52 protein-coding genes (1 of these 52 running past the window's edge) are annotated in these 57,671 nt (G+C 46.0%); 47 read left to right on the forward strand and 5 right to left on the reverse strand.

Annotation, left to right across the window (positions count from 1 at the left end):
* Window positions 1–25: 25 nt before the first annotated feature.
* Complete coding sequence (locus V8Q34_RS19380) at window positions 26–991, reverse strand: helix-turn-helix transcriptional regulator (protein WP_033142340.1); 966 nt, start codon at window positions 989–991, stop codon at window positions 26–28.
* Between the two features lie 328 nt (window positions 992–1,319).
* Here V8Q34_RS19380 and V8Q34_RS19385 point away from each other — a divergent pair, with 328 nt between their 5' ends.
* Complete coding sequence (locus V8Q34_RS19385; RefSeq protein WP_335836156.1) at window positions 1,320–2,705, forward strand: MFS transporter; 1,386 nt, start codon at window positions 1,320–1,322, stop codon at window positions 2,703–2,705.
* 299 nt (window positions 2,706–3,004) lie between these two features.
* Here the strand turns inward: V8Q34_RS19385 and V8Q34_RS19390 are convergent, their stop codons facing one another.
* Window positions 3,005–3,484, reverse strand: a complete 480-nt coding sequence (locus tag V8Q34_RS19390) for a transposase family protein (protein ID WP_335836157.1) — start codon at window positions 3,482–3,484, stop codon at window positions 3,005–3,007.
* Between the two features lie 356 nt (window positions 3,485–3,840).
* On the opposite strand from V8Q34_RS19390, the gene V8Q34_RS19395 reads away from it, so the two are divergent.
* The 33 genes from V8Q34_RS19395 (at window position 3,841) to thiI (ending at window position 43,343) form a co-directional block, all read left to right on the forward strand.
* A complete protein-coding gene (locus tag V8Q34_RS19395) occupies window positions 3,841–4,614 on the forward strand; it encodes a hydroxypyruvate isomerase family protein (protein ID WP_033142342.1) in 774 nt (257 codons plus the stop codon).
* 15 nt (window positions 4,615–4,629) lie between these two features.
* Window positions 4,630–5,715 (forward strand): Gfo/Idh/MocA family protein, encoded by a 1,086-nt coding sequence (locus V8Q34_RS19400; RefSeq protein WP_033142343.1) that lies wholly within the window; start codon window positions 4,630–4,632, stop codon window positions 5,713–5,715.
* 9 nt (window positions 5,716–5,724) lie between these two features.
* Window positions 5,725–6,786: a Gfo/Idh/MocA family protein gene (locus tag V8Q34_RS19405; RefSeq protein WP_118593775.1), complete on the forward strand. Its 1,062-nt coding sequence runs from the start codon at window positions 5,725–5,727 to the stop codon at window positions 6,784–6,786.
* A 17-nt stretch (window positions 6,787–6,803) separates the two neighbouring features.
* Window positions 6,804–7,220, forward strand: coding sequence for a C-glycoside deglycosidase beta subunit domain-containing protein (locus V8Q34_RS19410; protein ID WP_033142345.1), 417 nt, complete (start codon window positions 6,804–6,806; stop codon window positions 7,218–7,220).
* Between the two features lie 12 nt (window positions 7,221–7,232).
* The gene (locus V8Q34_RS19415; protein ID WP_033142346.1) at window positions 7,233–8,198 is read left to right on the forward strand and encodes a sugar phosphate isomerase/epimerase family protein; all 966 of its coding nucleotides are present in this window, start codon (window positions 7,233–7,235) and stop codon (window positions 8,196–8,198) included.
* A 13-nt stretch (window positions 8,199–8,211) separates the two neighbouring features.
* A complete protein-coding gene (locus V8Q34_RS19420; protein ID WP_033142347.1) occupies window positions 8,212–9,321 on the forward strand; it encodes a Gfo/Idh/MocA family protein in 1,110 nt (369 codons plus the stop codon).
* A gap of 15 nt (window positions 9,322–9,336) precedes the next feature.
* Window positions 9,337–10,257 carry a sugar phosphate isomerase/epimerase family protein gene (locus V8Q34_RS19425; protein WP_335836158.1) on the forward strand — a complete coding sequence of 307 codons (921 nt, stop codon included), beginning with the start codon at window positions 9,337–9,339 and terminating at the stop codon, window positions 10,255–10,257.
* A 22-nt stretch (window positions 10,258–10,279) separates the two neighbouring features.
* Window positions 10,280–11,071, forward strand: a complete 792-nt coding sequence (locus V8Q34_RS19430; RefSeq protein WP_033142349.1) for a DAPG hydrolase family protein — start codon at window positions 10,280–10,282, stop codon at window positions 11,069–11,071.
* Between the two features lie 55 nt (window positions 11,072–11,126).
* Window positions 11,127–11,627, forward strand: coding sequence for a DUF1097 domain-containing protein (locus V8Q34_RS19435; RefSeq protein WP_033142395.1), 501 nt, complete (start codon window positions 11,127–11,129; stop codon window positions 11,625–11,627).
* Window positions 11,628–11,717: 90 nt separating this feature from the next.
* Window positions 11,718–12,494, forward strand: coding sequence for a MurR/RpiR family transcriptional regulator (locus tag V8Q34_RS19440; RefSeq protein WP_033142350.1), 777 nt, complete (start codon window positions 11,718–11,720; stop codon window positions 12,492–12,494).
* A 150-nt stretch (window positions 12,495–12,644) separates the two neighbouring features.
* Window positions 12,645–14,003, forward strand: a complete 1,359-nt coding sequence (locus V8Q34_RS19445) for an MFS transporter (protein WP_033142351.1) — start codon at window positions 12,645–12,647, stop codon at window positions 14,001–14,003.
* 66 nt (window positions 14,004–14,069) lie between these two features.
* A complete protein-coding gene (locus tag V8Q34_RS19450; RefSeq protein ID WP_335836159.1) occupies window positions 14,070–15,647 on the forward strand; it encodes an AraC family transcriptional regulator in 1,578 nt (525 codons plus the stop codon).
* 113 nt (window positions 15,648–15,760) lie between these two features.
* Window positions 15,761–17,002, forward strand: a complete 1,242-nt coding sequence (locus V8Q34_RS19455) for a sugar ABC transporter substrate-binding protein (protein ID WP_335836160.1) — start codon at window positions 15,761–15,763, stop codon at window positions 17,000–17,002.
* A 15-nt stretch (window positions 17,003–17,017) separates the two neighbouring features.
* Complete coding sequence (locus V8Q34_RS19460; protein WP_335836161.1) at window positions 17,018–17,989, forward strand: ABC transporter permease; 972 nt, start codon at window positions 17,018–17,020, stop codon at window positions 17,987–17,989.
* Entirely contained in the window at window positions 17,986–19,500 is a 1,515-nt protein-coding gene (locus tag V8Q34_RS19465) for a sugar ABC transporter ATP-binding protein (protein WP_052099586.1), read from the forward strand. Before V8Q34_RS19460 ends, V8Q34_RS19465 begins: the two co-directional genes overlap by 4 nt.
* Window positions 19,500–20,462 carry an ABC transporter permease gene (locus V8Q34_RS19470; RefSeq protein ID WP_033142355.1) on the forward strand — a complete coding sequence of 321 codons (963 nt, stop codon included), beginning with the start codon at window positions 19,500–19,502 and terminating at the stop codon, window positions 20,460–20,462. Before V8Q34_RS19465 ends, V8Q34_RS19470 begins: the two co-directional genes overlap by 1 nt.
* Before the next feature lie 604 nt (window positions 20,463–21,066).
* Complete coding sequence (uvrB, locus tag V8Q34_RS19475; protein WP_033142357.1) at window positions 21,067–23,055, forward strand: excinuclease ABC subunit UvrB; 1,989 nt, start codon at window positions 21,067–21,069, stop codon at window positions 23,053–23,055.
* Between the two features lie 280 nt (window positions 23,056–23,335).
* Complete coding sequence (locus V8Q34_RS19480; RefSeq protein WP_103732593.1) at window positions 23,336–24,847, forward strand: Na+/H+ antiporter NhaC family protein; 1,512 nt, start codon at window positions 23,336–23,338, stop codon at window positions 24,845–24,847.
* 161 nt (window positions 24,848–25,008) lie between these two features.
* On the forward strand, window positions 25,009–25,563 hold the full coding sequence (locus V8Q34_RS19485; protein WP_225305378.1) for an RNA polymerase sigma factor: 555 nt from the start codon (window positions 25,009–25,011) through the stop codon (window positions 25,561–25,563).
* Entirely contained in the window at window positions 25,560–26,801 is a 1,242-nt protein-coding gene (locus V8Q34_RS19490; RefSeq protein ID WP_244805954.1) for a DUF4179 domain-containing protein, read from the forward strand. Before V8Q34_RS19485 ends, V8Q34_RS19490 begins: the two co-directional genes overlap by 4 nt.
* A 244-nt stretch (window positions 26,802–27,045) precedes the next feature.
* Complete coding sequence (gene hrcA / locus V8Q34_RS19495; RefSeq protein WP_181014503.1) at window positions 27,046–28,083, forward strand: heat-inducible transcriptional repressor HrcA; 1,038 nt, start codon at window positions 27,046–27,048, stop codon at window positions 28,081–28,083.
* Window positions 28,084–28,130: 47 nt separating this feature from the next.
* On the forward strand, window positions 28,131–28,766 hold the full coding sequence (gene grpE / locus V8Q34_RS19500) for a nucleotide exchange factor GrpE (RefSeq protein ID WP_033142398.1): 636 nt from the start codon (window positions 28,131–28,133) through the stop codon (window positions 28,764–28,766).
* Between the two features lie 147 nt (window positions 28,767–28,913).
* Window positions 28,914–30,785 carry a molecular chaperone DnaK gene (gene dnaK / locus V8Q34_RS19505; RefSeq protein WP_033142361.1) on the forward strand — a complete coding sequence of 624 codons (1,872 nt, stop codon included), beginning with the start codon at window positions 28,914–28,916 and terminating at the stop codon, window positions 30,783–30,785.
* Window positions 30,786–30,872: 87 nt separating this feature from the next.
* Entirely contained in the window at window positions 30,873–32,039 is a 1,167-nt protein-coding gene (gene dnaJ / locus V8Q34_RS19510; RefSeq protein WP_033142362.1) for a molecular chaperone DnaJ, read from the forward strand.
* 87 nt (window positions 32,040–32,126) lie between these two features.
* On the forward strand, window positions 32,127–33,173 hold the full coding sequence (locus tag V8Q34_RS19515) for a GntR family transcriptional regulator (RefSeq protein WP_103732775.1): 1,047 nt from the start codon (window positions 32,127–32,129) through the stop codon (window positions 33,171–33,173).
* Window positions 33,170–34,177 carry a GntR family transcriptional regulator gene (locus tag V8Q34_RS19520; protein ID WP_103732776.1) on the forward strand — a complete coding sequence of 336 codons (1,008 nt, stop codon included), beginning with the start codon at window positions 33,170–33,172 and terminating at the stop codon, window positions 34,175–34,177. Before V8Q34_RS19515 ends, V8Q34_RS19520 begins: the two co-directional genes overlap by 4 nt.
* Before the next feature lie 416 nt (window positions 34,178–34,593).
* The gene (locus V8Q34_RS19525; protein ID WP_148392644.1) at window positions 34,594–36,555 is read left to right on the forward strand and encodes an oxidoreductase; all 1,962 of its coding nucleotides are present in this window, start codon (window positions 34,594–34,596) and stop codon (window positions 36,553–36,555) included.
* A 159-nt stretch (window positions 36,556–36,714) separates the two neighbouring features.
* The gene (locus V8Q34_RS19530) at window positions 36,715–38,070 is read left to right on the forward strand and encodes an APC family permease (protein ID WP_033142366.1); all 1,356 of its coding nucleotides are present in this window, start codon (window positions 36,715–36,717) and stop codon (window positions 38,068–38,070) included.
* A gap of 241 nt (window positions 38,071–38,311) precedes the next feature.
* A complete protein-coding gene (locus tag V8Q34_RS19535; RefSeq protein WP_033142367.1) occupies window positions 38,312–39,229 on the forward strand; it encodes an AEC family transporter in 918 nt (305 codons plus the stop codon).
* 57 nt (window positions 39,230–39,286) lie between these two features.
* Window positions 39,287–40,240, forward strand: coding sequence for a 50S ribosomal protein L11 methyltransferase (gene prmA / locus V8Q34_RS19540; protein ID WP_033142368.1), 954 nt, complete (start codon window positions 39,287–39,289; stop codon window positions 40,238–40,240).
* A gap of 11 nt (window positions 40,241–40,251) precedes the next feature.
* On the forward strand, window positions 40,252–40,989 hold the full coding sequence (locus tag V8Q34_RS19545; protein ID WP_227242503.1) for a 16S rRNA (uracil(1498)-N(3))-methyltransferase: 738 nt from the start codon (window positions 40,252–40,254) through the stop codon (window positions 40,987–40,989).
* A 1-nt stretch (window position 40,990) separates the two neighbouring features.
* Window positions 40,991–42,145 carry a cysteine desulfurase family protein gene (locus tag V8Q34_RS19550; protein WP_103731486.1) on the forward strand — a complete coding sequence of 385 codons (1,155 nt, stop codon included), beginning with the start codon at window positions 40,991–40,993 and terminating at the stop codon, window positions 42,143–42,145.
* 19 nt (window positions 42,146–42,164) lie between these two features.
* Entirely contained in the window at window positions 42,165–43,343 is a 1,179-nt protein-coding gene (thiI, locus tag V8Q34_RS19555; RefSeq protein WP_054351940.1) for a tRNA uracil 4-sulfurtransferase ThiI, read from the forward strand.
* A gap of 65 nt (window positions 43,344–43,408) precedes the next feature.
* Here the strand turns inward: thiI and V8Q34_RS19560 are convergent, their stop codons facing one another.
* On the reverse strand, window positions 43,409–43,645 hold the full coding sequence (locus V8Q34_RS19560) for an HPr family phosphocarrier protein (protein ID WP_018596059.1): 237 nt from the start codon (window positions 43,643–43,645) through the stop codon (window positions 43,409–43,411).
* 164 nt (window positions 43,646–43,809) lie between these two features.
* On the opposite strand from V8Q34_RS19560, the gene mtaB reads away from it, so the two are divergent.
* The 9 genes from mtaB to V8Q34_RS19605 all read left to right on the forward strand — a co-directional run bounded on the left by mtaB (window position 43,810) and on the right by V8Q34_RS19605 (window position 50,802).
* Entirely contained in the window at window positions 43,810–45,114 is a 1,305-nt protein-coding gene (gene mtaB / locus V8Q34_RS19565; protein ID WP_148392641.1) for a tRNA (N(6)-L-threonylcarbamoyladenosine(37)-C(2))-methylthiotransferase MtaB, read from the forward strand.
* Between the two features lie 120 nt (window positions 45,115–45,234).
* The gene (locus V8Q34_RS19570; protein ID WP_018596061.1) at window positions 45,235–45,507 is read left to right on the forward strand and encodes an IreB family regulatory phosphoprotein; all 273 of its coding nucleotides are present in this window, start codon (window positions 45,235–45,237) and stop codon (window positions 45,505–45,507) included.
* 2 nt (window positions 45,508–45,509) lie between these two features.
* Entirely contained in the window at window positions 45,510–45,944 is a 435-nt protein-coding gene (gene ruvX / locus V8Q34_RS19575) for a Holliday junction resolvase RuvX (RefSeq protein ID WP_033142399.1), read from the forward strand.
* 100 nt (window positions 45,945–46,044) lie between these two features.
* Entirely contained in the window at window positions 46,045–46,311 is a 267-nt protein-coding gene (locus V8Q34_RS19580) for a DUF1292 domain-containing protein (protein WP_033142373.1), read from the forward strand.
* A gap of 23 nt (window positions 46,312–46,334) precedes the next feature.
* Window positions 46,335–48,002, forward strand: a complete 1,668-nt coding sequence (locus tag V8Q34_RS19585; protein WP_033142374.1) for a ribonuclease J — start codon at window positions 46,335–46,337, stop codon at window positions 48,000–48,002.
* Between the two features lie 4 nt (window positions 48,003–48,006).
* Window positions 48,007–48,345, forward strand: a complete 339-nt coding sequence (locus tag V8Q34_RS19590; RefSeq protein ID WP_033142375.1) for a YlbF family regulator — start codon at window positions 48,007–48,009, stop codon at window positions 48,343–48,345.
* A gap of 66 nt (window positions 48,346–48,411) precedes the next feature.
* The gene (locus V8Q34_RS19595) at window positions 48,412–48,888 is read left to right on the forward strand and encodes an endolytic transglycosylase MltG (RefSeq protein WP_052099587.1); all 477 of its coding nucleotides are present in this window, start codon (window positions 48,412–48,414) and stop codon (window positions 48,886–48,888) included.
* A gap of 14 nt (window positions 48,889–48,902) precedes the next feature.
* Entirely contained in the window at window positions 48,903–49,559 is a 657-nt protein-coding gene (locus tag V8Q34_RS19600) for an O-methyltransferase (RefSeq protein ID WP_033142376.1), read from the forward strand.
* A 1-nt stretch (window position 49,560) separates the two neighbouring features.
* Window positions 49,561–50,802, forward strand: a complete 1,242-nt coding sequence (locus tag V8Q34_RS19605) for a peptidase U32 family protein (protein WP_033142377.1) — start codon at window positions 49,561–49,563, stop codon at window positions 50,800–50,802.
* On the opposite strand, the gene sigK is transcribed toward V8Q34_RS19605, so the two are convergent.
* On the reverse strand, window positions 50,770–51,396 hold the full coding sequence (gene sigK, locus V8Q34_RS19610) for an RNA polymerase sporulation sigma factor SigK (protein ID WP_033142378.1): 627 nt from the start codon (window positions 51,394–51,396) through the stop codon (window positions 50,770–50,772). The genes V8Q34_RS19605 and sigK overlap by 33 nt on opposite strands.
* 98 nt (window positions 51,397–51,494) lie before the next feature.
* A complete protein-coding gene (locus tag V8Q34_RS19615; RefSeq protein WP_081960452.1) occupies window positions 51,495–51,761 on the reverse strand; it encodes a helix-turn-helix domain-containing protein in 267 nt (88 codons plus the stop codon).
* Between the two features lie 214 nt (window positions 51,762–51,975).
* Between V8Q34_RS19615 and V8Q34_RS19620 the strand changes: the two genes are divergently transcribed.
* The 4 genes from V8Q34_RS19620 to topA form a co-directional block, all read left to right on the forward strand.
* Window positions 51,976–52,836, forward strand: a complete 861-nt coding sequence (locus V8Q34_RS19620) for an AraC family transcriptional regulator (RefSeq protein WP_335836162.1) — start codon at window positions 51,976–51,978, stop codon at window positions 52,834–52,836.
* Window positions 52,837–53,454: 618 nt separating this feature from the next.
* On the forward strand, window positions 53,455–54,981 hold the full coding sequence (locus tag V8Q34_RS19625) for a YifB family Mg chelatase-like AAA ATPase (protein ID WP_118593774.1): 1,527 nt from the start codon (window positions 53,455–53,457) through the stop codon (window positions 54,979–54,981).
* Window positions 54,978–55,865, forward strand: coding sequence for a DNA-processing protein DprA (dprA, locus tag V8Q34_RS19630; RefSeq protein WP_103733226.1), 888 nt, complete (start codon window positions 54,978–54,980; stop codon window positions 55,863–55,865). Before V8Q34_RS19625 ends, dprA begins: the two co-directional genes overlap by 4 nt.
* Before the next feature lies 1 nt (window position 55,866).
* A protein-coding gene (gene topA, locus V8Q34_RS19635; RefSeq protein WP_118593773.1) for a type I DNA topoisomerase crosses the window boundary here: on the forward strand, window positions 55,867–57,671 show its 5' portion. 286 nt of this gene lie beyond the right edge of the window; only the first 1,805 of its 2,091 coding nucleotides appear in the window; its start codon is at window positions 55,867–55,869; its stop codon lies off the right edge, out of view.

The raw sequence follows: 57,671 nt of genomic DNA on the forward strand, positions 1-57,671 counted from the left end.
AAAACCGCCGTCTTAAACTTAATATTTATCTTCTCACCGGTCTGACATACTTAAAGAAACGTTCGGGATTATAATAAAGATATATGATTCTTCCGGGGGATGTATCATAGCAGTAACCGGTGTCCGTAAAATCAAAGGAGGACATTGCCTTTTCAATCTTTTCTTCCACGCTGCGGTTTTCCTGTTCATAATCGAAGGGTCCATGTTCAAAAACAATATATTCTGCTTCGGGAACGTCGATCATAAGCATCTGCGGCGGAACTTCACCGCTGTAGTCAGCAGGAAGACGTGCGCCATAACACTCTGTGCGCGGAAAACCCCAATCACAGAGTCTGCCGTCCGGATCATTGATATAAGCTGTGATCTGGCCGCTGCCGCTGTCTGATTCACTGCCGCCGTCATCATCCAGCTTGCCCTTGATACTGTCCAGCAGGCCGCAGATCGTTTCCCGGTCCTGTCCGGGGATCAGAGCCTGTTTCTGCCAGAAGTCCCAATACCCATTGCTCTCATAGTTTTTAATGTGTAAGTATTTATGCGCGGGAATGGTTATAAAATAAATTTTGATATCATCTGTAGATTTTATCATTCCAATTTCTCCTAATCCTAGAAAGTAGCGGTCGAAAGGGTTTATTTTTGTCCGGAGAACCACAGGTTTCGGTTTTTTCCTGTATTCACTTGGAGTGACGCCGTATTCTGTCTTAAATGCTCTGGTAAAAGCTTCATGGGATGAAAAACCGTAAGCAAAAGCAATATCAATAAGCGTTTTTTCGCTGTCCCGGACTTCTTTTAACGCGAATGCCAATTTTCTGTGCCGGAGATAATCCCGGAACTGCATACCTGATATTTCTTTGAATTTCCTTGTTGTATAAAATTCAGAATAACCCAGCCTGCCGGATAGAGCGTGCAGTGTCAGGGATTCGTCATTATAATTTTTGATACTTTGATCGATCTCATCCACAATGATCTGAATCTGTTTCTGCCATTCATACATTTTTCAGTTTACCTCGTTTCAACCACCCTATATGCATTATAAAGAAAATGGAGGGGGCATGCTTGATTTTACTTGCTGTAATTTTTGGGGGTACTGTATACACGGAAAGGTCATAGTGTTATGCAGTAATATTATACCCTATTGATCTGTGATGATAAAGCGAGGATACGCGGTTGCCTGGTGCGGACCGGAGTTTAGGATTGAAGGATTTGACTGAAAATTGTATAATTAAAATAAATATTGACAGGTATTAAACATGATATGTGAGCGGGATTGTATTAGGGTATATTAGTGTATAAGATGAGATTCGGAGAGGGGAGGAGAAGGTATGGATAATACTGCAGCAAGCGTAAAGGCTTTTAACCGGAAGCAGAGGTGCGGCCTGGGAGCGGTGGAATTTGGAAGAAGGTTACTGCCGTTTCTCACGGCATCGGGTATGATGTCCTATATGCTGGAGGGGATGGAGGTTTCCGGTTCCGGGGTATGGATGATCATGATGGCTGCTCTGATCGTTTCGTCACTGACGGTATTTATTTTAAGTTTCGTGATGGACAGAACCCGTAAAAGATCAGGCCGCAGCAAACCCTGGATATACAGCGGGATTTTTCTGCTGGCGGTAAGTGTACTGATGAGTATGCATGTTCCGGGAAACGCCATGGGAGCGAGATTAGTATATGCGGGGATTGTGATATTTGTCTGGAGTTCCAGTGTAAAGCTGCTTCTTTACCCGGCAGATGCACTGATAGCAGGGATGACCGCGGACGCAGCAGAGCGGTGGAATCTGGCGTCTGTCAAGGGCATAGCAGGCAGTTTGGCGGCGATTTGTGCTGTGTTTCCTGCGAGCCGGCTCGCCGCACCGGGAATCATGGGGGCAGATGGGGGAAAACGGTATGTGACAGTATTTACAGTTCTCATAATTATCGCCATATTAACAGGAAGTTTTCTTCTGAAAGAGATAAATATTCCCCGGATTCCGGAGAGCCAGAGCATGAGCCTGAAAAACTGTGCAGGGGATTTTAAAGCCTTTTTAACAAACCGGTATTTTCTGATCCTGGTGGTTTATGGGGGCCTTCTGATGTTCGGAACCTCTGTGTTCGCCACTCTTACAGGGGAATATTCTTTCTGGATTTTAAGTGAAACCGGAAACGCTGCAGTTATGAATGGAATTCGTTACGGAGTCCCCCTGGCTGCGTTCCTTGCCGTACTGTTTCTGAACAGGAAACTTACCAAAAAACAGTGTGCCCTTCTGGGAACAGGAATCTATGCAGCGGCCTGCCTGCTGATGCTTGTGAGTATGAAAATACAACCCGTCTATTATCCGGCGTTTGTATTGGGAGAAATCGGAAACGGATTTATGTGGGCAATGCTGTGGGCCATGGAACCGGATGTGTTCGATCATGTGGACTACATGACCGGAAGAGCGCGCGCCGTATTTCCGGTAGCATTTATCGCCGCTGTTGTATCGATAGGGGGCGGTTTGGCCGGTGCTCTGAGACAGAGTTTGGCAGGGTTTATCATGAATCAGCAGAATTTTTCCGGATTAGCGGAGGCATCTATACGGGCCGATGGCCGGAAACAGTTGGCGGTGCTGGGATTTATGGTGATACCTTTGGTGGTTTGCGGAGTGGTGGCGTTGGTGCTGAGGAGGTATGGGCTGGATGAGGAGTATGGTGATGTCCGGATGGAGCTGGACAGGAGGGGGAAGAGAGCTTAAAAATTTCCGTGTCTATGAAAAATGCCTTTTCCTGATAAGAATCAGATATGTATAGGAACTTTGTCGATAATGGTTTTTTGTTGTGTCGAAATTTTTTTCTACTACAATATATTTATGGTTAATATCCCTTACAGCCAGTAAGGAATTATCCATCTTGTTGCTTAAGCTGTTATAATGATGGAGCAATCGGTATGTCGCCTTCCTTTCTTGGACTTCACGTCCGTTAATTAGACTGATAACCAGCTCCTCATTCGCAGGGATCGTTTTATGCAGGTTAAACTGCCTACGGTACGTTCGTGTCACACCACAGTAGATTGAATAGGCAATGAGTAAAACTGGTACTTATCTACCCTATTGCATCTAGCGTGATGAGCTGACCCTCCCGGCTCCATACGGAACCAATATGCGGAGGTTTCCCTTCTTTTTTTGTTGGAACACATCTTTCTTCCGTGAATACAGATGACCTTTTTCAAGACATCTCCTTCATTTCTGTTTAAGAGCTTCTGCCATTTCCCATACAATTGTTGGAGAACCTTCACAGACAGCATTTCCATTACACGATTCAGAGTATCGTGTGATGGAATTCCATTTTTGAGTTCGATATATTTACGGAGATAATCCGGATATTCTTTTGTAAGCAGTTCCAATTCTGCCCAGTAGTCCGCATTAGCAAGTATTACAAACAGAGCAGTCACCAGAATATCTTTCGGTTTATGGCGTACCTTACTTGTGCTGGTGTACATCTTCAATATCTTCCATCCGGTTAACAGTTTTTCCATAACAAAACCCCCATTTTTCTTTTGTCATACCGGAAAAAGGACTTTGTTTATAATTTACTTACTCATGTGTTTGTTGCGAAACATGGCTTACTGTTCATTGGAAGCAGGGAATCTATTTCTGGGTTGTAACAATCATGATATTTGTTTTTGGTATTGAAATATTAAAACGTCTGAAACCACATTTTGCAGACGTATTGTAGGGAGATATGGTAGGGTAAAATAAAGATAGGATTCAAAGCCTGCAATAAGTTTCTCATACAGAAACTTATTTTTGATATAAGAATAACTATTTCATCTGGAGGCGCGAAAAACAGGGAATACATGATAATATTTTGGTAAAAGAAAGGAGTGTGCAGATGAAATATTCAGTATGTATTGATGCAGTATTTATGAACAAAGGCAGTTTTAAGGAATCTATGAAAAAGGTGAAAGAAGCTGGCTATGAGGCGATTGAATTTTGGACATGGTGGGATAAGGATGTAGATGAAATTGCGAAAGTCCGGAAAGAACTGGGACTGGAGATTGCAACTTTCTGTACAAAATTTGTCAACCCGGGTGACAAAGAGAAACAAAATGATTATCTGAACGGATTAAAAGAAAGTATTGAAACAGCAAAAAAACTTAACTGCAGGACCCTGATCGCTCAGGCAGGATGGGAATTTGAAAGCTTTCAAAAAGAAATCACCAGAAAAGAACACAGGAAAACTTTTTTAGACACCATGCGTAAGGCGGCAGAAATTGTGGAAAAAGAAAACATGAATTTGGTAATAGAGCCACTCAATCTGTTGGTAAATCATCCGGGTTACCATCTGTCTACCTCAGAGGATTCCTTTGATGTCATTGATAAGATTGGAAGTGACAATGTGAAGATCCTGTTTGATATTTATCATCAACAGATTACAGAGGGAAACCTGATCCAGAACATTACCGAAAATATTAATAAAATCGGACATTTTCACGCAGCAGGAAATCCAGGCCGAAATGAAATCACAAAAGGTGAGATTGCCTACCGGCATGTATTTGAGGCGATTGATAAGCTTGGATATGACAGATATATTGGACTGGAATATATGACAGAAAATGATCCGGTACCCGGGTTAATAGAGGCAAGAGAAACTATATTAATTTAGAAGAAGGAGAAAACAATGAAAGATAATAAAGAAATTTATAAGGTTGCAGTGATTGGATGCGGATGGATCGCGGAGGACAAACATATACCAGGATTAAAAGCAAACAAAGACGTGGAAATTGTTGCTCTGTGCGATATTTCGGTGGAGAAAGCAAATAGGCTTGCTAAAATGTACGAACTGACGGATGTGGCAATCTATTCAGACTACAGAAAAATGCTGGCGGAAGTGGAAACAGACATTGTTCATATAGCAACCCCCAATCCGCTGCATTGTGAAATGACAGTGGCAGCCCTTGAAAACGGTAATCATGTTTTATGTGAAAAACCCATGGCAACCACAAAAAAGGAATGTGAAGAAATGATCGCAGCTGCAGAAAAAGCTGATAAGAAACTGACTATCGGTTATCAGTGGAGATACCGACCGGAAGCCCTGTATATCAAAGAGATGTGTGATAAAGGCGAGCTTGGAGAAATCTATTTTGCCAAAGCCCATGCGACCCGTTACAGAGCAGTTCCAAAATGGGGAGAGTATTTATCCGGCAAAAACGGGGGAGGAGTCCTGATTGATGGAGCGCCTCATTCTCTTGATCTGACACTCTGGGCAATGGATAATTATGAGCCGTTAAGTGTGAAAGCACATACCTATAGAAAGATGATAGATAAGCCGGAAGGAAATATCTGGGGCGGCTGGACAGAACAGGAATTTAAGGTTGAGGATTCAGGTTTTGCTCTGGTCACAATGAAGAATGGAGCCACCATTCTTGTAGAGGCGGCTTGGATGATCAATATGCTGAGCGGAGATATGAAGACAACACTTTGCGGAACAGAGGCGGGTGTAGATATGTTTAATGAAGGCGGAGTCAGGATCAATGGAGTTTCTCATGGAAAGCCATACGTGATGGAACCGGATATGAGTATTCCCGGTGCCCCATTTGCAATACAGCCAGTGGCTCCAATGTTCCGTGAATCACAGGAATTCATTAAAGCGATCCGTGAGGATACGGAGCCATTCATCAAGCCAAGGGAAGCCATGGTGGTGACACAGATCGTAGAGGGAATTTACGAATCTGCAAGAACAGGAAAAGAAGTATTTTTTGAATAGGAGACAGATATGGAGATTAAACTTGGTATTATCGGATTTGGGTTTATGGGGCATGAACATGCCAATATGATGCAGACTTTGGATGAGATTAGTTTAAAAGCAGTCTGTGATACAGATACGTCTCAGCTTGAAGATGCGCCGGAAGGTGTTGAACGCTATACGAATGTGGAGACCATGCTGGAAAAAGCAGATATCAATACCGTTATTATTTCAGTCCCGAATCCACTGCACATTGAGATGGTGACAAAATGCGCCGCAGCCGGGAAAAATATTATCTGCGAAAAGCCGGCTGCAATGACAGTGAAAGAGTTTGACGAAATGGTAGAAATAGCAGAAAAAGCGGGTGTACATTTTACTGTCCATCAGCAAAGACGTTGGGATGTGGATTACAGGACAATGAAAGAAGTTTACGATCAGAAACTTCTTGGGGATATCTATATTATAAAATCCCAGTTATATGGATTTAATGGAAATATGCATGACTGGCACATTTACCCTGAGATGGGAGGCGGAATGCTGTATGACTGGGGTGTTCATTTGATTGACCAGATCGCGCAGATGGTAGACAGCAAAATTTTAACAGTATATGCTGATTTGAAAAATGTCATCAATAAAAATGTAGATGATTATTTTAAAATTATTTTTGAGTTTGCAAACCATATAACTGCCGAAATCGAACTCGGTACTTATTATCTGACTCCTAAGAGAGCATGGTTTATAGGAGGAAGCACTGGAAGTGCAGTGATTGATGGAACATTTCGGGCACAGGGAAATACAGAAGGTAAAATTGTAAGAACAAAGCATCTTTTGGAGAGCGTTCCCGGAAAACTGACCATGACTTCCGCTGGCCCCACCAGAAGCTTTGGCGAGCCGGAACCGGGATTACTGTATGAGGAGGAATTACCGGAAGTACATACAGAGCATAGGGATTTCTTTGTGAATTACATTAATGCGAGAAAAGGGCTGGAAGAGGATGCAATCCGGCTTTCGGAAGTAAGACGGGTATTGTGCCTGATGGATGCAGTGCGGAAATCTTCTGCAACAGGAAAGGCAGTGGAATTTGAAAAATAGAAAGGGGAGCAGATGTTATGGATTTTCAGGCATATAATAAAATATTAATCTGCAAAGGGAATATCAGGAATACGTTCGTAGATGGCTTAAAGACAGGATATGAGTTTGATATTAAATATCCGTCCTATCGCGGAGCTTTTTTAAGCTGTATCGAAGCACTTACCTTTAAAATAGATGGGATTGAGATTCCCAAAGAGGACATTCAACTGCAAGTCAATAATAAATTATTTCTCATGGATGAACTTTCAGAGTGTTTTAAAGAATACTGGTTTGTGCGGGACAAGGGTACGGTAAAGGTATTCAGAGATGGAGGCCTTGAAGCGGGAGTTCATGAACTGAATGTATATATGAAACACAGAGTTCCGTATACCGGTTATTTCGGCCAATATCTGGTGTTGGAAAGTGATGTTACGGAGAAAAAGATTGCGGAATAGGAGGGAACATATATGAAGCAGGATATTAAATTGGGAATCTCTTTATATAGTTTTTCAACAGAATATATCCATGAAAAACTGGATTTGGAAGGGGTTCTGAAAAAGGCTAAGGATATGGGATATGAGGGGATTGAAATTGTAGCAGCACAGATGGTCCCGGAATATCCGTATCCATCGGATAATTGGCTGGCAGAGTTCAAAAGTCTGCTTGAAAAATATGAGCTTGAACCTGTTTGCTGGAGTGCGTATATTGATATGGGAATAAGGACAGACAGAGATCTGACAGAAGAGGAAATCATCCAGTTTACTAAAAATGATTTAATATATGCGAAAAAAGCCGGATTTCCAATGGTCAGAACGCAGCACGCGATTTCACCGGATATTTTCCGAAAAATGATTCCGTTCTGCAAGAAACTGGGCATGAAACTAACCATTGAGATGCATCACCCACATCATCCGGAAGTACCTGTATGGAAAGAGTATTTTTCTATTATGAAGAATGAGGGAAGGGGCGTGCTTGGATTTGTACCTGATTTTAGCATTTTCCAGAAATACCCTCATCAGCTGTATATTGATCAGGCGATTTCTTTTGGATGCAGAAAAGATAAGATACAGGAAATCACGGAACTACATAAAAAAGGTGGAGATCTTGACCGGATCTTAAACGGGGATTTTAATGAAATTGAAAAACATACAGCCGAAGAAATGTTTGCAAAATTCAGTGCACCGGCACGAATAGAGCAGCTCAAGGATATCATTGATTGTGCGTTCTATATCCATGGAAAATTTTATTATCTGGATAACGATGAACACGATGAATGTATTCCGTTTGAAGAGATTGTTACAACAATTCGGGATCTGGGATATAAAGGTTATATTGCAAGCGAGTATGAGGGGCATCATTTTGATGAAACTATTGATTCAGAAGAGCAGTTGAAACACTTTGTAGCATTGAATACTAAGATTTTAAATTCGTAAAGGGGAGATAAGTATGAAGAACGGAAAATTACAGATTGGATTGATCGGCTGCGGCGGAATTGCCAATAACAAGCATATGCCGGCATTGAAGAGCCAGAGCGATAAGTGTGAAATGACAGCTTTTTGCGATATTATTAAAGAACGTGCAGAGAAAGCTGCCAAAGAATACGGAACAGAAAATGCAAAGGTATACACAGATTACAATGAAATGCTGAAGGACAAGGAAATCGATGTGGTACATGTGCTGACTCCAAATGTGGTCCATTGTCCGGCCACGGTTGCGGCTTTTGAAGCGGGGAAGCATGTATTGTGTGAAAAACCCATGGCCCACAACACAGAGGATGCAAAGAAGATGCTGGATGCATGGAAAAAATCCGGTAAAAAGTTTACGATAGGTTATCAGAACCGCTTCAGACCAGAGGTCCAAAATTTGAAAAAATCCTGCGAAAGCGGAGAGCTTGGTGAAATTTATTATGGAAAAGCACATGCCGTAAGAAGAAGAGCAGTGCCCACCTGGGGTGTTTTTCCGAATAAAGCGCTGCAGGGCGGAGGGCCGCTGATCGATATCGGAACCCATGCATTAGACATCACTCTGTGGATGATGGACAACTATGAGCCGGAGAGTGTAACAGGAAAAGTTTTCTATAAACTGGGACATTTACAGCAAGCTACTGAAGGAAATGAATTTGGGGCATGGGACCCTGACACGTATGAGGTTGAAGATTCTGCCATGGGCTTTATCAAAATGAAGGATGGCTCTGTGATCAATCTGGAAGCAGCCTGGGCGATCAATATGCTGGATTCCAGAGAGGCGTCTACAACACTTTGCGGAACTAAGGCAGGGGCGGAAATCCGTTCAGGTATGGGATATCCGGTAGATGAACTGATCTATAACCGAGGGAAGAATGGTCAGCTTATGGAAGAAAAAATATCCGCAAAAGGAAATGTGGCTTATTTTGAAGGCGGAGCAGGGGATCCGGGAGTAATAGAAGCAGAACATTGGCTGAATGCGGTTCTGAATGACACAGAGCCTTTGGTAAAGCCTGAACAGGCCTTTGTTGTCACACAGATTTTGGAAGCGATTTATCAGTCCGATGAACTTGGTAAGGAAATCCGATTATAAACAGGGGGTGTCATCATGAAATTAGGTTTTGTATCTGCCATTTTAGAGCAGAGCAGTTATGAAGAAATGATGGATACAGCATCAGAATTAGGATTCGGGTGTGTGGAGGTTGCCTGCTGGCCAAAGGGAAAAGCAGAGAGAAGATATGCAGGCGTGTCACATATTGACGCAGAGCGTGTTATAGAGGATGATACTTACGCACAGCATATTCTGGAATATGCTGGGAAGAGGAAGGTAGAAATTTCTTCTTTGGCTTATTATCCCAATACTATGGATGCTGATCCTGAAAAGAGATGCCTGGCAGTCTCTCATTTAAAGGCATTGATACAGGCAAGTGCAAAACTTGGTGTGGGAATGGTTACGACATTTATAGGAAGAGACCAGACGAAAAACGTGGAGCAGAATCTGGAATTAGTGAAGGAAATCTGGCCGGAAATCATAGAAACGGCTGAAAAGTATTCTGTAAGGATTGCTATTGAAAACTGTCCCATGCTATTTGGACCGGATCAGTGGCCGGGTGGGCAGAATCTGATGACCACTCCTGCAGTCTGGAAAAAGGTATTTGAAATCCTGCCAAGTGAATATCTTGGACTTAATTATGATCCATCTCATTTTGTATGGCAGATGATAGATTATATAAAACCAATTTATGAGTTTAAAGACAAAATTTTTCATGTGCATTATAAGGATATCAAAATATATCAGGACAGATTGGACAGTGCCGGGATTATGGCGTATCCGCTTGAATTTATGTCACCGAAGCTACCGGGGCTGGGGGATGTAGACTGGGGAAGATATGTCAGTGCATTGACAGATATAGGATACAATGGGTATACTTGTATCGAAGTAGAGGATAAGGCGTTTGAGGGTACAGAAGAAGCTATTCTGAACAGCCTGAAGCTCAGTAAACGGTATATGGAACAGTATGTAATATAATAGAAAAAATGGGGGAATCACCATGAAAAGCAGAGCCATTCAAAAGCCGGAATTGACGGAGGAAGAGAAGCGTCAGCCTTATGCTAAATATTTGAACAGGCAGCCTGCCACACCAGCAAAAGAGGCACTGGAATATCTGCGAAGCAGACAGGAAATACCAGTAGAAGATGCTCTTCTTGCAGAAAATGGCAATATGAATGATATTTTGAAGGACGGGTATATGAAGTGTGAGTATGGAGTATGTACGCTTCCAAATGGCGGTGGATACGTTGCCATGCTGAACAAAATGCCCGGAGTGACTTTTCAAATGTATCAGTTCTGGAATAACTGGTGGTCAAAAGAGGACCAGACTTTGCGGTACCGTATCTGGAATCCGCGGGACCATTATAAAGCCGGATTTCGATGGTCCAGTGAAGATGTGGGAAAAGGTGTGGAGGATTTGATATTTTTAGATCATCTTGTCCCGGAAAATCTGGGGATTGATGGGAAATTAGCGAAGGAATCCTCCCTGTTGCTGGCAGATGGAGGAAATGTGATATCAAAAGCTATCGACGCAGAACCGTTGTCAGCCCCTCAGCCCGGTGTGGTCTGTCATTTTGTCAGAGAAATGGCAGACGGCAGTGGGATTGAGCTGAGAAGCCGGTTCTGGAAGGGGTATCAGTTTGGACCTGACGGATTATTTTGTGCTATGGGACCGGATACACCCAGAGAAACACTGGATACACTCTTGGGCCTGGCAGAACACAATGCTTGTGAGATGGCAAATCTGGCATCGATTTTACCGTCGCTGTACGCAGAACAAAACATTCAGTAGAAATATGAAAAGAGCCGGCCATGGAAACATGGCCGTTTCTTTATGTGAGGAGATCATGGAAAAAAAAGAAAAATATATTTTAGCGTTAGGAGTTGCATTGCTGCCGCCTGTATGGGCTGTACTCGGAGGAATAATCGGTATTGAGTGCAGCTGGATCGCATTGGTGTGCGCAGGAATTTATGTGGCAGCGGGCAATCAGGCATGCAGAGCAAATGGGATCATGCTCGGATTTACAGGCGGCGTTATCTGGGGAAATCTGGCTGATTGGCAGATAAAATTGTTGGGTAAGTATTTTAATGAAAATGCGGCGCTTTTTCTGGTCCTGTTTATTATGGGCGGGAGCGCTGTCCTGTTTGCAAATGTGATATTCCGGGAGAAGCCATACCTTCCGGCCTGGCTTTGCGGCTTTGCACTGACACTGGGTAGTCTGGGAAGGATGTCAGAGGGATGGCTGATAGAAAGCATTAAAATCCTGATATCAATGGCGGCTGGTGTGTATTATGTGGGAATAGGTGTCTCGGTATTTGAAAGACGGCTGCGTAGGATAAAAAGGTAGAGATTTCTGCTGGAAGTTATGAGACATTTATAGTAGTATGGACGGTATAAGAAGAATTGTTATATATGGAAGGAAAGGTAGGGGTCTGATATGCACGCACTGGAAGGCTTGCAGGTATATTATAATAATAGCAAAGATGGGGATATTTACCATACCGTTGTGGGAATCATTCTGCAAAATATTCATAAGGTAAAGAACTGCACAATCTATGATCTGGCAGAACTCTGCTATGTTTCGCCAACCACCATTAGCCGGCTTAGTAAAAAGCTGGGTTACCGTGGGTTTCAGGATTTTAAGAATAACCTGATCAATACGATAAAGAACTATGAGATGCTAAACAGATATGTTTCTTTTAATGCAAAAGCAAAGTATGAAGATGACCTGGTGGCTTATCTGGCATTGATGGAGAGACAGGTCAGTAATCTGAGGGAGGATATCAGTGTTGAGAAAATGGATCAGATCATAGATTCAATCCAAAACAGTAAAAAGGTTAATTTTTATACCAATGGGACCGTGTTTTCTGAATACCGTTTTCAGGGCGATTTGATCATGACTGGCCATATGAGTGAGATAAAAAATTCTGCATCGGAACAACTGGAGGATATCAAAAATCTGACAGAAAAGGATATGGTGATTATGCTTGCCCCCATTGTATCTGATGCGGTTGATGTAAACGAGATCATCAGGAAAATCAAAGAACGGGGCGCGGCCCTGTTTGTGCTCACGGATGCCTATTATCCCCAATTTAAAAAGTACGCAGATCATATTTATTGTTTTGAGGGTGATATGGGGATCATTGATGACTATCGTTTTGCCATGTACATTAATCTTTTGTCTATCCGATTCAGAGAAAAAGTAATGGTGTAAATTCTTTTGTTTCTGGCAGAGAAACTTTTGCTCATTCCGGCAACATGTTGATATTGCAGATAAAACGAAATGAAGAGAAATATGTTATGATAATTGCAATAAAAACAATTTAAAATCAAAAAATTAAGAAAGTGATGAAGGGATGAGGCAATGAAAGAAAAAAGGGTTACAAAATGGAGTATGTTCTGCTATGGACTGGGTGATTTGGCAAGCCAGTTCGGCTGGACTTTTGTGGGTTCGTATCTTACCATATTTTATACGGATATTGTAGGACTCGCGCCGGTTGCTGTTTCTGCTATCATGCTGTGCGCACGGATCTGGGATGGAATCAATGACCCCATGATGGGGGCGATTGCAGAACGCACAAAGAGCAGATTTGGACGTTTTCGTCCGTACATAGCATTTGGCAGTCCATTTTTGGCACTGGCGATCATATTGACATTTACTGCTCCATTTGGAAATGGGACGAAGGGAATTGCATGGGCTGCCGTGACGTATATTATTGCCGGTATGCTGTACACATTGGTAAATATTCCTTACGGCGCTTTGGCTGGCGTTATGACCACAGATGCGGATGAGAGGAACAAAATCAATGCCTGCCGTTCAGTTGGTATGGGTGTTGGTATGATACTGATCAATGTGTGTTCCAGCTTTATCATGCTTGCATTTTCCAATGGTGCAAAAGTAGCGACAGGCCGTGGTTATTTCATGACGGCAATGATTTATTGTATTATTTCGGTACCTCTATTCTGGTGTGTTTTCCTTGGATGTAAAGAAAGGATCATGCCGGGTAATAATGACAAAAAAATACCGTTGAAGGTGACCATTAAGAATATCGTCAGCAATAAATATTTGATTCTGGTATTTGCCATTGTTTTGCTTCAGATGACTGCTTTTATGGGAAGGATTGCTATTACAACTTACTATGTGATCTATTGTCTCGGGGCATTTACATTGATCGCAGTAATTATGACGATTCCTGCAATAGGCGGTACGCTGGCATCCTTTTTTGTGGCGCCGCTTATGCGCAAATTTGGTAAGAAAAGAACCCTGATGACGGGTCTTGCCATGCAGGGAGTTGGCTTGCTGATCGTTTACCTGGCTCCCTTTGATAATCTTGTATTAGTGATCATTGGACACATTATTTTCGGAGCGTTTAATCTGGCCTTTCCAATCACACTGTCCATGACATCAGATGCTATCGATTATCAGGAATTGAAAAGCGGAGTGCGGACGGATGGGACATCCTATGCCATGTTTACATTGGCGACCAAGGCAGGTAATGCCGTAGGCGGAGCTGTAGGAGCCCTCCTTCTGGGATTCTTCGGTTATCAGGCAAATATCCAGCAATCAGCAGAAACTTTAAGGGGAATTAACTTTACAGTCAATCTCCTTCCGGCTATTTTGTTCTTCCTCGGCGCGCTGGTGTGCTTTTTCTGGGACCTCAGCGATTCAGACAGTGAAGAGATCAGAAGACAATTGGAAGAAAAGAGAAGTAACAATAACTAAAGACAAAGTGTGTAAAGCCAGCGTATTTGCGCTGGCTTTCGCTGCATATACTCAGGAGGGATTAACGTGAAAAATCTGTTGATCGTATCGCCCGACGCACAGCTTATACTACAGCTAAAGACAATGATTGCTTCAGAAAGGCTTGAATATGCAGTTATTGATGAAACAGATTCAGTCATTAAGGCCATAGAGTCTTTGGACGCTGCATCTGTGGAGGTCGTGATCATAGATGAAAGAGCCAGGGAAATTTACAGACTGGCGGAAGAACTCAATATAAGACAAAATATAATTACCATTGTTATCTCTGACTATGCGGGGATTTTCAGAGATAATGGAAGAATGGATCATATGATGTATGAATATATCTACAGACCGGTTGAAGATAGTAAGCTGTTGAATATATTGAGAAGAGAAAGTATGGAAAGCTTTACAGAGCAGAAATTCAGAGTGTTTACAGAAATGAGACTTAATAAGCTAAAACAGCAGTTTCTTAAAAATATCAGCAGCAACAATGCGTATTTCAGGACAAAGCTTTTATGGGAGATTAATGATGAGTATGAAATGAATATGAGCGAGGGGAGGTTTAATATTGGCCTGGTAGTATTAGATGGCAAGGACGGGCGTGAGGAAAAAGAGACAAGCGCGGTTCTTTTTCATATTATCCTGGATATTTTCAGTTCCAGTATACCAGCCGGAGAGTTTGCTGTGTATCAGTTTCGAAAATACTTTTTAGTCGTGCTAAATAATGTATATGATTTTCAGGAATTTCTTGATATGGAACAGAAAATATGTGAAGCAGTCATTGAAGTACATCCCGAAATGAAATATACCATCACAGTTCCGCATACCTGTACATCTATTTACCGTTTGGACGAGTATATAGAAGAAGCATTGTACATTTGCAGAAACCGCATTTTGGTTGGGACAGACCGGATCATTCGATGGAGTGATTTGAATCATAAGAGTGATCATTGGAATGAGAATTATACGGTAGAGGAAAAGAGCAGACTGAACAATATTCTGGATGTTTGTGATATGGAAATGTTCGGAATATGGTATGTACACAAGGTGGAAAATATACAGATGTATGGAGAGGGAGCAGTGGATTTTGCATATGCTATGGCGGAGGAGTTTTATATACAGTTTGAAAGGCGTATGTACAAGTCAAATCTGATTTCCATAGAAACATGGGCTGAGATATCCAAAGAGTATTATGAATTAAAGGATTCTTATGGGACCTTAAATGATCTGCTGGATTGGATTTATCTTTTTGCATGCCGGTATCTTAGTAAAATAAAGATTCTGATGCAGCGTCCCGATGAACGTATATATCTGGCACAAAAATATATCAATCAGCATTATTCAGAGGAAATCACGCTGGAGGATATTGCAAAGGCAGTTAATCTGACACCTAATTATCTCTGCGACCTTTATAAGAAAAAAACACAGAAGACCCTGGTCCAATATATGAATTATTATCGTGTGGAGAGAGCAAAGGAAATTCTGGAAGAGACAGATTTAAAAGTAAATGAAATAGCTCCGCTGATCGGATATGCAGATGAGAAATATTTTAGCAGAGTGTTCAAGCAATATGTAGGAGTTTCACCTGGAAGCTACCGCAAATGCAGCAACAAGAAATCATAATATTCTCCACTAAATGAAAAGTTTTGTGCGTTGAAAAACATACTGTTTTTCGATAAACTTTGTGTCATAAAGTAACTTGATCACAAGTTAACAGAGTAAAAGGAGAAAACGGTATGAAAAAAGGATTAAAAAAGGCAATTGCGGCAACTGTAGCATCTGTAATTTTTCTGAGTCTGGCAGGTTGCGGGGCATCTCCGGCGGAGGCTTCCAAATCGGGAACAGAAACAACAGCAAAAAAAGAAACAAAAGCGGCGAGCGAAGCCAACGGAGCTTCAGAGGAGGGAAAATCTGAAGCTTCAAAAGGAAAGATTGGGTACAACTATTTTGCGGCTGGTGATTATGCACTTGATACACTGGCTAATAATACGTCACACGTGATCGAAGCCTGTGGCTATGAAGCAATGGGAGTATGCGATAACGGATCCCTGGATCAGTTGGTGACTGATGTTGAAAATATGATCGCGTCTGGCTGTGATGGACTTGTATTATGGATTCCAAATGATTCCCTGTATCTGTCGGTTGCAGAGCTTTGTGAAAAGGCAGGAGTTCCGTTTGTTCTGGCAGACAAAGTTCCTACAGATCAGGCAATCACAGATAAATTAGCTACCTATAAGACCTACTGTGGTGCCACCACACCGGACAACTATTCTTACGGTGTACAGATGGCAGAATTTGCCATTGAACAGGGATATGAAACCTGCTTTATCCTCGCTTCCGGTGTGGGAGATGCGTCAGGTACTCCCCGTATAGAGGGATTTACTGATACCTTTGAAAAGGCAGGTGGAAAGATACTGGGAACACAGCATACAGATGATTCAAACCAGGCGGTGACGCAGGCGGAAGATATGTATCTTGCACATACGGATGCGGATTTCATTATGGCAACAGGCGCTTCAACATTTGGCTCTGCGGCACTGGAAACTCTTAAGAAATATAATGATAAGAATATGAAGATCATTACAGCAGATTTTGATGAGAAGATTCTTTCTTCTATGAAGGATGAGGATTATGTACAATTCCTGATTGGCGATTTTTTAGTGTGTGGTTCTTATGCTTCAGCGCTGATGTGTAATAAATTAAATGGTACACCTATGCTGAATGAAGATGGTACAGCGCCTTATGTTGATATGGTACCTGCCTTTAGTATTCCGGTAGAGGAGATGGATCTGTTTAATACATATATCGCAGGGGATTGTATCTATTCAGACAAGGAATGTCAGGCAATGCTTGGTATGTCATTAAAGGATTTTGAGGACAACATAGTAACCGCTTATTCTCTGGAAGACAGACTGAACGCAAAGTATCAGGAAGGCACTATTTCGGCCGATGAGATGAAAGCAGCCGGATTAGAATAAGCGAAGGGGAATGTTATGGCAGAGAAATCTTCAATAAAGAACAAACGCTGGTTTAAGATGGCTGTGTTTTATGTATGTTATGCGCTGCTGTTTGTCCTTGCTAATGTGCTGACAGGGAACCGATTCTTTTCCACGACAAATATCATTTCAACAGTTTCACATGCAGTATTTCCGGGATTAGTCGGTTTTGGAATGGTGTTTATCATGACAGGGGGAATTGTGGATCTGTCAATTGGAGCTACTGTTATTTTAGCAGGGAATGTGGGGGCATACTTAAGCGCTGAACTTGGCCTGGGTTATGCAGGATTGATCGCAGGCTGTCTCATCTGTGCCGCCTGCTGTGAATTATTGACAGTAACCATTGGTTTGAAAGCAAGAATCCCTTCATGGATCGCAGGCCTTGGAATGACGCTGGTGTATGAGGCAGTAATGGGAATGTATTCTGAATGGATGTCAAAAACTCAGGGAACGGCTGTACTGGAGATGGGAGCATCAAGAGGGTTTGGTCGTATTCCGGGAATGATCATTGTCTGGCTGGCCGGATTTGCAGTATGTTATTTTCTATATAATTATACATCAATTGGAATGAATATACGTGCACTGGGATGTAATGCGGGAGTAGCCCGCGCAATGGGGGTCAAAAAAGATAAGTCGCTGCTGATTGGTACGTTGATCGGCGGTCTGTTCATCGGAGTGGCCGCAATGTGTTATATCAGCTTTAACGGCCATTTGACAGCAGTCACGGGAATGAACTCAGTGTCTCAGATATTTAAATCCCTGGCAGTGTTTTTGCTTGCCACATCCTTTGAGTCCATTATCGGTGTTCCGGCAGGGGTATTGTTTGGTTCACTGCTGATCGCCGGATTGTTTAACTGTTTGACACTGCTCGGTGTACCTTCCGGAACAGGGCAGGATATCCTGCTTGGTGTGATCGTTATCCTTTGTGGTGTCATTTCAAAACTCAATTATAAAGGAGTATCGAAATGATGGCAGATAAAGTGATATTACAGATTGATAAATTAAATAAGTGGTATGGCGTTACCCATGCCAATGCTGATGTGGATTTTCAGCTTAAGCGGGGAGAAATCAGGGGATTGATAGGAGAGAATGGGTCTGGAAAATCCACTCTGACTTCTCAGATCTGTGGGATTCAGATTCCTACAAGCGGCCGCATGTTTCTGAACGGGAAAGAGTATGCGCCTAAAAGTCCGATTGATGCCAATAATTGCAAAGTGGCAATGGTAGTACAGGAACTGGGAGTTCTGGGAACCCTTCCTGTATCAGTCAATATGTTTATGGGACACACAAAACAGTTTACGAAATATGGAATTTTAAATGTGAGAACCATGGAAAAGGCCGCATCAGATATTTTGGAAAAATACGGGTTTGAGAACATTCCTTTAAAAGTATTGACTCAGGATTTGTCTATAGAACAGAGAAAATTGGTGGAACTGGTAAAAGCGTTATCTATAGAGCCTGATATTTTGGTATTGGATGAAATCACACAGGCATTGTCACATGATAACCGTCAGAAATTATATAAGATCATGTCAGACTTTGTTAAGAATGGGCATTCGATCATTATGATTTCTCATGACTTGGAAGAGACCTTGGAACTTTGTGACAGTATTACGGTATTGCGCGACGGAAGTGCAGTTATGACTGTGGAAAAGAAGGAATTTAATCTGGATGAATTAAAACGGGTCATGATTGGACGGGAGGTGAGTGCCCACTATTACAGGGAAGACAAAAAAGCTTCCAATAGCGGAGAATTGGTGCTCAGTGTAAAGGAACTAACGACAGACAAGCTGCAGAGTATCAGTTTTGATCTGTTCAGAGGAGAAATTCTTGGAGTCTGCGGATTGTCAGATGGCGGTATTCATGATTTGGGACGCGCTATTTACGGCAAAGAACATATCCGGAGCGGGGAGATTCTGATCTATTCAAAGGATGGTGTCAAGGCGGTAAAGCGGACAAAAGACATTACAGGGAACCATGGGGCATATCTCTCAAAAGACAGGGATTCAGAAGGGCTTATGCTGCAGGCTAAAATCTCTACAAATATCCAGATTCCATCGCTGTCCAAAATGGCATCCTCCTGCTGGTTTGTAAGCCCCCGAAAATTAAAAAAACTGGCAGATGATGCAAAAAAAAGATTTGAAATAAAGTGTGTCAGTGTAGATGCTCCGGTAAACAGCATGTCAGGGGGAAACAAGCAAAAGGTGAATCTCAGCAGATGGCTGATCCAGGATTTGGATTTTATTATTCTGGATTGTCCCACACGAGGAGTGGATATCGGGGTAAAGGCATATATCTATAATTTGCTGGAAAAAGAGGCGAAGGAAAGAAAACGAGCAATCCTTTTGATATCCGATGAACTTCCGGAGGTGATGGGAATGTCTGACAGAGTGCTCATTATGAAAGATGGAAAAGTTTCTGGGATGCTGAGCAGGGATGAGGGATTTGCTGAAGAGAAAATAGTGGAGGCGATGATCTGATGAAGAAGAGTAAAAAGAATATTGACATAGGCGCAGTCATGCCCCTGATTATTTTTTTCGTCATTACATTAGCAGCTGTCATTTTAACAGGCGGTCAGGTATTTGCCGTAAATAATATTCTGAACATTATAAATCAGGCTGTACCTTATCTTTTGGCAGGAGTGGGGATGATTTTTGCAGTGGCTATGGGAGGAACGGATATCACCTGTGGTTCTATTATCGGTCTGGCAGGAACAGCGGGGGCTTATGCAGCTCTGAACATTGGCTTCTGGGCCATGTTTCCGGCAGCCATATTGGTAGGGGCAGCAGTAGGTCTGCTAAATGGTATTGTTATATCAAAGTTTAAAGTTCCCTCCTTTATGTGTACACTGGCAATGCTGCTGGCAATCAGAGCTGTATTAAACTGGTGGCTGCAGTCTCAGGTGTTTATCTGCAATGAGCAGATGCTTAAGCTAGATAACCTGGGTATAAAATTGCTGATTGCCCTTGTTGTATTGATCATATTCGGATATATTTTCCGGTTTACGCCTTTTGGAGAATATACACGTGCAATCGGTGAAAATGAACTTGCTATGGAATTTACCGGGACATCGGTGAGTCTTGTAAAGATTGTGGCTTATACACTTTCAGGCCTGCTTGCGGGTATTGCAGGAATATTTGTTGTAGTTCGTCTTGGAGGGGCATCTAATACAATGGGCGCAGGAGTGGAGATGAAAGTAATGCTCTGCATGTTCTTGGCGAGTATTCCGGTACAGGGAGGCTCTGGTACACGTATTTATAAATTGATCATTGGTGTTATGACCTATTTCATGCTTGATAACGGATTGACATTATTAGGTGGAACGTCAAATGTAAATCAATTGATAAGAGGTGTTATTTTAATATTGGCTTTGATCATTACAAGAGTGGCCATAGAAAAAAATGAAATGCGGAATATAAAAAGAGCAGCAGCAGAAAATTGACATAGGCAGAGCGTGCATGCGAAAAAATAGAATAAGTTACATATAAAAGCCGGCAGATGCCGGTTTTTATATTTGTAAAGTTTTAAAAATTATCTGGTCTGCTTCCTATTAAATCCTGCTTGTTTATTAAGAAGTAAAAGTGAAATATACGAATGTAGAATATTTGGACAGTCTGCTTGCCTGTATTGCGAAAGCCAGTCCATCGGCAGGAGAGAACGGGCAGGAAATACTGAATCTGGCTATAAAAGAGGCTGTTATCTCCGGATATATTAAAATAAATCCTGTTACAGGAACAAAATCTTATAAGAGGACGAAGCCCAAAATCATCATTTTCAGCCGGGAAAAGAAAGAAAAAGAACAAATGTTCCGCTTTTACCTATACATTTTTATATGCCTATGTTATAATTTTTAGTGACTTTAAAGAATACTATTTCCACCAGGTATTATCTGGTGTTACGACGTATCCCAAAACAGGTTTTGGTGACCTTTATTCGTAAAATGGAAAAAGTTCGCCTATAGACCACGGTACTGAATACTCTGTTTTACGAATTTTTGGTCTATAGGCGAACTTTTTGTTGGGTCACCACGGAGGTAAACATACATTATGGAGTTCAAATTACACTCAGAATACCAGCCCACCGGCGACCAGCCGCAGGCAATCGAAGCCCTCGTGAAAGGCTTCAAAGAAGGCAACCAATGCCAGACTTTACTAGGGGTTACGGGGTCTGGAAAGACTTTTACCATGGCCAATGTCATCCAGCAGATCCAGAAGCCGACCCTTATCATTGCCCACAATAAAACCCTGGCTGCACAGCTCTACGGCGAGTTTAAAGAGTTCTTCCCCGAGAACGCAGTAGAATACTTTGTATCCTACTACGACTACTACCAACCCGAAGCCTATGTCCCCTCATCCGACACCTATATCGCCAAAGACTCATCCATCAACGACGAGATAGACAAACTCCGTCTCTCCGCCACCTCCTCCCTGAGTGAGCGGAAGGATGTCATCATCATCTCCAGTGTATCCTGCATCTACGGTATCGGAAGCCCGAAGGATTATCAGAACATGATCATCTCCCTCCGACCGGGTATGGAGAAAGACCGTGACGATGTGGTGAGAGAGCTGATCGATATCCAGTATGACAGGAATGACATGGATTTTCACCGCGGTACGTTTCGTGTGCGCGGGGATGTTCTTGAAATCTTTCCGGCGGATTATACAGATATGGCAGTGCGGGTGGAGTTTTTCGGGGATGAGATTGACCGGATCACCCAGATTGACACTCTGACCGGTGAAATAAAATCTCAGCTCAATCACATTGCTATTTTCCCGGCCTCCCACTATGTAGTGCCCATTGAGCAGATACGGAAGGCGGCTGTTGGCATCGAGGAGGAGCTGAAGGAGCGTGTGGAATACTTCCGCAGTGAGGATAAGCTGCTGGAAGCCCAGAGGATTTCAGAGCGGACTAACTTTGACATTGAGATGCTCAAGGAGACAGGATTCTGTTCCGGAATCGAGAACTATTCCCGTCATCTTTCCGGGCTGGAACCCGGGGAGGCGCCATATACACTGATGGATTATTTCGGGGATGACTATCTGATCATTGTAGATGAATCCCATAAGACCATCCCCCAGATACGTGGTATGTACGCAGGTGACCGCTCCAGAAAGAGCACGCTGGTGGACTACGGATTTCGTCTGCCGTCAGCCCTTGACAACCGTCCTCTGAACTTTGAGGAATTTGAGAGCAAAATAGACCAGATCATGTTCGTATCCGCCACCCCGGGAGATTACGAAGCAAACCATGAACTGCTGCGGGCCGAACAGATCATCCGTCCCACAGGGCTTCTGGACCCCATGGTGGAAGTGCGGCCTGTGGAAGGACAGATTGATGACCTTGTGGGAGAGGTCAATAAAGAAGTGGAAAAAGGCAATAAGATACTCATAACCACGCTGACAAAACGGATGGCTGAGGATTTGACGGATTATATGAAAGAGCTGGGCATCCGTGTCAAATACCTGCACTCTGATATTGATACCCTGGAACGCACGGAGATCATCCGTGATATGCGTTTGAATGTCTTTGATGTGCTGGTGGGAATTAACCTGCTCCGTGAAGGGCTTGATATTCCGGAAATTACCCTTGTGGCTATTCTGGACGCGGATAAAGAAGGATTCCTGCGCTCTGAGACATCCCTGATCCAGACCATCGGCCGTGCGGCCCGTAACTCAGACGGACGTGTTATCATGTACGGGGATACCATAACAGACTCCATGCGTCTTGCCATTGACGAGACCATGCGCCGCCGTAAGCTGCAGCAGGAGTACAACGAGGCCCACGGCATCACACCGCAGACCATCAAAAAAGCAGTCCGTGACCTTATCAGTATCTCCAAGAGTGTAGCCGAGACGGAGAAGAAACTGATAAAGGACCCGGAATCCATGAACAAAAAGGAACTGCAGAAGCTGATAAAGGACGTGGAGAAACAGATGCGGGCAGCAGCAGCGGATCTGAATTTCGAGATGGCAGCAGAGCTGCGTGACAAGATGATAGAGCTGAGAAAAAATCTGGAAGAGATATCAGAGAATTAAATCTTCACAAGCTAATCTTCACAAGCTAATCTTCACAAGCCCAAGCATAGATGAGCGGCGGAGGCAAAGTCCCTTACGGGGGATTTTACTCCGCCGTTTTCTTTTGCTGAAAAAATATTTCCCCGGTAACGAAATAAAATTCTTGTAAATTTATTCAGAATCATGTAATATTACTCATGGACTGCCCATAAAAAGGGCAGAAATACAGGACCATGGCCGCTTTCAGATAACCGGTCACGGCCCTTTCTGCGTGAAAATATTATATATTGGGAGGAAACCTATGAATTACGGTATTTTAAGTTTACTGCCGCCCATCATAGCTGTTATCCTGGCGATCAAGAGCCGAAATGTGATTCTTTCCCTTTTCTGCGGAGGACTTACAGGTGTATTGATATTCAGCCACGGTAACCCGTTCTTAGCGGTGAAATCTATGATCGGTGATTATTTATTCGTACAGCTTACAGACAGCTATAATGCGGGCGTTATCGTACTGGTGGTGTTCATCGGCGGATTTATCAAGCTGATGGAAAAGTCAGGAGGCGCGCAGGCTTTCGGGCAGAGCGCATACCGCTATGTTAACACCAAGTTAAAGGCACAGCTCTGCGCATGGGCAGGCGGGATCATTATCTTCTTTTCCGACCTGGGAACCCCCCTTCTGGTGGGACCTGTGTTCCGGCCTTTGTTTGACAAGCTGAAAATCTCCAGGGAAAAACTGGCCTGGATTTTGGACTCCACCTCATCTCCGGTGGCTATTTTGATCCCGTTTATCGGCTGGGGTGTGTATATTATGGGACTCATCCAGTCAGAGTTTGACAATCTGGGCGTAAAGGCATCAGATTACACTACCTTTGTGCAGGCCATTCCGTTTCAGATTTATGCCATTCTGGCAATTATCATGATTCCGCTGATCGCATTTACAAAGATAGATTTTTTCCAGATGAAAAAAGCGGAGCAAAAGGCAGAGAAAGAAAAGGCAGATTATAACTTTACAGAGCATGAGGCGGAAAAAGAAAACACCGGGGTATACTCCAAAAAGAACGCAAAACCGATCATGGTGATCCTTCCCATCATAGTTGTATTTGTCACTTTGTTTGCCACGCTGGCACCGCTGGGATTTCCGTTTAAGAAGGTGGACGGCAACGAGTTCAGGGTTGCACTTACTATGGGATACTTTTTCGGGGCGCTGGTTCTGATCCTAATGATCTGTCTTTTCAAAGTCATGAATTTCGGCGAGACATTCAAGGTGTATGTGGGCGGTATGAAAGGGATGACGGATGTGGCAATCACCCTGATTCTTGCCTGGTCCCTGGGGAGCATGATCAGTGAACTGGGCACGGCGCAGTTTATTGTGGATGTGCTGAAATCCATGAGCTTTTCCGCGGCACTGGTTCCTGCGGCAATCTTTCTGTTCGGTGCATTCGTGTCCTTTTCCACAGGAAGTTCATGGGGAACCTTTGCGATCATGATGCCTCTTGCCATACCAATGGCGCAGGCATTCTCCATTCCGTTTGCCATTGCCGTAGGCGCGGTTTTATCCGGAGGACTGTTCGGAGACCACTGCTCGCCAATCTCTGACACCACGATCCTGTCCTCCACAGGTGCGGAATGTGATCTGGTCGAACATGTGAGGACCCAGCTGCCCTATGCGCTTGTGAACGGTGTGATCGCTCTTATTGCGTTTATCATTGCAGGGGCGACCAAGAGCGCTGTATCATTGGGATTTGCAGTTGTGGCTCTGATCGTTGTGGTATTTGTGATCAATAAAGTATTTAATAAAAAAGCAGCAGCATAAAAATGGCTGGCGCACCGGATATTACGGGACGCCGGCCATTTTTATATAAAAGATAATAACAGCAGGCGGCCGTGCTTTGGAAATGAGGTCTGGAAGAAATTAAGAATGTGTTGAAACATTTCCGGCGATCCTTAGGTCTAATAAGCAGAAACATGAAAAACATGTGGAAACGTACGTACGGAAGAAAGGAACCTGATATGAATAATCTGATCAAAAAAGCAAAGGAGAGGGATGCGGACGCATTCACGGAGCTGATGCAGTCTCAGATGCAGAACATGTACAAAGCTGCGCGTTCTCTGCTTTCCAACGAGGAGGACGCGGCAGACGCCATCTCTGAAACAATCCTCACCTGCTGGGAGAAAATAGACCGGCTCAGGGAAGATAGGTATTTCCGTACCTGGATGACCAGAATACTGATCAACAAATGCAATGACATAAGGAAGAAAAAAGAGAACCTCTTCTTCACAGACGAGATGCCTGAGGTGGAAGTAAAAGAGGAGGGCTACGGCAATCTGGAATGGAATGAGGCGCTTGATATGCTGGATGGGAAGTACAGAACTGTGATCATCCTGTACTATGTGGAAGGCTTTAAAATGTCAGAGATCGCTGAGATCCTGGAGATACCGGAGGCAACTGTCCGGACCAGGATTGCCAGGGCCAGAAAGAAGATGTCAGAGGAGTATTATCCGAAGGCAGAGAGGAGGAAATTGATATGAGCATGAAAGAAGAGGAGATGATAGAGAAACTCAGGAAAGAGGTAGAGATTCCTGATAAAGTCCGGCAGAAAGCCAATGAAGCCTTTGCTTCTATAAAAAAGGACGCTGGGGCAGGAGCGGCAGAGGAAAGAGCAGCAGAAAGAAGAACAGGGGGCAGAATGCCGGGGAAAAAGCTTTGGATTCTGGCTGCGGCAGCCATTCTTGCCTTCGGTACGGTTACCGCGGGCGCAGCAGCTTATATGAAGTGGAGCAAAAGCCTTTCCGACGGAATGGCAGTGGAGGAGGAGCAGAAGCGTGAACTGGAAGATGCCCATATGGCAGCTCCCATTGATCAGTCTGTGACGGACCAGGGGGTTACGGTTACGATGGTACAGACAATTGTGGATCAGCATTTTCTGCGCATCTCTTTAAAGGTGGAGGGGTATGAACCGCCGCAGGGAGAACAGCCTGATTTCGGCCGGACATTGATTACCATTGATGGGAAAAATATAGATGATGCAGAAAATGAGGAGGATTATGTAAACCTCTCATCTTATTTTTTTGATAACATTGTACAGAGTCCTGAGGATGGGAAGGCAGTGAATCTGGATGGAACGCCCTTTACGGAAGACCAGGAGATTTCTTATGTGCTGGAAGACGGCAGTATGGAATACAATATCGTTCTTTTTAACGCAGAGAGTGAAGATTATTTTATGGAAAAGCCCATCCATCTGGAGCTGACAGGACTCGGTGGTCTGTATCTGGAAGGCTACAGACCGAATATCGAAGGGACCTGGAGCTTTGACTGGAACCTGGAAAGGTCTGACATGGTAAGAGCATGCAGCCCGGACATTGCTCTGGGTGACACCGGTGCTGTGGTAGAAAAGATAGAGATATCACCGATTTCTGCGCAGGTGACATACCGGTTTCCCAGAACCAAGACGAAAGAGAAGGGGTATAATGACTCCGGGGAAGAGATTGATGTGGAGTTAACAGAAGAACCACCGGAGCTGATAGGTGTAAAGATGAAGGACGGCACCACATATTCCTATTTATACGGCGGGCCGGGCAGCTGTGGATTTTCCTCAGATGAGGGAGAAGAATATATTCACACATTCGGACTCAACAGGATACTGGATACTGCCCAGATTGAGAGCTTTTTATTTCTCAAATCCATTCCGGAGGACGAAGAACCTCTGACAGAGGAAAACTTTTATATAGTCCCTGCAAATGAAAAGACAGCGGGAAGAAATTACTGATATTATAATAAAACAGAGGGAATGCTGTTAATATTGAACAGCTCCCCTCTGTTTTTTTTGCGTCCCTTTTCTTTCCTATTATTGCGGATTCTGAAACTTTCTAAAAAAAATATAAAGCCCTTGACAAATAAACACGCTGGTGCTATCTTAAGAACATAGATGTTAGCACTCCACACAAACGAGTGCTAACAACACCGGAAACAACATCCGGGGCCATCAATGCGGAAGCAGAAAGGAGATTATAATGGACAGTGAACTGGATGAGCGTAAGAAAAAGATATTAAAAGCCATTATCCAGACGTATCTGGAAACCGGCGAACCGGTTGGATCGAGAACGATTTCAAAATACACTGACCTGAATCTCAGCTCTGCAACCATCCGGAACGAAATGTCAGACCTGGAGGAACTGGGGTACATTTTACAGCCCCACACTTCAGCAGGACGGATTCCCTCAGACGCGGGCTATCGTCTCTATGTGGATGAGCTGATGCGGGAGAAGGAACAGGAAGTTTCGGAGATCAAGGAACTGATGATCGAGAGGACCGACAAAATGGAGAAGGTGCTCAAACAGGTGGTGAAGGTTCTTGCATCCAACACCAACTATGCGACCATGATTACCGGCCCGACCTATCACAGGAACAAATTAAAATTCATCCAGCTTTCCAAAGTGGCTGAGATGCAGCTTCTGGCAGTTCTGGTGATTGAAGGAAATATAGTGAAGAATCACATGATAACCCTTCAGGAGCCTATGGATGATGACACAGTGCTGAAGCTGAACCTGCTTCTTAATACCCAGCTAAACGGCCTTACCATTGAGGAGATCAATCTGGGTATGATCACTAAGATGAAAGAACAGGCAGGTATACACAGCGCGGTTGTGGGAAGCGTCATTGACGCGGTGGCCAATGCCATTGCGGTGGATGATGATGAGGTGGAGATATACACCAGCGGAACAACGAATATTTTCAAATATCCGGAGCTGGCAGACACCTCCAAGGCCAGTGAACTGATTTCCGCTTTTGAAGAAAAGCAGGAACTGGTGGATCTGGTAAAGGATACTATGAATTCCGAAGAGAATACCGGCATTCAGGTATACATTGGAAATGAAACCCCTGTTAAAACTATGAAAGACTGCAGCGTTGTGACAGCCACATACGATTTGGGAGACGGTATGCAGGGAACCATCGGTATTATAGGCCCAAAGCGTATGGATTACGAGAATGTTGTGAACAATTTGAAGACGCTGAAGACGCAGTTGGACAATATATTTAAGAAAACCTAGAAAGGCGGTACGGATTCGTGTCAGAAGAAAAAGAATTATATGAAGAGATGCAGCCGGATGCGGCTTCTGAAGAGAAGGCAGAAGAAATCTTAGAGGAAGACGACAAGGCTCTGGCAGAGGAGGCCACCTGCGAAGAGGCCGTTGAGGAAGATGACCAGGCTGCTGAGGCAGCAGAAGGCCAGACAGAAGAGCAGGCAAAAGGAAAGACAGCCGAGAAAAAGGGCCTGTTCGGTAAAAAGAAAAAAGATAAAAAAGATGAGAAGATAGAAGAGCTCACCGATATGGTAAAGCGCCAGATGGCAGAGTTCGACAACTTCAGAAAGCGTACGGAGAAGGAAAAAGCTTCCATGTATGAGATCGGTGCGCGTGAAGTGATCGATAAGATTCTTCCGGTGGTTGACAACTTTGAAAGAGGTTTGGCTGCAGTTCCCGAAAATGAAAAGGAAAGCCCCTTTGCGGACGGCATGACAAAGATATACAAGCAGATGATGACCGTCTTTGAAGAGATCGGCGTAAAGGCCATCGAAGCAGTAGGGCAGGAATTTAATCCGGATTACCACAATGCAGTGATGCATGTGGAGGATGAAGAAGCCGGTGAGAATATAGTTGTAGAAGAGTTTCAGAAAGGTTACCTTTACAAAGACCACGTAGTGAGACACAGCATGGTGAAGGTTGCCAATTAGTTTTAGATGGTGCGCCGGAGGCGCAACCCAAATTCTCCGGCGGGACAGCCCGCTCGGATTATATCTCATAGATGAAACGCTCTGGCGGAGCGTTAAACCGCTTAGAACAGGAAAAGTAATTGATTTTAAATTCAGGAGGAATTTATCATGGGTAAAATTATAGGTATTGACTTAGGTACAACAAACAGTTGTGTAGGTGTTATGGAAGGCGGTCAGCCGGTAGTTATCGCCAATGCAGAAGGCGCAAGAACAACACCGTCCGTAGTTGCTTTTACAAAATCAGGAGAAAGACTGGTAGGTGAGCCGGCAAAACGTCAGGCCGTTACCAATGCAGATAAAACAATCTCTTCCATTAAGAGACATATGGGAACGGATTACAGAGTGGCAATTGACGACAAAAAATATTCTCCGCAGGAAATTTCTGCAATGATCCTTCAGAAACTGAAAAGTGATGCAGAGAACTACCTGGGCGAGAAAGTAACAGAGGCAGTTATCACAGTTCCCGCTTACTTCAACGATGCTCAGCGTCAGGCAACAAAAGACGCAGGTAAGATCGCAGGCCTGGAAGTAAAACGTATCATCAACGAGCCTACAGCAGCAGCACTTGCTTACGGCCTGGACAATGAAAAAGAGCAGAAGATCATGGTATACGACTTAGGCGGCGGTACTTTCGATGTTTCCATCATTGAAATCGGTGACGGTGTGATCGAAGTATTATCCACAGCAGGCGACAACCGTCTGGGCGGCGATGACTTTGACCAGAAAGTTGCAGATTACATGATCGCTGAATTCAAAAAAGCCGAAGGTGTAGACCTTTCCGCAGACAAAATGGCAATGCAGAGAATCAAAGAGGCTGCCGAGAAAGCGAAAAAAGAACTTTCTTCCGCAACCACAACCAACATTAACCTGCCGTTCATCAGCATGAACAGCAACGGACCTCTGCACTTTGATATGAACCTGACAAGAGCCAAATTCGATGAGCTGACACATGACCTGGTAGAGAGAACAGCAGAGCCGGTTCGCCGCGCACTGTCTGACGCAGGACTGAACTCTTCCGAACTGGGCCAGGTACTGTTAGTAGGTGGTTCCACACGTATCCCGGCTGTACAGGACAAAGTAAAACAGCTCACAGGCAAAGAGCCGAGCAAGACTCTGAACCCGGATGAGTGTGTAGCTCTGGGTGCTTCCGTACAGGGTGGTAAGCTGGCAGGCGATGCAGGCGCAGGCGATATCCTTCTTCTGGATGTTACCCCGCTGTCTCTGTCCATTGAGACCATGGGCGGTATCGCAACAAGGCTGATTGAAAGAAATACAACGATTCCTACCAAGAAGAGCCAGATCTTCTCCACAGCAGCCGACAACCAGACAGCAGTGGATATCAACGTGGTACAGGGTGAGAGACAGTTTGCAAGAGACAACAAATCCCTCGGACAGTTCCGTCTGGACGGAATTCCGCCTGCAAGAAGAGGTGTTCCGCAGATCGAGGTTACCTTTGATATTGATGCCAACGGTATCGTAAATGTATCTGCAAAAGACCTGGGAACAGGCAAAGAACAGCACATCACCATCACAGCAGGCTCCAACATGTCCGATGATGATATTGATAAAGCAGTAAGAGAAGCTGCTGAGTACGAAGCACAGGATAAGAAGAGAAAAGAAGCTGTAGACACCAAGAATGATGCTGACGCTATGGTATTCCAGACAGAGAAAGCTCTGGAAGAGGCAGGCGACAAGCTGGATGCCAATGACAAGACTGCCGTAGAAGCAGATCTGAACGCATTAAAAGAACTGTTAAACAGCTGTGCAAATACAGACGAGATCACAGATGCTCAGGTGGCTGACATCAAGGCCGGCAAAGACAAACTGATGGAGAGCGCACAGAAACTCTTCGCCAAGATGTATGAGCAGGCACAGGCTTCCCAGGGAACACAGGCAGGTCCGGGCCCGGACGCAGGCACTCAGGGAGGAAATGAAGCATACGGTGATGATGTGGTTGACGGAGACTACAGAGAAGTATAAAATAGCTTTGTCAGTAAATGACTTGGATGGCATGGGGTGTTTACAGCACTCCATGCCTGACTGTATGTTTAGAAAGGAATAAGACCAATGGCAGATAAAAGAGATTACTATGAAGTCTTAGGCGTGGACAAAGGCGCTGACGACGCCACTATCAAAAGCGCATACCGTAAGCTGGCAAAGAAGTACCATCCTGATGTAAACCCCGGAGACAAAGAAGCGGAGAAGAAATTCAAGGAGGCTACAGAGGCCTACGGCGTTTTGAGTGACCCGGATAAGAGAAGACAGTATGACCAGTTCGGCCATGCGGCCTTTGAAAACGGAGGTGCCGGCGGAGCAGGAGGCTTTGGAGGCTTCGGCGGTTTTGACGGCGCCGATATGGGTGATATTTTCGGCGATATTTTCGGCGATCTATTTGGCGGCGGCGGAAGAAGAAGAGCCAACAACGGCCCTATGAAGGGTGCCAATGTAAGGGCGTCCGTCCGCATTACCTTTGAAGAAGCAGTCTTTGGCTGTGAAAAAGAGCTGGATCTGAACCTGAAGGAGACCTGTAATACCTGTCACGGAACGGGTGCGAAGCCGGGAACTTCCCCGGAAACCTGTCCGAAATGCCACGGGGAAGGCCAGGTGGTATATACCCAGCAGTCCATGTTCGGTATGGTGAGAAATGTACAGACCTGTCCGGAGTGTCACGGTACCGGTAAGGTGATCAAGGACAAATGTACAGACTGCCGCGGAACCGGATACGTGAACCAGAGAAAGAAGATCCAGGTTTCTGTACCGGCAGGTATTGACAATGGACAGAGTATCCGTATCAGAGATAAGGGAGAACCGGGAACAAACGGCGGGCCGAGAGGAGACCTGCTGGTTGAGGTTGTTGTTGCCCGCCATCCCATTTTCCAGAGGCAGGATATGAACATATTCTCAACAGCGCCTATTACATTTGCGCAGGCTGCCCTCGGCGGCGAGGTGCGCATCAGCACAGTGGACGGAGATGTAATGTATGATGTGAAGCCGGGTACCCAGACAGACACAAAAGTGCGTCTGAAAGGCAAAGGTGTGCCGTCTCTCAGAAATAAGAGCGTGCGCGGCGACCACTATGTGACACTGGTGGTTCAGGTGCCTACCAAACTGAATGAGGATGCCAAGGAGGCTCTCAGAAAATTCGATGAGGCCTGCGGCAACCGCCCGTCCGGCAGCACAGAGAAAAAGAAAAAGGGCTTTATGGACAAACTGAAAGAGACCTTTGAGGACTGATTCGCCTGAAATCAGCCATATCAGGAGATTGTCGGGGAGAATGTACAAATTTTCTCTCCGGCAGTCTCTTTTTTTGGATGTGGGGATATGATACAATGGATTTATCAGAGAATAAGAAAGTTTAAGGTTGTTGCGATGGAGAAAATAGAGATAGATAAGAACAGCGGAACACCGCTGTATCTTCAACTTGCCCGGCAGTTGGAGCAGCAGGCAGCGGATGGCATCCTGGTTCCGGGGGAACGGCTTCTCTCAGAGGTCAGAATGGCCGAGGTTTCCGGTTTGTCTGTGGGTACGGTGAAAAAAGCATATACCTGGCTGCAGGACAGAGGCGTTGTGCAGAAGATCCGCGGCGGAGGTGCCTATGTGCAGAAAAAGCAGCCGGAAAACGGGCAGAGCAGGGGGAAAAGTCCTTCGGATATCGTGGAGGAAATGTTTTCAAAAGTGTCGTCCAGCGGTCTGCCCATGAACCGGGTGTTTCTGCTGGCACAGCAGGAACTGGTCAGCCATTTTCAGGAAAAACAGAAAATCTGTGCAGCACTGGTGGAGTGCAATATTGAGATCCTGCATTCCATTGCACCCGTGGTGGAATCCATCCCCAATCTGACGGTGGAAACCTATGTGCTGGAGGAACTGCTCTCAGGGAGCAGAGTGATCAGTTCCAGGTGTGATCTGGCCTTTATCTCCCAGAGCCATTACCAGGAGTTCATAGGGTATGCGGATGCTCTGGGGATCCCCACTGAGACCTTTGCGCTGGTGGAGAGCAGAGAGACCATAGCACGTCTGGCCACCATACCGGAAGACCAGCCCATCTGCATTTTGTACAGGAGCGCTACATTTTTGAAGAATGCAAGGAGGACCCTGCAGCATCTGGGCAAGACAAATGAACAGATCTGTGCCAGTGAGGAAGAGATGAGTGAGGCCATTGACAACTGCTGCCGGCAGGGAATGCCCCTGATCATTTCTCCCGATTACATAGAGTATGCAAGTGCGTGGACACTGCAGGTGGTGGCAAGGGCAAGGAAAAGCAGGAGCAGGATCATTCCCATGGAATATGAGATTGACCAGGGTTCCTGGATGCACATGGTGGAAGTGGTAGGCAAGATGGACAGACAGAAGGGAAATGGCGAAATATGAGCTGGACATTAGAAGAGAACGGAAAGATACCTGTATATCTTCAGATCGCGCAGAAGTTAATGGCAGAGATAGAGAACGGTACCTTGAAAGAGGGGGAGCGGCTTATGCCGGAGCGGAAGCTGAGCGAGAATCTGCATGTGGCCCGCAACACGGTGAAGCAGGCATATGAGGAATTGTGCAGGGAAGGCTATGCATCCACGAAAAAAGGCAGCGGTACTTATGTGGACACCAGCCGAAGAGCTGATATGGACGAAAAAGTATGCGGGGTGATTGATGATGCCATAGAAAAGCTGGCATCCATGGGCAAAAGCCAGAAAGAGATTGAGCGTATGTTCATGGAAAGCGCCTGGAGGCATGTCCCGGACAGAGAGAGGCTGAAGCTTGCCTGGATAGACTGCAGCGAGGAATTTCTGCAGGATACAGCCCGGGAGATTGCAGACTTCTGCAATGTCCATGCGGACGCGTATCTCATAGATGAAATCAGGGAAAAGCCCGGCGTATTAAACAGAGAAAAATATGACCTGTTCGCCACCACCATCAACCATCATGATGAGGTCTGGGCAACCGTGAAACATGTAGTGGAAGGCGGAGACAGGATACCGGTGGAGAAGGTGGTCTTGTCCGTATCCAATGAGACCATCAGCAATATTGCCAAGCTGCAGGGGGAAAAGCCCATTGCCGTTATTTACGGAAGTGAGTGGTACCGTTTCAGCGTGGAATGCTTCCTGAAGGAATTCGGTGTGGTCAGCCCTTATGCCTACATACCTGTAAAAAGCGGTATTTACGAACTGGAACGCAAAAACGACCGGTACCAGGCAGTCATTCTGCCGCAGAATCTCTCCTACAAAGACGGGCTTATAAGGGAGATACAGCTTTTGTGCGGAAAAAAGGGTATCAGCAGTTTTCCTTTCCACCAGTATGCTGACCAGGGTTCCCTGTTCCATCTGCGGGAGCTGGTGTTCAGAAGATGGCTGGAAGAGGGAATGGCTGCGGAGAATAGCTGAATATTTGACATGATACAGGGATATACAAAAAACAGAACAGAAAGCAAGAGAGAAGGGCAGTGTGCCGGATTATGGCGCGCTGCTTTTTCTATGTCTTCTTTTTTGGAGATTACGGAATATACATGTTGTAGGACATATAAGCGGTTATAAAATAGATTTGGTATAGACTAAATACTTTATGGAGAATTGGAATATATTAAAAATATAATTGGAATATATTAATTTTATTTAAAATATATTGTGACTGTGAAAAATGCACAAATTAGTGAGCGTAAAATTAACTTTAATGCTGAAATAATAAAAAAATATTGATTATACTTATAAATTGTGCTAGTATCAATATAAGCCAATCGGAAAGGTTGACAAGGTATTACAACAATTAATATATACCAATTAAAGAGAAATGAGGTGCTATTATGTCAACTAACTATCCACATTTATTCAGCCCGTTACGAATCGGAAACGTAACTCTGAAAAACCGTATCGCAACTGCTCCCATGGGATCAGAGCCTAATACATCCGGCTTCTTATCCGAGCAGAACCTTGCCGCATTTGAAAACCGTGCAAAAGGCGGTGCAGCCATTGTTACAAGAGGTGAGACTCTGGTCCACGCCCACACGGGAAGTGCCCATGGAAACCTCTGCAATCTGGACAACGAGGGATTTATGCCATCTCATCTGCAGCTGACAGACAGAATCCATCAGCACAACGCACTGGCAAATATTGAAATTTTACATAGCGGTGCCCGTGCCCATCCCCAGTACACAAACGGGATCATCTACGGACCAAGTGCACAGCCGGGTGTATACGGTGTGGATGTAACACCCATGGACGAAGACATCATGAATGAGATCGCAGATGCCTTTGCACATGGCGCTTATGTAGCAAAATTCGGCGGATTTGATATGGTCATGATCCACGGCGGCCATGGCTGGCTGCTCAGTGAATTCTTATCCCCGCTGTACAATACAAGAACAGACAAATACGGCGGTTCCATTGAAAACCGCGCCAGATTCCCGCTTATGGTCATTGACCGTATCCGCAAAGCCGTGGGACCGAACTTCCCCATTGAGATCCGTATCTCAGGTGATGAATTCATGGAAGGCGGCTACGGCATAGAGGATGCCATTGAATTTGCGAAAATGCTGGACGGCAAAGTGGACCTGATCCATGTATCCGCCACTTCCTTCCGCGACGTGAACTCCGGATGCCGTATGTTCCCGTCCGCATTTTTGCCGCACGGTGTCAATGTATATCTGGCAGAGGCCATTAAGAAACATGTGAAGACACCCATCGCGACGGTAGGTGCCCTGTCTGATCCGGCAGAGATGGAAGACATCATTGCATCCGGCAAGGCAGACGTGATCTATGTAGGCCGTCAGATCCTGGCAGATCCGGAATTCCCGAACAAGGCAAAAGCAGGACGTTTCGATGAGGTTCGCCCGTGCGTGAGATGTAATCACTGCCTGTCTCTGGATTTCGTTCCGTATGTAGATATGTGCTCCGGCATTTCCCAGTGTGTGGTAAATCCGGAAGTCGGACGTGACTTAAAAGAAGGTATGTACCAGCCAAAACCGCAGCCTAAGAAAGTGCTGGTGATCGGCGGAGGCCCGGGCGGTATGCAGGCAGCCCTGAAAGCGGAAGAGCAGGGACACGAAGTTATTTTGGTTGAGAAAGCGGACCGTCTCGGCGGTATGCTCAACGTGGCTGTCCACGATGTTTCCTTCAAAGAGGATCTTGGAAGTTATCTGCAGTACCTGATTCGCATGGTGGAGAGAAAAGCAATCCAGGTACGCCTGAATACAACTGCAACACCGGAGTTGATCCGGGAGATCGCACCGGATACAGTAGTCTGCGCAGTGGGCGCAGAACCGATCATCCCAAGGATCCCGGGAGTTGACAGAGAAAATGTAGTAAAAGTCACACAGCTTCGCGACCCGGACCTGAAATTCGGAGAGAAAGTCGTTGTGATCGGCGGCGGTCTTGTGGGATGCGAGGAAGGTCTGGCCCTGGCTATGGAAGGAAAGGATGTGACCGTTCTGGAAATGCAGGATAAACTGGCTCCGGACGCACCGATCCTGCATCTGAAAGCCATGATGCTGGAATACGAAAAACGCACAGAGAATTTACATCCGTATACAGAAGTCACAGTTACCTCCATTGAGGATGACGGTGTACACGCAAAAGATAAAGACGGCAAGGAGGTCATCTATCCGGCAGACACGGTTCTGTTGTCTGTGGGCATGAGATCCAAGATCGATGAGGTGGAGAAACTCCGCACAAACGACGCGGAATTTATCACAGTAGGTGACTGTATCAAACCGGGCAAGATTCTGCAGGCAGTAAGCGGCGGATATTTTGCAGGAAAATACGCATAACGGCAGGACATAGACATAACCTCTTCTCTAATGCACTGTCTCCCGGGGAATGCAGATTCCCCGGGGCGGGCAGTACAGGGGGAGTCTGTGCATCTTTTGATTTAATCAGATGCAGTTATGTCTATATACAATATTAGCGCATAAAAGAGGAGGGAATATATGTCTGAAGTTGCTTCAACCAAAGAACTAAAGAGGGTATTAGGCAGAAAAGAACTGCTGTCCATTGGTATCGGACAGACGATCGGTTCCGGTATTTTTGCCATGGTAGGTATCGGTATTGCCATGACAGGAAGGTCAGCCAGCATTTCCATGCTGATCGCCGCTATTTTTACTATTTTTACCAATATTCCGTTGATATTTGTAGCAGGTACGGTTCGTCTGAGAGGCGGTTTCTACACACAGCTTGCACTTCTCGGAAATGATGTCAGCGCAGGATTTTTTGTTATCGTTCATATCCTGTCCTGGACGGCACTGGCTATGTACGCGCTTAGCTTTGCGGATTATATGCTGGGCCTGATTCCGGCACTGGCTTCCAACGGCTTTGTACGCCAGTTGATCGCACTCATCGTGCTGACCGTCTTCTATATCACGAACCTGATGGGAATTGAGGGAGCAGCCAAACTGCAGAACGCCATGATGCTGATCATGATTCTGGCCCTGACAGCATTTATCGTGTTCGGTCTGCCCCATGTGACTCCGACTTATTTTGAACAGCCGGAATTCATGACCCACGGTGTGAAATCCATGTTGTCCGCAGGTGCCCTGTTTACCTGGGCCGTAGGCGGAGCGAACGTTGTCATCCATTTGGGCGCGGAGTGTAAGAACCCCACCAAGGATATTCCGTTTGTCATCATTGTAGCTACCTGTATCATCGCTGTATTCTATGCAGGTCTGGTAGTGGTTGCATCCGGCGTTCTTCCGGTAGCGGAAGTTGCCAATCAGCCGCTGACACTGGTATCCGCGGAAGTGCTTCCGTATCCGCTGCATGTATTCTTTATTGTCGGCGGTGCCATGTTCGCACTGTCCACAACCCTGAACTCTGCACTTGGCTGGGTTACAAAACCGATCCTGCAGGCAGCAGTTGACGGATGGTTCCCGCCTAAGGTTGCTACGATCCATAAGAAATACAAAACACCTACAGTCATCCTCACCATGTTCTACCTGGAGTGTGTGATCGTTATCCTGTTCAATGTTCCGATCTCCACGATCGGCAACATGGCAGTTATCTTAAACAACGTATTCTTTGCAATACTGGCGTTTACCTCCTACAATATGGTCAAGAAGATTCCGGATGTGTGGAACAAATCCAGGTTCCATGTAAGCAACGGCGTGCTTCTGTTCTGGGCTGTAATAGGCGGTATCTCCCTGATCCTGCAGACAACACTTCTGTTCAGTGATCTGAAACCGTGGGAGTTTGTTGCCAATGTAGTGGTACTGGTATTTGGTCTTGCATACGCGTTTTTCCGCAAAAGATCCGGAAAAGTCCATATGGAAGTCAGCTACGAGGAAGCATAAGAGGACCCATAAAAAGGTCAGTAAAAAGGCGGAGTTTTGCTTCGCTGTATCAGAAAAACAGAGATGTGATCCTTTTCGGAGGCCGCGTCTCTGTTTTTTTATATTGGCTCTCCGTTTCTTTTATCGTTGCATTCCTCATATTTTTTATATATAATAGGAATATTGGATGTAATTATCAGGACAACAGACAATTACAGCGACAGACAATTATAATGATAACAAAAGCGGAGAGTGTGGAAAAATGAGCGGTCTTGTAGTTATGAAGCAGATGATAATAATATTCGCGTTGATTATGGCAGGGTTTCTGCTGTATAAAAAGCATATCATATCCTCCGCTGCATCCAAAGACATGTCAGCATTGGTATTGAACCTCTGCTCCCCGGCTTTGATCATATCCAGCATGTTCAGTGACCTGAGCACCATATCCAGAAAAGATGTGGGCCTGGTGGCCCTCATAGGCGTTCTCTGTTTTGCATTTCTCATCATACTGGGATATGCTCTGACGAAGATCCTGCGGGTGCCTGTCTCCCAGAAGGAGGCATACATTCTGATGACTGTATTCGGCAACCTTGGGTTTATCGGGCTGCCTGTGGCCTCCGCGGTGCTGGGGCCTAAATCTATGGTGTATGTGATCGTCTTTAACTTTCTGTTCAATGTGGTGATCTTCACCTTTGGTATCATGCTGGTGAAAAAAGGCGTGGAAGGGGTGGAACAGTCCTGGACAGATATTTTCAGCCCCGGCTTTATTGCCTGCATCACAGCCTTTTTTATCTACTGGTTCCATATCAGGATTCCGGCAGATCTGCAGTCACTGGTAAACTACTGCGGCAATGCATGTACGCTTTTGTCATTGCTGGTGATCGGTATGTCCCTGGTGGGAATGAACCTGGGAAGTGTGTTCAGGAACAGGAGGCTTCTGCTTTTCACAGCCATCCGTTTTCTTGCAGTGCCCATAGCCCTGGCCCTGCTTTTGAAACCGCTGCTGCCGGATTATATTATGAGGGCATCCATTGTACTTATGATGTCTCTGCCTGTGGCCAATATGCCCATGATGATGGCGGAGCAGTACGGGAAAGAGACCGCAGCCATATCCGAGGGGATCATTTTGTCCACTGTGCTCTCGGCTGTTACGATCTCCCTGGTATTTTTATTTGTGTAGGCAGGACAAGATTGATTTCACTGGCTGCGATGGCAGCAGGAAAGGAGAATATAATATATGAAATGGAATAAATTCACACTGAAAACAAAGACCGACGTGGAGGATATCATTATCTCCACACTGGCGGATATCGGCATCCAGGGTGCTGAGATAGAGGATAAACAACCTTTGACAGAGGAGGATAAAAAGCAGATGTTTGTGGACATCCTGCCGGATATGCCCGAGGATGACGGTGTGGCATATCTGAATTTCTATCTGGATGAGGATGAAAATGTAGAGGAAATGCTGGAGAAGGTGAATGCCGAGCTGTCAGAACTCCGCAATTTCGTGGATATCGGTGAGGGTACCATCACCACATCCGAGACAGAGGACAAGGACTGGATCAACAACTGGAAACAGTATTTCAAACAGTTTTACGTGGATGATATTCTGATCATTCCCTCCTGGGAGGAAGTAAAGGAGGAGGACAGGGACCGCATGATCATCCATATTGACCCGGGAACCGCGTTCGGAACCGGCATGCATGAGACGACACAGCTCTGCATCCGCCAGCTTAAGAAATATGTGACATCCGAGACAGAGCTTCTGGATGTGGGGACGGGAAGCGGCATTCTGTCCATTGTGGCCTTAAAGCTGGGCGCCAAACACGCGGTGGGAACTGATCTGGACCCATGTGCAGTACCTGCTGTGGAGGAGAATAAGGAAGTAAATGGTATCCCTGCTGCAAGCTTTGACATGATGATCGGAAACATCATTGATGACAAAGCTATTCAGGACAGGGTGGGATATGAGAAATACGATATTGTGGCAGCCAACATTCTGGCAGATGTGCTGGTGCCGCTCACCCCGGTCATTTTGAACCAGCTGAAAAAGGGCGGTATTTATATCACATCGGGTATCATTGATGACAAGGAAGAAACTGTGGTGAAGGCAGTGAAGGATGCGGGCCTTGAGATCCTTGAGGTGACACACCAGGGCGAGTGGGTATCCGTGACTGCCCAAAAGAAATAAGGAGCGTTTTCATGTACCGTTTTTTCGTAGAGCCTTCCCAGGTGGAGGATCACACCATCCGCATCCTGGGCAGTGATGTAAACCATATTAAAAATGTGCTCCGCATGAAAACAGGAGAGGAGATCCTCATAAGCTCAGGGGATGATCTGGAGTATGCCTGCTACATTGAGGAGCTGGGTGACAAGGAAGTCCTGGCGCATGTGATGTATGTGCAGGAGGCAGGATATGAGCTGTCTTCCAGGATTTATCTGTTTCAGGGGCTTCCAAAAGGTGATAAGATGGAGCTGATCATCCAGAAGGCCGTGGAGCTTGGAGTCCATGAGGTGATTCCCGTGGCAACCAGGCGCGCTGTGGTAAAGCTGGATGGAAAAAAAGAAGAAAATAAGATTCGCCGCTGGCAGGCCATTGCCGAGAGCGCGGCAAAGCAGTCAAAACGTATGTATGTGCCGGAAGTCAGACATGTGATGCGTTTTAGCGAAGCCATAGAGCATGCGAAAGAGCTGGACGTGGTGCTTCTGCCCTACGAACTGGCAAAAGACATGAAAGAGACAAAGAAGATCATTGATCAGATAGAACCGGGCCAGTCCATCGGTATTTTTATCGGACCGGAGGGCGGGTTTGACGAGGAAGAGGTGCGTATGGCGGCAGACATGGGGGCCAGGGCCATCACACTGGGAAAACGAATTCTGCGGACAGAGACAGCAGGGCTTACCGTCCTCTCTGTCCTGATGTTTGCACTGGAGGAATAGAATGGAAGCGTATCTGGACAACTCAGCCACCACAAAATGTTTTGAAGAGGTAAAGGACATTGTGGTGAAAACCATGATGGAGGATTACGGCAACCCATCAGCCATGCATTTAAAAGGCGTGGAAGCGGAACGGTATGTGAAGGAAGCAGCCTCCGCCATTGCCAAAACCCTGAAAGTACAGGAGAAAGAGATTTTCTTCACCTCCGGTGGAACAGAATCGGACAACTGGGCCCTTGTGGGTACTGCGTATGCCAACTGCAGGCAGGGAAAGCACATCATTACCACATCCTTTGAGCACGCGGCAGTCTCTGCCCCTCTGGAATGGCTGAAGGAACAGGGGTATGAGATCACGGTCATTCCGGTGGATGAGAGAGGAAATCTGTCCCTGGAAAAACTGGAGGCAGCAATCCGCCCTGATACGATCCTGGTATCCACCATGTATGTGAATAATGAGATGGGAGCGGTTGTGCCTGTGGAGGCAGCGGCTAAGCTGGTACATGACAGGAACCCGAAGACCGTATACCATGTGGACGCCATACAGGGATACGGAAAGTACAGGATCTATCCGAAGCGTATGGGGATCGATCTGCTCTCTGTGAGCAGCCATAAGATCCATGGGCCGAAGGGCGTGGGATTCCTGTATGTCAGCGAAAAGGTTAAGATCCATCCCATGATCCTGGGAGGCGGGCAGCAGAAGGGCATGCGTTCCGGCACAGACAATGTACCGGGGATTGCGGGCCTTGGCACTGCGGCACGCATGGTCTATGAGAACCATGAGGAAAAAATGGAAAAGCTGAGAGCGCTTAAGACTTATCTGGCAAAGAACCTGTCGGAAATGGAGCGGGTGGTTATCAACGGGCCGCTGCCAAAGGACGGGGCACCTCACATTATAAATGCCAGCTTTCTGGGCGTGAGGAGCGAAGTGCTGCTGCACACCCTGGAGGACAAGGGAATCTATGTATCTGCGGGAAGTGCCTGTTCCAGCCATAAGCGGGCAGCAAGCGCCTCCATGACAGCCATATCCGCCGACCAGGAACGGCGGGAATCGGCCATTCGTTTCAGCCTCAGTGAATTTACCACAAAAGAGGAGCTTGATTATACACTGGAGCAGATCAGAACTGTACTGCCTGTGCTCCGGAAGTATGCAAGGCACTGATAAAGGAAAGGAATAGAATATGTATAAAGCATTTTTAATAAAATACGCGGAGATAGCGATCAAGGGAAAGAACCGCTATATCTTCGAGGACGCTCTGGTGGACCAGATCCGCCACGTGTTAAAGGGCGTGGATGGAGAATTTGACGTGGTGAAGGAGAGGGGCAGGATCTATGTGTTTGCCCGGGGAGAATATGATTATGAGGAGACTGTGGAGGCGCTGAAGCGGGTGTTCGGTATCTTCGGCATCTGTCCTGCTGTTGTGCTTCAGGACCAGGGATACGAGGAGCTGGCGAAGGCCGTTGTATCCTACACACAGGAGGTTTACGGTGATAAGACCATGACCTTTAAGATGGATGTGAGGAGAACGAAAAAGAGTTATCCCATGAATTCCATGGAATTGAACGCGGAGCTGGGCGGAGAGATCCTGGATGCCTGCCCCAATATGAAAGTGGATGTGCACAAACCGGATGTGTTTATCCATGTGGAGATCAGGGATAAGATATATCTGTATTCCCAGGTGATCCCGGGACCCGGCGGCATGCCTGTGGGCACCGGCGGCAGAGCCATGCTTCTTCTGTCCGGCGGCATTGACAGCCCGGTGGCCGGCTATATGATCGCAAAACGCGGTGTGAAGATTGACGCTGTGTATTTCCACGCGCCGCCGTACACCAGCGAACGCGCGAAACAGAAGGTTGTGGACCTGGCTAAACTGGTGGCACGTTACAGCGGCCCCATCCGTCTGCATGTGGTCAATTTCACGGATATTCAGTTATATATTTATGAAAAGTGCCCTCATGAGGAGCTGACCATCATTATGCGCCGCTATATGATGAAGATCGCTGAGGCATTTGCGGAGAAGGACGGCTGTCTGGGACTGATAACCGGAGAGAGCATAGGACAGGTTGCAAGTCAGACCATGCAGAGCCTGGCAGCCACAAATGAAGTGTGCACCATGCCTGTATTCCGCCCGGTGATCGGATTTGACAAGCAGGAGATCGTGGATGTGGCTCTGAAGATCAACACATATGAGACTTCCATCCTTCCCTATGAGGACTGCTGTACCATTTTCGTGGCCAAACATCCTGTGACAAAGCCGAGCCTGAAGGTCATCAAGCGCTCTGAGGAAAAACTTCAGGAGAAGATAGAAGAGATGATGGAGGAAGCCATCCAAACGGCAGAGACGATCATCTGTGAATAAATAAGCAGAAAAAAAGGACTGCCCCCGGGCAGTCCTGGCTGTTGCTTTGTCGGAATGAATCTCGATTAGTCTACTAAATATGGTTTTAATACAGTTAAGATGTCATCTAAAGCGCCATCAGCTGCATGGATGTTCAAGTCAATAGCTTTGGATAAATCTAAGCTGAAGATACCCATGATGGACTTAGCGTCGATAACGTATCTTCCGGATACTAAATCAAAATCATAATCAAATTTTGTAATTTCATTCACGAATGATTTTACTTTGTCGATAGAATTCAGTGAAATTTTTACTGTTTTCATTGGAAAAATCCTCCCTTACCTATTCCGTTTTTTGCTTCTTACAAGACTTATGTTACCGTTTATGGCAAAAAAAGTCAATATAAAAAAGGGAGAAATAAAATACAAAGAATATGACAACTATTCGTCAAAACGCTTAACGAATTATCACGATAAAGAGGTTTAGAATGAAAAAAAAAGTAGCATTGCACAATTTGGGCTGTAAAGTCAACGCTTACGAGATAGAAGCCATGCAGCAGATGCTGGAACAGGCAGGGTATGAGATCGTGCCTTTTGCGCCCGGGGCGGACATTTATATCATCAATACCTGTACGGTCACCAACATTGCGGATAGGAAATCAAGGCAGATGCTCCACAAGGCCAAGAAGATGAATCCGGATGCCGTGGTGGTGGCAGCAGGCTGCTATGTACAGGCAAAAAAAGATGAGGCACAGATAGACGAGGCCATTGATATTGTGCTGGGAAACAACAAAAAACAGGATCTGCTGGCTGTATTAGAGCAGTATGACAGGGAAAAGGGCCAGGAAAAAGAACTGATAGACTTAAAAGAACCGGTGGAGTATGAGGAACTGAAGCTCTCCTCCACAGGGGAGCACACCAGAGCTTACCTGAAAGTGCAGGACGGATGCAATCAGTTCTGCAGCTACTGTATTATCCCCTATGTGAGGGGGCGTGTGAGAAGCCGGAAAAGGCAGGAGATCGTAGACGAGGTGAAACGGCTTGTTAAGAACGGCTACCAGGAATTTGTCCTCACAGGCATCCACCTGAGTTCCTACGGTGTGGACTGCAGTGATTCGCTTCTTCAGCTCATTCTGGCTGTCCATGAGATCGAGGGAGTGAAAAGAATTCGCCTGGGATCTTTAGAACCCCGTATTATTACGGAAGAATTTGTCAAAACTATAAGCAGCTTATCTAAAATATGTCCTCATTTCCATCTGTCCCTGCAGAGCGGCTGCGATGAAACCCTGAAACGTATGAACAGGAGATACACTGCCGAAGAGTACCTGGACGGCTGTGCACTTCTGCGTAAATATTTTGACCATCCGGCTCTCACCACGGATGTGATCGTGGGATTTCCCCAGGAGTCAGAGGAAGAATTTGAAAAGTCCAGAGACATGATAGAGCGCGCGGGCTTTTACGAGACCCATATCTTCAAATATTCCAGACGGGAGGGCACCCGGGCTGACCGCATGGAAGGACAGATACCGGAACAGGTAAAGACAGCCAGAAGTCATGTGCTGATCGAGCTGGGAAAACAGCAGAAACAGAAATTTATGGAATATTATCTCGGCAGGGAAGTGGAGATCCTCTTTGAGGAGCAGGCCCAGATCCATGGTAAAACATATTGGATCGGCCATACCAGAGAGTATTTGAAAGTGGCAGCAGAGACAAAAGAAAGCCTGGAGAATTGCATAAAAATTGGCAAAATTGGCGGATTTGTCGAAGATGGCGTTTTTATTTGCGCAATATAATGGTTGAATTTCCCTCCAAGATATATTAGAATAAGGATATGGTTTAGAGAACTATCCGGCGGTTACGATCCGAATAGGTAACCCGAATAGTTACAAGTTTAGATAAGGGCGTGAGAGATTATGGAGAATAATTTAGGAAATACTCAATATTTCAAAGTGAAGACAGAACCGGAAGTCCGGGTAAAGGAAGTTCTGGACCTGGTATACAATGCTATGGCGGAGAAAGGATATAATCCGGTAAACCAGATCGTTGGTTACATCATGTCCGGCGACCCGACTTATATCACCAGCTACAAGGGTGCCAGAAGTACCATTATGAAAGTAGAGCGTGATGAGTTAGTGGAGGAGCTTTTGAAGGAGTATATCAAGAACGAATCCTGGAAGCGTGACTGATGATGAGAATCATGGGACTTGACTATGGCTCTAAGACAATAGGGGTGGCGATCAGCGACCCTCTGGGTCTTACTGCCCAGGGAATCGAAATTATCCGTCGGGAAGATGAAAATAAACTTAGAAAATCCCTTCGCCGGATTGAGGAGCTTGTAAGCGAATATCAGGTGGAAGAGATTGTTCTTGGATTTCCCAAGAACATGAATAACACCATAGGAGAACGGGCGCAGAAGTCTCTGGAGCTGAAGGAAATGCTGGAGAGAAGATGCGGACTGCCTGTGATCATGTGGGATGAAAGGCTGACTACTGTTGAGGCCAACCGTACGCTCATGGAAAGCGGCGTGCGCAGAGAGAACAGAAGTAAATACGTGGATATGATAGCTGCAGTGTTTATTTTGCAGGGCTATCTGGATGCAAAAGCAAACCCGGGTACAGTTTGATTTCAGCTTGATACCGTATTTGGACTATTGAGGGAAAGAAGGCTCGTTTCCGGGTTTGGGCGTTTATGCACGTAAAAAGAACGACAGAAAGGAAGAATGTATGGAGACAATTATTTTTGATGGAGAAGACGGAACAGAATTGGAGTTAGGAATTCTGGAACAGACAAGAGTGAACGGAAGCGTATATCTGCTGGTAGTGGATCCCGACGATTCGGACGATGAAGGGGCAGCAGCATATATTTTAAAGGACATTTCAGAGGATGGCGAAGAAGAAGGCTGCTACGTGTTCGTGGAAGACGATACGGAATACGATGCGGTTTTTAAGGTCTTTGAAGCCATGTTAGAGGACATTGAATTTGAAAATTGAACGGAGAAATTGGAGGAATTAACTTGAAAAAAAACAACAACTCAAAATTGAAGATCATTCCTTTGGGCGGGTTGGAACAGATAGGAATGAATATTACTGCCTTTGAATATGAGGACAGTATTGTCGTAGTGGACTGCGGTCTGTCATTTCCGGAGGACGATATGCTGGGAATTGACCTTGTTATACCGGACATCACATATCTGAAGGACAATATTGACAAAGTCAAAGGTTTCGTTATCACCCATGGTCATGAGGATCATATTGGGGCGCTTCCTTACGTGATGAAGGAGATCAATATCCCCATCTATGCAACAAAGCTTACGATCGGATTAATCGAGAATAAATTCAAAGAGCATAACCTGCTTAGAAGTACCAAGAGAAAAGTGATCAAACATGGACAGTCCATCAATCTGGGCTGCTTTCGTATAGAATTTATCAAGACAAACCACAGCATTCAGGATGCCTCCGCGCTGGCAATTTATTCACCTGCGGGAATCGTGGTGCATACCGGTGACTTCAAAGTGGACTATACTCCTGTGTTCGGAGACGCCATTGATCTGCAGCGGTTTGCGGAAATCGGAAAGAAAGGTGTACTGGCACTTATGTGCGACAGTACCAATGCAGAGCGCAAGGGATTTACCATGTCCGAGCGCACGGTTGGAAGGACCTTTGACAATATATTTGCAGAGCATAAGAATACCAGGATCATCATTGCCACCTTTGCATCCAATGTAGACAGGGTGCAGCAGATTATTAATTCTGCTTACAAATACGGCAGGAAAGTGGCTGTGGAGGGCCGAAGCATGGTCAATGTCATCGGAACAGCTTCTGAACTGGGATATCTGAGGATTCCGGACAAGACGCTTATTGAGATTGACCAGCTTAGGAATTATCCGGACGAGAAGGTGGTGCTGATCACCACGGGAAGCCAGGGCGAGTCCATGGCAGCCCTGTCCAGGATGGCAGCCAGCATTCACAAGAAAGTGACGATCAAGCCCAACGATACGATCATTTTCAGTTCCAACCCCATTCCGGGTAATGAAAAGGCAGTATCCAAGGTGATCAATGAACTGAGCATGAAAGGCGCGGACGTTATTTTCCAGGATGCCCACGTATCCGGACATGCCTGCCAGGAGGAGATCAAGCTGATCTATTCCCTGGTAAAACCCAAATACGCCATTCCGGTGCACGGTGAATACCGCCACCTGAAAGCCCAGGCAGGTCTTGCCCTGGATTTGGGAATTCCGAAAGAAAATGTGTTTATCCTGCAGTCCGGCGATGTGCTGGAACTGAATGAGGAGGAACCTGCTAAAGTTACAGGCAAAGTGCGCACAGGCGCTATCCTGGTTGACGGACTTGGTGTGGGCGATGTGGGAAATATCGTGCTTCGTGACCGCCAGCATCTGGCAGAGGACGGTATCATGATCGTGGTGCTGACTCTGGAGAAGCGTTCCAGCCGTCTATTGGCAGGACCGGACATAGTCTCCCGTGGTTTTGTGTATGTAAGGGAATCGGAAGATTTGATGGATGAGGCCAGAATTGTGGTGGAGGACGCCATTGATGTGTGCCTGGACAAGCATATAACAGACTGGGGCAAAATCAAGAATGTGATCAAGGACTCCCTGGGTGAATTTTTATGGAAGAGAACCAAGAGAAATCCCATGATTCTGCCCATCATCATGGAGGCTTAAGAAGATGAGTATAATCGACGTCTGCGTGGACAAGCTGGTGCATGCAATCAAAAACGGCGTTGTCTACAAGCAGTACTGCACGGCTCTGGAAGAGATCAAGGCGGTCCCGGGGCTGAAGGAACAGGTAGATGAGCTGCGCAAGCTGAATTATCAGATTCAGGCAGAAGGTGACGATATCAATCTCTATGATGCGATTGATGATATAGACAGCAAGATGGATGAACTGTGCAGGATTCCGGAGGTAAACCGTTTCCTGGAAGCGGAGCTTACGCTGTGCAGACAGCTTCAGAGTATTGACGCTTCCATTCATCAGGGAATACAGTTGGATATTCCGGATCTTTAACAAAACAGGCTGTTTTCGGCCGGCGCTTTTCCTGCCGGGCCGGAAACGGGTTATAAGGAGAACAACATGGCAAAAGGAATCAGAAAACAGGGTGCGGCATCTATAATGGCAAGCGGATTTTTCAGGCTGGCAGTTTATGCCTGTATTATATTTGCGGTCATTTTTGTGGGCAAGTCTGCCTATGATTTCGGGTATGCGATCTTCAATGAGGTTCCGATGGCTGAGGGAGAGGGAACAGATATCACGGTTGTGATCAAGGATGGTTCCTCTGTCTATCAGATAGGCAAGATCCTGAAGAAAAAGGGCCTGATCGAGGACGCAAAGGTCTTCGTAGTACAGGAGAAACTGTCCAATTATAAGAATAAACTTCAGGCAGGTACCTATATTCTGAATACCAATATGACAGCAGAAGAGATGATGGCAATTCTGGCCCGTGAGAATGTGGACGGCCAGCCCACCCAGGGTGGCGGTACAGACGGCAATTCGGCTGTACAGGATACCTCGGAGACTGGCGGGGAAGGCACAGACCAGGGAACAGAATAGCAGAGGAAATAAAAGTGATAGTTGACGAGAGAATGGTAACCTATATTAATTCCCTGGACAGAGGAAACACCCCCTTTCTCAATGAACTGGAGAAAAAAGCCAGGGAGGACAGGGTGCCTGTCATCCGCAGGGAGATGCAGAGTTTCCTGAAAGTATTGCTTCAGATAAAACGTCCCCGCCTCATTTTAGAGGTGGGGACTGCTGTTGGGTTCTCCACGCTTCTGATGAGCGAATACGCGCCGGAGACGTGCAGGATCACCACCATAGAGAACTATGAGAAGCGGATACCCATTGCGCAGGAAAATTTCAAAAAAGCGGGCAAAGAGGACCGGATCACCCTGCTTTGCGGGGATGCTGCCCGGGTATTAACAACGCTGGAGGGTCCTTATGACCTGATTTTTATGGATGCTGCCAAGGCGCAGTATATTCATTTTCTTCCGGAAGTGTTAAGGCTTCTCGGACCGGGAGGAATCCTGGTGTCCGACAATGTGCTGCAGGACGGGGACCTGATCGAGTCCCATTTTGCCGTGGAGCGCAGGAACCGCACCATTTACAAAAGAATGCGGGAGTATCTCTATGTGCTGAAGAACCATGAAGAACTGGAAACCTCCATACTGCCTCTGGGAGATGGAGTGACTCTGAGTATAAAGAAACAGAAACAGGATGGATAAAATGAGAAAAAAACCAGAATTACTGATTCCCGCCAGCAGCCTGGAAGTTCTGAAGATCGCTGTGATCTACGGCGCAGATGCCGTATACATCGGCGGCGAGGTGTTCGGACTGAGGGCAAAAGCCCGGAATTTTTCCATGAAGGATATGGCGGAAGGTATTGCCTTTGCCCACAGATATGGGGTGAAAGTGTATGTGACAGCCAATATCCTGGCCCACAACAGGGATTTGGAGGGTGTGCGGGAATATTTTGAAGAGTTAAAAGAGATTAAGCCGGATGCACTGATCATATCAGACCCCGGTATTTTTATGATCGCAAAGGAAGTCTGCCCGGAGATTGAGCGGCATATCAGCACCCAGGCCAACAACACCAATTACGGCACTTACCGGTTCTGGCATGAACTGGGGGCTAAGCGTGTGGTGTGCGCAAGGGAGCTTTCCCTGGAGGAGATCAGGGAGATTCGTGCCAATATTCCCAGGGATATGGAGATTGAGACATTTATCCATGGGGCTATGTGCATTTCCTATTCGGGAAGATGCCTGCTGAGCAATTTCTTCACAGGAAGAGACGCCAACCAGGGGGCTTGTACCCATCCCTGCCGCTGGAAATACTCCATTGTGGAGGAGACAAGGCCGGGGGAATATATGCCCGTCTATGAGAACGAGAGAGGGACTTATATTTTCAATTCCAAGGATTTGTGCATGATCGAGCACATGGATGATATCCTGACAGCAGGGATTGACAGCCTGAAAATAGAAGGGCGCATGAAGACCGCCCTGTATGTGGCAACAGTGGCAAGAACCTACAGAAAAGCCATAGATGACTATTTTGACAGCCCTGAACTTTATCAGAAAAATATGCCCTGGTACAGGGAACAGATTATGGGATGCACCTACAGACAGTTCACCACCGGATTTTTCTATGGGAAACCGGATGAAACTGCACAGATATATGACAGCAATACTTATGCCAAGGACTACACTTATCTGGGATATCTGGAAGACAGGACGCCGGAAGGGCTGTACCGCATCACCCAGAGGAATAAATTCCTCGTGGGAGAGACGATAGAGGCCATGAAACCGGACGGAGAGAACCGCCCGGTGGTTGTGAAAGCCATATATGATGAGGAAGGGAATTCCTGTGAAAGTGCCCCGCATCCCCAGCAGGTGCTGTATGTGGATTTGGGGGAAGGACTTGAACTGTACGATATTTTAAGACGGAAGGAAGCAGTTCCGGAGCTTTAAGACAGCATTTTTTTCAATACGGGAGACATAAGAGCGGCTGATATTCAGCCGCTTTGCTATTTCCCTCTGTGTCAGTTCCTTTTCTCCGTAGAGGCCGTACCGCAGCTTGAGCACCTCCAGTTCCCGTTCACTGAGCACCTGGTCCAGAAGCCCGTAGAGCTTTCTGATATCCTCCTTCAGCGAATAGTGGTCCACCACGTCTACCGGTTCATTTTCAATCACATCCAGAAGATTTATCTCATTGCCCTCCTTGTCTGTTCCGATAGGCTCGTAGAGGGAAACTTCCTTGTTGGTCTTTTTCTTGGAACGCAGCAGCATAAGGAGTTCATTGTCAATACATCGCGCAGCATAGGTGGAGAGACGGTTGGATTTCTCTCCGTTGAATGTATGGATGGCCTTAATAAGCCCAATGGTTCCGATGGAAATCAAATCATCTAAATCTTCCTCAACCCCTTGATATTTTTTCACAATATGTGCAACAAGGCGCAGATTGCGCTCTATGAGAATATTTTTAGCTTCCTGGCTGCCCCTTTTGTATTCTTGAAGATAATACTTCTCTTCTTCGGAAGTCAAGGGCTTAAGAAATGTTTTCAAGCAGCTTTACCTCAAAGGGATTTAATTATAGTCTATGAGCAAATCCGCCAAATTGTGCTTTTCCCACTCATTTAGGGACGGGTAGGCTGCAAAAAAACTCAGTTCATGCTTCTGGGATAAGGTTTTTTCTCGTCTGTCAGACCTGCAAGATAGTCCATGCTGGTATCCAGGGCAAGAGCGATCCTTTTGCACTGTTCAAAGGTGTAGTAGCGTTTTCCGTTTTCGATTTTAGAGTAATCGCTCTGATCAATGCCGGTCAGGTGCTGCATTTTGATCTGGGTATATCCCCTTTTGATTCTTAAGTCTTTTAATCTGGACAATTCATATACCTCTTTTCTTTTTTGAAACAGCCTGTAACCGTTCATCTTTATGCATCCGGCCGTCTGGAAGCCGCTTCATAAGGCCGGATGCCTATTGGCATTGGGGTTCCGTACGGTCAGCGCTGGAAATGCAAAGATTTGTCTGAATGGTTACTACAGCTCTCCATTGTTAATCAATTATGGCGTTGTGACCTATTGACTCTAGGGTGAAATTGACCTATAATCTTATGAAAAAGAGTAGGAGCAGAGGGCTGTTTATATGGGCGGGAATTACAATAGTCAGCAGCAGGGAAGTGACTGTACGCAGGGCGGCATGAGCCTGCTGTCTGTGGAGTGGAGCTGTATGGGACAGGGGATGGCTAAGTACCGGACAGGGAGCGGGGAATATGCTTTATTTATCATAACCAAAGGGAGCGGAAGTATAACAGCAGGCGGGAAAGATTATGGCGTAAACGTGGGAAATGTGCTGGCGGTCACCCCGGAGACGGAAGTGAAAATCCAGGGAAACGCGCAGAATTTCTTCTATTATATCCGTCTGTGTTCCTGTGGTGCCCAGGTGGAGGAATGTGTCAGGGAGGCCGGTCTTGCCGGGGAGACGCCCCTTCGTTCTGCAGACTGTCTGGCGGAACTGACAAGGACAGTCAGAGATATGCTTGAGGCGGGAAGTGCGGACTATGTGGAGCGGCTGGAACAGAACTGCCGTGTGACGAAGATATGGATCGATCTGATCGAGGATTACAGGAAATCCCTGGGGCAGACAGGATATAAAGTGCCGGACAGCAGGGGCAGAGCCGGAGAAATACAGGAGATTGCCGCATATATGAAAGCGCATATGGAGCAGAGCCTGAAAATCGAGCAGATCGCCCGGGAACATGGAATGAACAGGAGCGGTCTGACCAGACAATTCCGGACAGTCATGGGATGCCCGCCCCAGCAGTATCTCCTGCAGGTGAGGATGGAGAGGGCAAAGGAACTTCTGCGTGATACGCAGGATACGATCGGTGAGATCGCTGCCCGGGTGGGATACAGGGATGCGCTGGCATTTTCGCATATCTTTAAGGAAAAATGTGGGATAGGGCCAAGGGAGTACAGGAAGGATCAGGCTCATGTAAACGGATAATATTTAAGAAGATTATGTGTGTTATAGGTAATCGAGAAAGAAATAGCCGGTATTTGGTTCTGAAATACCAATAATTCTTAAGAAGGGTACAGAAATTATAGGTAATCGAGGAAGAAATAGCCGTTTTTTGGTTTTGAAATACCAATAATTCTTAAGAAGAGTAAAGAAATTATAGGTAATCGAGGAAGAAATAGCCGTTTTTTGGTTTTGAAATACCAATAATTCTTAAGAAGGGTAGAGAAATTATAGGTAATCGAGGAAGAAATAGCCGTTTTCTGGTTTTGAAATACCAATAATTCTTAAGAAGAGTGCAGAAATTATAGGTAATTGAGAAGACATTGGCATAAATTTAGTCCTGGAATACCTATAATTTTTCAGAGTAATATATGATTTGCAGGTAAGCAGGGTGATTGGGTTTTATAATAAAAAAACCAGTCAGCCATTGCGTGGCAGAAAAAAATATGATACAGTAATAATAAGTCAGAAAGCGGATTCCCGCATTTCTTTCCAGGTGGTTCCACCGTTGTTTCCAAAACAAATGAAGCAAGTAAAAAGAGAATATGTACACCCGCGCCGGAGGGGTATTTCTGTCCTGCTGCGGGGGAAAGGAGTATCTGTATGTTCAGCAGTGTTATGTCAGCAGCTATCTGCGGTGTGAACTGCGTTCCTGTACGGGTAGAGGCGGATGTGAGCAGCGGTCTGCCTGTATTTAATATGGTCGGATACCTGTCATCCCAGGTGAGGGAGGCCCAGGAGCGGGTGAAAACGGCGATCAGAAACACGAAGATCAGCCTGCCGCCCAAAAGGATCACGGTTAATCTGGCGCCGGCAGATGTGCGGAAGGAGGGGAACCGGTTTGACCTGCCCATTGCAGCCGCACTTCTGGCAGCGTTCGGATACATAGAAGAGGAGAAATTAAGCGGTGTGATGCTGGCCGGTGAACTGGGGCTGGACGGCAGGATAAACAGCGTCAGAGGTATCCTGCCTCTGGCAGAGACCGCGGCGCAAAACGGGTGCTGGCTCTGTATCGTTCCTGTGGGCAACTGCAGGGAGGCATTGGCAACAGGAAAGATAAAGGTTCTGGGAGTGGAGTCCCTGCAGGAGTTTCTGGACGCGTCTGGCAGGGAAAAATGGGGTGTGGAAGACCAGAGGATATATGACCGGGAGAATCTTAAAGAACCTGTTTATAATGTGGATTTCAGGGAGATCCAGGGACAGGAGACTGTGAAACGGGCTGCCGTGATTGCGGCTGCCGGGTTCCATAACTTTCTCATGACAGGGCCTCAGGGTGCGGGGAAGACGATGATCGCCCGCAGGATTCCTACTATTATGCCGCGGCTTTCCAGAGAGGAGAGTCTGGAAGTATCCAGAATATACAGTGTCGCAGGGCTTTTGACAGAGGAACAGCCATTTATGTCAGCAAGGCCATTTCGGGCACCGCATCACACCATTTCTCCCCAGGCGCTGGCCGGAGGCGGCAGAATTCCAAGGCCCGGGGAAATCACACTTTCACACAGAGGCGTTCTTTTTCTGGACGAAATTCCTGAATTTTCCCACAATTCCATAGAAATACTGAGACAGCCCCTGGAGGAGCATAAGGTGATGATCGCCAGAACCGGGGGTTCTTATGAATTTCCGGCACACTGTATGCTGGTGGCAGCAATGAACCACTGTCCCTGCGGCAGATATCCGGATCTGAAGCGCTGTACCTGTACGGACAGGGATATCAGCAGGTATGCCGGGAAAATCAGCGGCCCCATACTGGACCGGATAGACATCTGCGCAGAAGCGGCCTGCATGACGTATCAGGAGATTTCCGGCGGGAAGGCGGGACAGAGTTCGGCAGAGCTTATGAAAAGGGTAGAAAAGGCATTTTTGGCACAGCAGGACAGGTATCAGGGGCTGAAGGTATGCTATAATTCGGAACTGTCCGGAAAACAGGTGGAAAAATACTGCAGTGTCAGTCGTGAAGGACAGCGCCTTTTGGAAAAAGCTTACGAAAAGATGAATTTAAGTGCCAGGGCCTATCATAAGATTTTAAAGACAGCACGTACGATCGCAGACCTGGATGGGGAAGAAGAGATCAAGGAAGCACAGATCAGTGAGGCTGTGTGCTACAGAGGACTGGAGAGAAAGAAGGTATGAAATACATGGAAAAAGAGAAGATTTTCTGCTGTTCCAAGACAGGAAAAGCCTATCCGGACAAGCTCAGATGTTTTGAGGACATGCCGGAATATTTGTATGTGAAGGGAAAACTTCCGGACAGCCGTAAAAAGAGTGTGGCTATTGTGGGGGCCAGAAGGTGCAGCAGTTACGGCAGCTCACAGGCGTATTACTTTGCAAAAGAGCTGTCCCGGTTCGGGATCCAGATCATAAGCGGAATGGCCAGAGGTGTGGACGGCTGGGCGCACAGGGGAGCGCTGGACGGCGGAGGAGAGACCTTTGCGGTTCTGGGCAACGGTGTGGATATCTGTTACCCCAGGCAGAATATGGATATATATAGAAGGATTCCGTTCCGGGGAGGCGTACTTTCAGAGTATGAGCCGCAGACACCGGCCCTTCCCTACCATTTCCCAAGGAGGAACCGGCTCATCAGTGCACTGGCGGATCTGGTACTGGTCATAGAGGCAGGGAAAAAGAGCGGTTCCCTGATTACTGTGAACTTTGCACTGGAGCAGGGAAAGACTGTTTATGCCCTTCCGGGGCGCTTGGGGGATACACTCAGTGAGGGATGCAACAACTTGATTTTTGAAGGCGCAGGCATTGCAAACTCCGTGGATATTATTCTGGATGAACTTCAGATTTCGGAAAAATTAAAAACAGATTTGGAGGCAAAATCAAACTTTAGGCTTGCAAGCCGGGAAGAAATGGTGTATAGTTGTCTGGATTTGAGGCCAAAATATCTGGAAGAGATTTTCCTTCAGGTAGAACTAAATCCTGGGGAAATTCAGGAAATATTATTGAAACTGGAATTGAAGGGGCTTGTAGCAGAGCCAGTCAAAAATTATTATGCCAGAACGGGAGGTTGAGATGGCGAAATATTTAGTGATTGTGGAATCACCGGCAAAAGTGAAGACAATCAAGAAATTTCTCGGTTCAAATTATGAGGTCATGGCGTCCAACGGACATGTAAGGGATCTTCCCAAAAGCCAGCTTGGAATCGACGTGGAGAATGATTACGAACCTAAATATATAACTATCAGGGGAAAGGGGGATATCCTGGCGGGGCTTCGCAAGGCCGCGAAAAAAGCGGACAAGGTATATCTTGCAACTGACCCCGACCGTGAAGGAGAAGCCATTTCCTGGCACCTGTCCAAAGCGCTGAAACTGGACGAGAAGAAGATGCGCAGAATTACATTCAATGAGATTACGAAAACTGCAGTGAAAGCTTCTATTAAAGAGGCGCGCGACATTGACATGAATCTGGTGGATGCGCAGCAGACCAGAAGAATGCTGGACCGCATGGTTGGTTACAGGATCAGTCCGGTACTCTGGGCTAAGGTGAAAAGAGGGCTCAGTGCGGGCCGTGTACAGTCAGTGGCCCTGCGCATCATCGGGGACCGTGAGGATGAGATCAATGCATTTATCCCTGAGGAATACTGGACACTGGATGCGGAATTTGCTGTCAAAGGCGAAAAGAAGCCGCTGATCGCCAAGTTCTATGGAAATAAAAACAAAAAAATGAGCATCGGCTCAAGGGAAGAACTGGATAAGATCCTTGCCGGGCTGGAGGGCGCCAGCTATGAAGTGGCTGAGGTGAAGAAGAGCGAGAGAACGAAAAAGCCGCCGCTTCCGTTTACTACCAGTACCTTACAGCAGGAAGCATCGAAAGTGCTGAATTTTTCCACACAGAAGACCATGCGTCTGGCGCAGCAGCTCTATGAGGGAATTGATATTAAAGGGAACGGCACAGTGGGTGTTATCACCTATCTGCGTACAGACTCCACCAGGATCTCTGAGGAGGCTGAATCTGCCGCTCATGAATACATCACTTCCCAGTATGGGCCGGAATACACTCTGACCCAGGAGAAAAAGGATGATAAGAAGAAAAAGATACAGGATGCCCATGAAGCCATCCGTCCAACAGATATTTCAAGGACACCTGCTTCTCTGAAGGAATCTCTGAGCAGAGACCAGTTCAGGCTGTATCAGCTCATCTGGAAACGCTTTACTGCCAGCAGGATGCAGAATGCAAAATATGAGACTACATCCGTGAAGATCAAGGGCGGAGAGTATTATTTTACCATGGCTGCCTCTAAGCTGAAATTCGACGGCTTTATGGCTGTCTATGTGCAGGAGGATGAGGAGAAGACAGAGAATTCTTTCCTTGCAAAAGGACTGGACGAGAGCACAGAGCTTTCCTTCCAGGGATTCCATGAGCAGCAGCATTTTACACAGCCGCCGGCACATTATACGGAGGCTACACTGGTAAAGGCGCTGGAGGAACTGGGAATCGGACGTCCAAGTACCTATGCCCCTACGATCACCACGATCATTGCAAGGCGGTATGTGGCGAAGGAGAATAAGAATCTGTATATGACGGAGCTGGGCGAAGTCGTTAATAATATTATGAAGAAGTCATTCCCCAGTATTGTGGATGTGTATTTTACGGCCACAATGGAGGAACTGCTGGACAGTGTGGGGGAAGGACTTGTGCAGTGGAAGACTGTGATACGGAATTTCTATCCGGATCTGGAGGATGCAGTGCAGACTGCGGAGAAAGAGCTGGAGGAAGTGAAGATTGAGGATGAGGTGACAGATGTTATCTGCGATCTGTGCGGGCGGAATATGGTGATCAAATATGGGCCGCACGGGAAGTTCCTGGCTTGTCCGGG

It is taken from the genome of Blautia sp. JLR.GB0024 (assembly GCF_037000545.1).
Classification (GTDB): Bacteria; Bacillota; Clostridia; order Lachnospirales; family Lachnospiraceae; genus Blautia; species Blautia celeris.

Excerpts from the sequence above, each read along its gene's own strand:
- V8Q34_RS19380 (WP_033142340.1), bottom strand. The coding sequence starts at position 991 with ATGTATGAATGGCAGAAACAGATTCAGATCATTGTGGATGAGATCGAT.
- V8Q34_RS19385 (WP_335836156.1), top strand. The coding sequence starts at position 1,320 with ATGGATAATACTGCAGCAAGCGTAAAGGCTTTTAACCGGAAGCAGAGG.
- V8Q34_RS19390 (WP_335836157.1), bottom strand. The coding sequence starts at position 3,484 with ATGGAAAAACTGTTAACCGGATGGAAGATATTGAAGATGTACACCAGC.
- V8Q34_RS19395 (WP_033142342.1), top strand. The coding sequence starts at position 3,841 with ATGAAATATTCAGTATGTATTGATGCAGTATTTATGAACAAAGGCAGT.
- V8Q34_RS19400 (WP_033142343.1), top strand. The coding sequence starts at position 4,630 with ATGAAAGATAATAAAGAAATTTATAAGGTTGCAGTGATTGGATGCGGA.
- V8Q34_RS19405 (WP_118593775.1), top strand. The coding sequence starts at position 5,725 with ATGGAGATTAAACTTGGTATTATCGGATTTGGGTTTATGGGGCATGAA.
- V8Q34_RS19410 (WP_033142345.1), top strand. The coding sequence starts at position 6,804 with ATGGATTTTCAGGCATATAATAAAATATTAATCTGCAAAGGGAATATC.
- V8Q34_RS19415 (WP_033142346.1), top strand. The coding sequence starts at position 7,233 with ATGAAGCAGGATATTAAATTGGGAATCTCTTTATATAGTTTTTCAACA.
- V8Q34_RS19420 (WP_033142347.1), top strand. The coding sequence starts at position 8,212 with ATGAAGAACGGAAAATTACAGATTGGATTGATCGGCTGCGGCGGAATT.
- V8Q34_RS19425 (WP_335836158.1), top strand. The coding sequence starts at position 9,337 with ATGAAATTAGGTTTTGTATCTGCCATTTTAGAGCAGAGCAGTTATGAA.
- V8Q34_RS19430 (WP_033142349.1), top strand. The coding sequence starts at position 10,280 with ATGAAAAGCAGAGCCATTCAAAAGCCGGAATTGACGGAGGAAGAGAAG.
- V8Q34_RS19435 (WP_033142395.1), top strand. The coding sequence starts at position 11,127 with ATGGAAAAAAAAGAAAAATATATTTTAGCGTTAGGAGTTGCATTGCTG.
- V8Q34_RS19440 (WP_033142350.1), top strand. The coding sequence starts at position 11,718 with ATGCACGCACTGGAAGGCTTGCAGGTATATTATAATAATAGCAAAGAT.
- V8Q34_RS19445 (WP_033142351.1), top strand. The coding sequence starts at position 12,645 with ATGAAAGAAAAAAGGGTTACAAAATGGAGTATGTTCTGCTATGGACTG.
- V8Q34_RS19455 (WP_335836160.1), top strand. The coding sequence starts at position 15,761 with ATGAAAAAAGGATTAAAAAAGGCAATTGCGGCAACTGTAGCATCTGTA.
- V8Q34_RS19460 (WP_335836161.1), top strand. The coding sequence starts at position 17,018 with ATGGCAGAGAAATCTTCAATAAAGAACAAACGCTGGTTTAAGATGGCT.
- V8Q34_RS19465 (WP_052099586.1), top strand. The coding sequence starts at position 17,986 with ATGATGGCAGATAAAGTGATATTACAGATTGATAAATTAAATAAGTGG.
- V8Q34_RS19470 (WP_033142355.1), top strand. The coding sequence starts at position 19,500 with ATGAAGAAGAGTAAAAAGAATATTGACATAGGCGCAGTCATGCCCCTG.
- uvrB (WP_033142357.1), top strand. The coding sequence starts at position 21,067 with ATGGAGTTCAAATTACACTCAGAATACCAGCCCACCGGCGACCAGCCG.
- V8Q34_RS19480 (WP_103732593.1), top strand. The coding sequence starts at position 23,336 with ATGAATTACGGTATTTTAAGTTTACTGCCGCCCATCATAGCTGTTATC.
- V8Q34_RS19485 (WP_225305378.1), top strand. The coding sequence starts at position 25,009 with ATGTGGAAACGTACGTACGGAAGAAAGGAACCTGATATGAATAATCTG.
- V8Q34_RS19490 (WP_244805954.1), top strand. The coding sequence starts at position 25,560 with ATGAGCATGAAAGAAGAGGAGATGATAGAGAAACTCAGGAAAGAGGTA.
- hrcA (WP_181014503.1), top strand. The coding sequence starts at position 27,046 with ATGGACAGTGAACTGGATGAGCGTAAGAAAAAGATATTAAAAGCCATT.
- grpE (WP_033142398.1), top strand. The coding sequence starts at position 28,131 with ATGCAGCCGGATGCGGCTTCTGAAGAGAAGGCAGAAGAAATCTTAGAG.
- dnaK (WP_033142361.1), top strand. The coding sequence starts at position 28,914 with ATGGGTAAAATTATAGGTATTGACTTAGGTACAACAAACAGTTGTGTA.
- dnaJ (WP_033142362.1), top strand. The coding sequence starts at position 30,873 with ATGGCAGATAAAAGAGATTACTATGAAGTCTTAGGCGTGGACAAAGGC.
- V8Q34_RS19515 (WP_103732775.1), top strand. The coding sequence starts at position 32,127 with ATGATACAATGGATTTATCAGAGAATAAGAAAGTTTAAGGTTGTTGCG.
- V8Q34_RS19520 (WP_103732776.1), top strand. The coding sequence starts at position 33,170 with ATGAGCTGGACATTAGAAGAGAACGGAAAGATACCTGTATATCTTCAG.
- V8Q34_RS19525 (WP_148392644.1), top strand. The coding sequence starts at position 34,594 with ATGTCAACTAACTATCCACATTTATTCAGCCCGTTACGAATCGGAAAC.
- V8Q34_RS19530 (WP_033142366.1), top strand. The coding sequence starts at position 36,715 with ATGTCTGAAGTTGCTTCAACCAAAGAACTAAAGAGGGTATTAGGCAGA.
- V8Q34_RS19535 (WP_033142367.1), top strand. The coding sequence starts at position 38,312 with ATGAGCGGTCTTGTAGTTATGAAGCAGATGATAATAATATTCGCGTTG.
- prmA (WP_033142368.1), top strand. The coding sequence starts at position 39,287 with ATGAAATGGAATAAATTCACACTGAAAACAAAGACCGACGTGGAGGAT.
- V8Q34_RS19545 (WP_227242503.1), top strand. The coding sequence starts at position 40,252 with ATGTACCGTTTTTTCGTAGAGCCTTCCCAGGTGGAGGATCACACCATC.
- V8Q34_RS19550 (WP_103731486.1), top strand. The coding sequence starts at position 40,991 with ATGGAAGCGTATCTGGACAACTCAGCCACCACAAAATGTTTTGAAGAG.
- thiI (WP_054351940.1), top strand. The coding sequence starts at position 42,165 with ATGTATAAAGCATTTTTAATAAAATACGCGGAGATAGCGATCAAGGGA.
- V8Q34_RS19560 (WP_018596059.1), bottom strand. The coding sequence starts at position 43,645 with ATGAAAACAGTAAAAATTTCACTGAATTCTATCGACAAAGTAAAATCA.
- mtaB (WP_148392641.1), top strand. The coding sequence starts at position 43,810 with ATGAAAAAAAAAGTAGCATTGCACAATTTGGGCTGTAAAGTCAACGCT.
- V8Q34_RS19570 (WP_018596061.1), top strand. The coding sequence starts at position 45,235 with ATGGAGAATAATTTAGGAAATACTCAATATTTCAAAGTGAAGACAGAA.
- ruvX (WP_033142399.1), top strand. The coding sequence starts at position 45,510 with ATGAGAATCATGGGACTTGACTATGGCTCTAAGACAATAGGGGTGGCG.
- V8Q34_RS19580 (WP_033142373.1), top strand. The coding sequence starts at position 46,045 with ATGGAGACAATTATTTTTGATGGAGAAGACGGAACAGAATTGGAGTTA.
- V8Q34_RS19590 (WP_033142375.1), top strand. The coding sequence starts at position 48,007 with ATGAGTATAATCGACGTCTGCGTGGACAAGCTGGTGCATGCAATCAAA.
- V8Q34_RS19595 (WP_052099587.1), top strand. The coding sequence starts at position 48,412 with ATGGCAAAAGGAATCAGAAAACAGGGTGCGGCATCTATAATGGCAAGC.
- V8Q34_RS19605 (WP_033142377.1), top strand. The coding sequence starts at position 49,561 with ATGAGAAAAAAACCAGAATTACTGATTCCCGCCAGCAGCCTGGAAGTT.
- V8Q34_RS19615 (WP_081960452.1), bottom strand. The coding sequence starts at position 51,761 with ATGAACGGTTACAGGCTGTTTCAAAAAAGAAAAGAGGTATATGAATTG.
- V8Q34_RS19620 (WP_335836162.1), top strand. The coding sequence starts at position 51,976 with ATGGGCGGGAATTACAATAGTCAGCAGCAGGGAAGTGACTGTACGCAG.
- V8Q34_RS19625 (WP_118593774.1), top strand. The coding sequence starts at position 53,455 with ATGTTCAGCAGTGTTATGTCAGCAGCTATCTGCGGTGTGAACTGCGTT.
- dprA (WP_103733226.1), top strand. The coding sequence starts at position 54,978 with ATGAAATACATGGAAAAAGAGAAGATTTTCTGCTGTTCCAAGACAGGA.